35 protein-coding genes and 1 pseudogene are annotated in these 45,252 nt (G+C 56.0%); 18 read left to right on the top strand and 18 right to left on the bottom strand.

Annotated elements, in window-relative coordinates:
* Positions 1-278: 278 nt before the first annotated feature.
* The 4 genes from H6G62_RS03070 to H6G62_RS28515 form a co-directional block, all read right to left on the bottom strand.
* A complete protein-coding gene (locus H6G62_RS03070; RefSeq protein WP_190492639.1) occupies positions 279-1,031 on the bottom strand; it encodes a lipase family protein in 753 nt (250 codons plus the stop codon).
* A gap of 65 nt (positions 1,032-1,096) precedes the next feature.
* Positions 1,097-2,035, bottom strand: coding sequence for a site-specific DNA-methyltransferase (locus H6G62_RS03065; protein ID WP_190492638.1), 939 nt, complete (start codon positions 2,033-2,035; stop codon positions 1,097-1,099).
* Between the two features lie 244 nt (positions 2,036-2,279).
* Positions 2,280-3,953 (bottom strand): S8 family serine peptidase, encoded by a 1,674-nt coding sequence (locus H6G62_RS03060; RefSeq protein WP_199324693.1) that lies wholly within the window; start codon positions 3,951-3,953, stop codon positions 2,280-2,282.
* Positions 3,954-4,124: 171 nt separating this feature from the next.
* Complete coding sequence (locus H6G62_RS28515) at positions 4,125-6,509, bottom strand: tetratricopeptide repeat protein (RefSeq protein WP_190492637.1); 2,385 nt, start codon at positions 6,507-6,509, stop codon at positions 4,125-4,127.
* Positions 6,510-6,823: 314 nt separating this feature from the next.
* On the opposite strand from H6G62_RS28515, the pseudogene H6G62_RS03050 reads away from it, so the two are divergent.
* The 4 genes and pseudogenes from H6G62_RS03050 to H6G62_RS03040 all read left to right on the top strand — a co-directional run.
* Positions 6,824-9,331 (top strand): annotated as a pseudogene (locus H6G62_RS03050) (valine--tRNA ligase); the annotation flags it as partial.
* Positions 9,320-10,165: a CAAD domain-containing protein gene (locus H6G62_RS27650; RefSeq protein ID WP_347239276.1), complete on the top strand. Its 846-nt coding sequence runs from the start codon at positions 9,320-9,322 to the stop codon at positions 10,163-10,165. The pseudogene H6G62_RS03050 and the gene H6G62_RS27650, both read left to right, overlap by 12 nt.
* A gap of 106 nt (positions 10,166-10,271) precedes the next feature.
* The gene (locus H6G62_RS03045; protein ID WP_242051797.1) at positions 10,272-11,543 is read left to right on the top strand and encodes a chloride channel protein; all 1,272 of its coding nucleotides are present in this window, start codon (positions 10,272-10,274) and stop codon (positions 11,541-11,543) included.
* Positions 11,544-11,709: 166 nt separating this feature from the next.
* Complete coding sequence (locus tag H6G62_RS03040; protein WP_190492634.1) at positions 11,710-12,078, top strand: UPF0175 family protein; 369 nt, start codon at positions 11,710-11,712, stop codon at positions 12,076-12,078.
* 73 nt (positions 12,079-12,151) lie between these two features.
* Here the strand turns inward: H6G62_RS03040 and H6G62_RS03035 are convergent, their stop codons facing one another.
* Positions 12,152-14,545, bottom strand: coding sequence for a diguanylate cyclase (locus H6G62_RS03035; protein WP_190492633.1), 2,394 nt, complete (start codon positions 14,543-14,545; stop codon positions 12,152-12,154).
* 30 nt (positions 14,546-14,575) lie between these two features.
* On the bottom strand, positions 14,576-14,899 hold the full coding sequence (locus H6G62_RS03030; protein ID WP_190492632.1) for a hypothetical protein: 324 nt from the start codon (positions 14,897-14,899) through the stop codon (positions 14,576-14,578).
* A gap of 511 nt (positions 14,900-15,410) precedes the next feature.
* Between H6G62_RS03030 and H6G62_RS03025 the strand changes: the two genes are divergently transcribed.
* The 4 genes from H6G62_RS03025 to H6G62_RS03010 all read left to right on the top strand — a co-directional run bounded on the left by H6G62_RS03025 (position 15,411) and on the right by H6G62_RS03010 (position 19,232).
* Positions 15,411-15,605 carry a hypothetical protein gene (locus H6G62_RS03025; protein WP_190492631.1) on the top strand — a complete coding sequence of 65 codons (195 nt, stop codon included), beginning with the start codon at positions 15,411-15,413 and terminating at the stop codon, positions 15,603-15,605.
* Positions 15,606-15,818: 213 nt separating this feature from the next.
* Positions 15,819-16,400: a type IV pilin-like G/H family protein gene (locus H6G62_RS28220; protein ID WP_190492630.1), complete on the top strand. Its 582-nt coding sequence runs from the start codon at positions 15,819-15,821 to the stop codon at positions 16,398-16,400.
* Positions 16,401-16,935: 535 nt separating this feature from the next.
* On the top strand, positions 16,936-18,291 hold the full coding sequence (locus H6G62_RS03015; protein ID WP_190492629.1) for a class I SAM-dependent methyltransferase: 1,356 nt from the start codon (positions 16,936-16,938) through the stop codon (positions 18,289-18,291).
* Between the two features lie 140 nt (positions 18,292-18,431).
* The gene (locus H6G62_RS03010; protein WP_190492628.1) at positions 18,432-19,232 is read left to right on the top strand and encodes a hypothetical protein; all 801 of its coding nucleotides are present in this window, start codon (positions 18,432-18,434) and stop codon (positions 19,230-19,232) included.
* 121 nt (positions 19,233-19,353) lie between these two features.
* Here H6G62_RS03010 and H6G62_RS03005 read toward each other — a convergent pair whose 3' ends face one another.
* Complete coding sequence (locus H6G62_RS03005; RefSeq protein WP_190492627.1) at positions 19,354-19,620, bottom strand: hypothetical protein; 267 nt, start codon at positions 19,618-19,620, stop codon at positions 19,354-19,356.
* Between the two features lie 277 nt (positions 19,621-19,897).
* Here H6G62_RS03005 and H6G62_RS03000 point away from each other — a divergent pair, with 277 nt between their 5' ends.
* On the top strand, positions 19,898-20,533 hold the full coding sequence (locus H6G62_RS03000) for a DUF3782 domain-containing protein (protein WP_190492626.1): 636 nt from the start codon (positions 19,898-19,900) through the stop codon (positions 20,531-20,533).
* 678 nt (positions 20,534-21,211) lie between these two features.
* Here H6G62_RS03000 and xseA read toward each other — a convergent pair.
* On the bottom strand, positions 21,212-22,471 hold the full coding sequence (xseA, locus tag H6G62_RS02995) for an exodeoxyribonuclease VII large subunit (RefSeq protein WP_190492625.1): 1,260 nt from the start codon (positions 22,469-22,471) through the stop codon (positions 21,212-21,214).
* Between the two features lie 98 nt (positions 22,472-22,569).
* Here xseA and H6G62_RS02990 point away from each other — a divergent pair, with 98 nt between their 5' ends.
* Positions 22,570-23,301, top strand: coding sequence for a rhomboid family intramembrane serine protease (locus tag H6G62_RS02990; RefSeq protein WP_190492624.1), 732 nt, complete (start codon positions 22,570-22,572; stop codon positions 23,299-23,301).
* A gap of 144 nt (positions 23,302-23,445) precedes the next feature.
* Here H6G62_RS02990 and H6G62_RS02985 read toward each other — a convergent pair whose 3' ends face one another.
* From H6G62_RS02985 to H6G62_RS02975, 3 genes are all read right to left on the bottom strand, one after another.
* Complete coding sequence (locus H6G62_RS02985) at positions 23,446-24,003, bottom strand: pentapeptide repeat-containing protein (protein WP_190492623.1); 558 nt, start codon at positions 24,001-24,003, stop codon at positions 23,446-23,448.
* A 110-nt stretch (positions 24,004-24,113) separates the two neighbouring features.
* Positions 24,114-24,704, bottom strand: coding sequence for a hypothetical protein (locus tag H6G62_RS02980; RefSeq protein ID WP_190492622.1), 591 nt, complete (start codon positions 24,702-24,704; stop codon positions 24,114-24,116).
* A gap of 47 nt (positions 24,705-24,751) precedes the next feature.
* Positions 24,752-25,075 (bottom strand): DUF6464 family protein, encoded by a 324-nt coding sequence (locus H6G62_RS02975; protein WP_242051796.1) that lies wholly within the window; start codon positions 25,073-25,075, stop codon positions 24,752-24,754.
* A gap of 177 nt (positions 25,076-25,252) precedes the next feature.
* Between H6G62_RS02975 and H6G62_RS02970 the strand changes: the two genes are divergently transcribed.
* Positions 25,253-26,509 (top strand): hypothetical protein, encoded by a 1,257-nt coding sequence (locus H6G62_RS02970; RefSeq protein WP_190492621.1) that lies wholly within the window; start codon positions 25,253-25,255, stop codon positions 26,507-26,509.
* A gap of 74 nt (positions 26,510-26,583) precedes the next feature.
* Complete coding sequence (locus H6G62_RS02965) at positions 26,584-27,354, top strand: PspA/IM30 family protein (protein ID WP_190492620.1); 771 nt, start codon at positions 26,584-26,586, stop codon at positions 27,352-27,354.
* A gap of 370 nt (positions 27,355-27,724) precedes the next feature.
* On the opposite strand, the gene H6G62_RS02960 is transcribed toward H6G62_RS02965, so the two are convergent.
* The gene (locus H6G62_RS02960) at positions 27,725-29,386 is read right to left on the bottom strand and encodes a GGDEF domain-containing protein (RefSeq protein WP_190492619.1); all 1,662 of its coding nucleotides are present in this window, start codon (positions 29,384-29,386) and stop codon (positions 27,725-27,727) included.
* Between the two features lie 215 nt (positions 29,387-29,601).
* On the opposite strand from H6G62_RS02960, the gene H6G62_RS02955 reads away from it, so the two are divergent.
* Positions 29,602-30,765: an LL-diaminopimelate aminotransferase gene (locus H6G62_RS02955; protein WP_190492649.1), complete on the top strand. Its 1,164-nt coding sequence runs from the start codon at positions 29,602-29,604 to the stop codon at positions 30,763-30,765.
* 52 nt (positions 30,766-30,817) lie between these two features.
* On the opposite strand, the gene H6G62_RS02950 is transcribed toward H6G62_RS02955, so the two are convergent.
* The 3 genes from H6G62_RS02950 to H6G62_RS02940 form a co-directional block, all read right to left on the bottom strand.
* A complete protein-coding gene (locus H6G62_RS02950; RefSeq protein ID WP_190492618.1) occupies positions 30,818-32,242 on the bottom strand; it encodes a 1-acyl-sn-glycerol-3-phosphate acyltransferase in 1,425 nt (474 codons plus the stop codon).
* A 505-nt stretch (positions 32,243-32,747) separates the two neighbouring features.
* Positions 32,748-33,716 (bottom strand): hypothetical protein, encoded by a 969-nt coding sequence (locus H6G62_RS02945; RefSeq protein ID WP_190492617.1) that lies wholly within the window; start codon positions 33,714-33,716, stop codon positions 32,748-32,750.
* Between the two features lie 2 nt (positions 33,717-33,718).
* A complete protein-coding gene (locus tag H6G62_RS02940) occupies positions 33,719-34,333 on the bottom strand; it encodes a J domain-containing protein (RefSeq protein ID WP_199324691.1) in 615 nt (204 codons plus the stop codon).
* 419 nt (positions 34,334-34,752) lie between these two features.
* On the opposite strand from H6G62_RS02940, the gene H6G62_RS02935 reads away from it, so the two are divergent.
* Together H6G62_RS02935 and H6G62_RS02930 are read left to right on the top strand one after the other, a co-directional pair.
* Complete coding sequence (locus H6G62_RS02935; RefSeq protein WP_190492616.1) at positions 34,753-35,004, top strand: UPF0175 family protein; 252 nt, start codon at positions 34,753-34,755, stop codon at positions 35,002-35,004.
* Positions 34,997-35,491: a DUF3368 domain-containing protein gene (locus tag H6G62_RS02930; protein WP_190492615.1), complete on the top strand. Its 495-nt coding sequence runs from the start codon at positions 34,997-34,999 to the stop codon at positions 35,489-35,491. The genes H6G62_RS02935 and H6G62_RS02930 overlap by 8 nt, the downstream gene beginning before the upstream one ends.
* Before the next feature lie 254 nt (positions 35,492-35,745).
* Here H6G62_RS02930 and H6G62_RS02925 read toward each other — a convergent pair whose 3' ends face one another.
* The gene (locus tag H6G62_RS02925; RefSeq protein WP_190492614.1) at positions 35,746-37,182 is read right to left on the bottom strand and encodes an FAD-binding domain-containing protein; all 1,437 of its coding nucleotides are present in this window, start codon (positions 37,180-37,182) and stop codon (positions 35,746-35,748) included.
* A gap of 120 nt (positions 37,183-37,302) precedes the next feature.
* On the opposite strand from H6G62_RS02925, the gene H6G62_RS02920 reads away from it, so the two are divergent.
* Positions 37,303-37,467 (top strand): hypothetical protein, encoded by a 165-nt coding sequence (locus tag H6G62_RS02920; protein ID WP_190492613.1) that lies wholly within the window; start codon positions 37,303-37,305, stop codon positions 37,465-37,467.
* Positions 37,468-37,535: 68 nt separating this feature from the next.
* On the opposite strand, the gene gghA is transcribed toward H6G62_RS02920, so the two are convergent.
* Positions 37,536-40,193, bottom strand: coding sequence for a glucosylglycerol hydrolase (gghA, locus tag H6G62_RS02915; protein ID WP_347239275.1), 2,658 nt, complete (start codon positions 40,191-40,193; stop codon positions 37,536-37,538).
* Positions 40,194-40,528: 335 nt separating this feature from the next.
* Positions 40,529-42,163 (bottom strand): alpha-amylase, encoded by a 1,635-nt coding sequence (locus H6G62_RS02910; RefSeq protein ID WP_190492612.1) that lies wholly within the window; start codon positions 42,161-42,163, stop codon positions 40,529-40,531.
* A 463-nt stretch (positions 42,164-42,626) separates the two neighbouring features.
* Between H6G62_RS02910 and H6G62_RS02905 the strand changes: the two genes are divergently transcribed.
* Both H6G62_RS02905 and H6G62_RS02900 read left to right on the top strand, forming a co-directional pair.
* On the top strand, positions 42,627-44,309 hold the full coding sequence (locus tag H6G62_RS02905; protein WP_190492611.1) for an arylsulfatase: 1,683 nt from the start codon (positions 42,627-42,629) through the stop codon (positions 44,307-44,309).
* Positions 44,310-44,525: 216 nt separating this feature from the next.
* Positions 44,526-45,239, top strand: a complete 714-nt coding sequence (locus H6G62_RS02900) for a hypothetical protein (protein WP_242051795.1) — start codon at positions 44,526-44,528, stop codon at positions 45,237-45,239.
* The last annotated feature ends 13 nt before the right edge of the window (positions 45,240-45,252 follow it).

The following is a 45,252-nucleotide window of genomic DNA, read 5'->3' as shown; positions in this document are numbered from 1 at the left end:
TTTACTCTGGCCCGACGGATGGGAACTCGAACGGTGCCTGAGGCCATGCGGTTACTGGCTAATCAAGTGCAGAAAGTTTTTCGCTGGCTAACATAAAACCACCCTGCTAAATCCCCCTTGAAAAGGGGGACTTTGACTCCGGTTCCCCCCTTTTCAAGGGGGGCTAGGGGGGATCAATCCCTGGCAAGGTCAGCATCGATAGCTTGTGTGTACTTAACCCCAGTTCGGGTTAAGCCAAAGCCTGCAAGTCGTTTGATTAGGTGTTGCTTCGGTTGGGGTTATTGCAGGGCTTGGCCGATGGCCTGGGGGGCGGCGACGGGGGCAGGTTCCTCCAGGGCAGCAACGTAGGCGGCGATGGAATGGTCGCTAAAACGGCGGCTGAGGATGCGCCAGGTGAAGCGGGAGCCAAGCTGGATGGCCTGATCCACATGGGCGAATCCTTGCCATTCGCGGGGGACGCGGGTGACCACATCCCACCCGTGGATAAAGCGCTGGCTGTTGGGCACCCGACGATTGTAGGACTCGACCTGGGCCTGGTTGCCGACGCGGGGTGCGCCAAAGGTGTTGACGATAAAGTTGAGATCGTTGGCTCGGCCAAAATTGTACTGGAGATCGAGGGCGGCGATGGTGGCCAGGGCACCGCCGAGGCTGTGTCCAGTGACGACGACCTGCTGCCCGGTGAAGGTGGACAGGGTTTCCAGTAGCCGATCTCGCACTGCAAAGTAGGCGGTCATAAAGCCCTGGTGGAAGCGAACATCGGTGGTGCTGTCACCGTAGGGGTAGATCTGCTGGCGAAACTGAACATTGTTCATCCAGTCGATGGATTTATCTGAGCCCCGAAAGACAAGGTACAGGCGATCACTACTGAGCTTATTCAGCACCACTGCCTGGGTATCGGTGAACCCCTGATCTTGGCTTTCGATGAAGGTGGGTTCCACATCGGGATAGGCGGAAAACCGCAGCCCGCTAAAGTCGCGATAAATTTCCTCGCATAGGCGAGCACAGGTCAGGGCCAAGGCGTAGTCAACCATGGAATAAACTCCTAAAGTATCGATACGATAAAACCAAACTCGTGCGATCTCACCAATAGTTCACCTTACTTGGATCGCTTACTTAATGTATTCCTCTCCCAAAATATGCCGTCTACATAACCTTGAATAGAAGCATCTTTTTCTGCTAGGTTTAGGCGTTTCAAAGCCCAGCAACAATACTCCTGGTTTAGTTCAATTCCAGCAAAACTTCGATCAAGCTTCTTCGCAACGACTGCCGTAGTTCCGCTCCCAAGGAACGGATCGAATACTAGATCACCAGGCTTAGAACTTGCAAGAATTAATTTGGCAATTAGCTTTTCCGGTTTTTGTGTTGGATGATCTGTGTTTTCAGGCATTGACCAAAATGGGATACTTATATCTGTCCATATATTGGACGGATAGGTCAATCGAAAATTACCATCCTCTTCTTCTTGCCAATCTTTTGGCTGGCCGTCTTTATGTCTGTATGGAGCAATGACCTTTCGTTTTTGCTTAACAGCATCGACATTAAATATGTATTTATCTGTAACGGTACAAAACCAGATATCCTCAGTATTATTTTTCCAGTTTGATTTTGAGCCTCGCCCCTTTTCTCGTTCCCACGCCACTCGACTGCGAACGTAAAATTCTTGCTCAAGCAACGGGGCAATAATAATAGATGTTTTCCAGTCGGAGCAAACGTAGATTGTTGCAGTGGTTTTAAGTAAGGGTTTGACCAACTCTAGAACAGATAAAAACCAATCCTGATACGCTCCTTTCTCTTTTTCTTTAAAGAGATGGCCATTATAGTTCTTTGATAAGTTGTAAGGAGGATCCATGATCAACAGGTCAATAGACTCCTTGGGTAAATATTGCGCTACATCAAAGAAGTCTTGCTGAATCACTCTTCCGTTGATGTCATCAACGCCAACTTGGGAATTAAGGGTTAATAAATAACGACTTAATTCCAGTAGCTCTTGGTCTGAACATGTCAGTGTTCGATTGCAGATAGCACGTTTTTTCATCCTAAAGCTCACATGTCAGTGAAGACATAGGGGTGAATTATAGCGGAGATGAACTAGAGGCAACATGACTGGTTCACCCATAGCGATGATCCCTTGAGGGAGGTACACCGTTGATCCGTTCTCGATCCCCCGGTACCTGGCTGTCTAAGTTTCACTCTGTACCCCCCTTATTAAGGGGGGTGGGGGATCATCGCGATGCCCTTGAACTGAGTGAAATTCGCTATATGTCTTGGCCTCAAGCATTCTAAGGGGCCGACACCGCCCACCAGGCCAACCCGTAGGGCTGGGTGGGTTGATTGTGAACCTGTCGCTGATAGATTACCCTCAGCTTGTAGCGTCCGGTTTCCGGAATTTGATAGAAAATGTGCTCCACGCTGTCCACCTCGCTCACGGATGACCAGAGGCTTTGGCTGAGATCGTCGCTGTCGGCGGGCATCAGGTAGAGGTTGAGGTCGTTGAGCCCCTGATCCTGGAAGCTTTCGCCGATGTCGTAGAGGCCGTTGCCGTTGTCGTCTACCAGGTTGACCACCCGTTCCCAGGCTAGGGTTGCTGAGAGGTAGCCGCCGCCCCGAAGCGGCTCGGCAAAGACATAATCATGCACCGAGGTGCCCGCCCGATCTACCTCCGCCAAGTTCCATCCCACGACGGGGATGGTGCCCTCTGGGCCAAAGGCTCCGGGCAAAAGCTGCTGGTAGGCGCGGTAGGCGTTCAGATGTCCGGTACCGAGGTCGCTGTGGAGGGGGATTTTGCGGTCGCGGTAGGCGTCGGCGTCTGTCCAGGGGCGGTTGCTACTATCGACCAAAGTACGGGCCATGCCCAGGCGCAGCCCGTCGCCGTTGTCCTCCAGTTTGTCGGCAGCGTTCATCAGGGCCGCCTTCATCACCATGGGGTGTCGTCCGTTGACCGACCAGTTGCTCAGCCCAGCCCGAATTTGCCGATCTACCAACTGCTGCATCAGGGCGAGGGTGCCCACCACATGGGGGGCGGCAAAGCTAGTGCCGCTGGAGATGCGCCGCCGCCCATCGGGGTCAAACATTTCAATCTCGTGACCCGGAGCAACGAGGGTGATGGAACGCCGCGCCCCCACATTGGTTTCGGGATTGGGGGAACGGGGAGATCGCACCGTGGGTTCGCTGCCCAGGTTGGCCTGATCCAATCGGGTGAAGCGGCCATCGGCATCACGGCGGGAGTAGGCAATGTTGAGGCCATTGAAGTTATCCGTGGGGATGGGAATGCCGCCCCGGCCCTGGTTGCCCGCAATCACATAGAGTGCCCCATGGTGCCGCGACAACCAATCGATACACTGGGTCAGCAGGGCGTTGCCATCCAGCACCGGGTTAGGGCGAGGATCGCGCCGGAGGGGCTCACCAAAACTAAAGTTCAAGGCCCGCACATCACCGCTGTTTTGGGTGGCCACGGCCTGGGTGGTCAAACATTCCTCCGGCTGGGCACTGCGGCTACCGTCCAATTCGCCCACCGCCCCAGCATAGAGCAACGCCTCTGGAGCTACTCCGGTCAGGGTTTTGTCTTGGCTAATCATCACACTGGCCACATTGGCGGCATGGCCATCCACAAAGTCGTTGGCCGTGGCCCAGCGGTCTAGCTGCAACACCCGCCACACCGCCACGGGGGAAGGCGTTCCCTTATCCAAACCAAACCGCCCCGGACGACCAATTTCCACTTGGCCGATGGCAATTTTTCCCCCAGTGAGGCCGTAGGGTTCTCCATGGAGACGGCGGGCATCAATCCCTTCCGATCCCACCGAGGTGGAAAGGGCCAGTCCGGGCTGTGCCCCTAACCCGCCCATCATTCCCACACCGAGGACGATCTTCACCCAGCGCAACAGCCGCCGCTTTTGTGGCCAGGATGAAGGAACAAGTGACGGGGAGAGTGGCGTCCCCTGGCCCTGCTTACCCATAGATAACCGTCCTACCGTGATGGAATGCTGGGATGTCTCCCTGGGCAAACTCTATCGCAAAGGCACCGCCAGCGGCAGTAAATCCGCCCCCCTCCTTAAGATTTCCACCCAGGACACCCCAACGGATCCATGCCTAGGAGCCTAGTCGGCGAATGGAGGGATGAGGCTTGCCTAGTGTTTGGCCTGAAGGGTGCGATTTTGCAGCCGTTGTAGGGTGCGCTGCACCGAGGATAGGGCTTGGTAGTCTCCCTGGGCCTCTAGGTGAACGCTGGCCCGTTCGAGGTCGGCAATGGCTCGTTCGGCATCCCCTTGGCTTTCGTAGGCGGCGCTACGGTAGCAGTAGGGCAGGGCAATGGGGTCGCCGCAGGCAATGGCGTCGCTGTAGTCGCGCACGGCCCCCTTCAGATCCCCCAACTTTTGCAAAGCACTGCCCCGATACACATAGGCCATGGGGAGGTTGGGCTTGAGTTCGATGGCGCGGGTGAAATCCTGAACGGCGGCGGGGTAGCGGCGTTGTTCTAGGCGCAGCCAGCCTCGGTTGCAGTAGGCCGCAAAGAGGCGTGGATTGTGGTTGATAGCTTCGGTAAAATCTAGTTCGGCTTCGTCGGCCAGGTTCATCTCTAGGCGGGCGGCCCCTCGGTTGTTGAGGGCCACGGCGTGGTCGGGCTGGAGGGCCAAGACTCGGCTGTAGTCGCTGATGGCACCCGGCTGGTCGCGCAGGTCGTGGCGGGTGGTGCCTCGGTTAAAGAAGGCATCCTTATCGTTGGGGGCAATGGTGGGATCCTGGAACCGCTGCACCAGGGCGTTCACCACTTGGGGGTTAGGGGTTTTCAGCTTGGCCTCCACCCCTGGGATAGAGACGGCGTGGGTGGGCAGCGCCTTCAGGCTGACGATGGCATAGGTGGTCGCCTCTGGGAAACCACTAGGGCCGCTGTCACAGACCAGATAGCTTTCGGCGGAACCCATGATTTTGAACTTGAATCGATCCGGATAATGTTCGCGCAGGGGTAACAGTTGATTCAGGGCCACCTTCAAGGCCGCTAGATGACCACCATCGGTGTTCCATCGCTGACTAATGCGCCATACCAGTCGCCCCTCCTGGGCATCTCCCTTGTGGCACCAGCCCAGTTCTAGCTGCCCCCCCCGATCCAACAGTCGCGTAAAGCGCTTCAACAGATCCTCATCAAGGGTAATTTGGCTGGCCCAGGGCCAGACGATCAACAGCCGCCGCTGGGCCTGGTCTAGGGCCTGATCTAGGGCTTGCCGACTCGCCGAATGGGGGGTGGGGACGCTAGTTCCAACGCCAGAGCCGAGGGGAACCGGAAAGTCGAGGATCCAGGGGCTATCTGGCGTGGTACGGGATTCCGCCTCCAGGCTGCGCTGCTTCAGGGTTTTGACGGCGGATTCGGTATGGTGCAAGCGCTTGGCCAGTTGGGTCAACCCTTGGCGGGCAGCGGGATCACCTCCAGCCTCCGCGCTCGTTTTGGCCCACTGGTTGGCAAGCTGGCGCTGGCGGTCGGCCAAGGTTTGGGTGATCCCTTCCAGTTGGGCCAACTGGGCCTTCATCTGCCCTAGGTACTGCGACACCACCTGCTGCACCTGTTCGCGACTGTGGCCCGCCGTTTCCTGGCGGCTCACCTGATGTTGTAGTCGATGCACCACTTGGCTCAGGCGCTCCAGTTCGGCGAGGGTGTGTTCGGCCTTGGCCATGGCATCGGAGGGCATTCCATTCACCGAACCCACCGGAATTTTGGTCAGGGCGCGTTCCAGGTCGGCCTGCTGGCGGGTCAGATCCTTCACATGGTTGACGAGGTTGCTAAACTCTGCATGGGGTACCAAGTGGGCCACGGTCTTCGCCATCTCTGCCACCTCGGCTCGCAGGTCGTGGGCTTCGATAGGTTGGGTCGCCTCCTGGGAGCGCCGCTCTAACTGGGCCATGTTGTCTTGCAGGCTGGCAATGGCGTTGCGAGTTTCCGAACGCAGGGCTTCCAGGGTCACCCGCGTCTGCATCAGATTTGTCCGCACCTGGGAGAGCTTGGCCTCTGCCCCTTCAATGCGGGGCACCGTGGCCAGCCGTTGCACATAGCTGGTCAGGTTTTGGGTTTCGGTATGGTTATGGGCGTATTGGTCTTGGAGTTGGGCAATGTCTTGATGAATCTGGCTCAAATCCGGCGGATGCAACGCCTGCATCCGATCATCGACGTGGTGTCGAATGCTTTTAATCTCCTCCGACATCCGCAAAAACGTGCGGTTGTTGCGATCCAGTACCGACCGCTGAAAATTGGTCAGAGCCTCCGGCGAGGGCAGGGCTGTGACCTGCTTACTCAGGCTGGTGAGGCGATGGCTGGCCTGTCGTTGCTGGCGGGCGAGTTTTTCCTGGGCCTCGGTCAACTGCCGCTCGGTTTGGCGACGATTCAGCAATCCCACCGCTGCCATCACTGTTAAGGGAGCCGAAGCTAAGGCAACATTTTGCGCCGCGATGGCCGCCACGGTACCCAAACCCGACCCAACCAGGAGTACCTGCTCGGTGTGCTTTAACCAAGTTTGATCCGCCACGATTCGTTCCCCTGATGATAGATAAGGATGCACATTGAAAGCGATAGTGGCCTAGTTGGGGGCTTCAGGGGGCGAGGCCACAATGTCGCTAGGTAGTTTAGTTTTCAGCTAGAGACACCTAAAATCAGGATAATTTTGGGCGATAGTATCAGATCGATGGAGCCGCAACGGGTCTTGCAATGAGCCAGATCATCCGTCATTTCCCGCTGGGGGAAATGCCATCGGCGCATCGAATGGTGACCGTTGAATTGTCCATAGCGATAGTCTGGAACGATAATCTGTAATGATGTAGTCCTGGCGATTCAGGTTTTGCGATGACGGCTCCCACTCCCGAACTTTCGGCCCAGTACGACCCCACCCAAACGGAAACCAAGTGGCAAACCCGCTGGGAAGAGGCCCAGGTCTTTAAGGCCGACCCCGACCATCCCGGTGAGCCGTTTTGTGTGGTGATTCCGCCGCCGAACGTGACGGGCAGTTTGCACATGGGCCACGCCTTCGAGAACGCCCTAATCGACACCATTGTGCGCTACCAACGCATGGCCGGACGCAATACCCTGTGGTTGCCGGGGACGGATCACGCCAGCATCGCCGTGGCGACAATTTTGGATCGGCAGCTTCAGGCAGAAGGCAAAACCAAGGAAGATTTGGGCCGCGACGACTACCTCAAACGGGCCTGGGCATGGAAGGCGGAATCTGGCGGCACCATCGTCAACCAACTTCGCAAACTGGGCGTTTCTGTGGATTGGAGCCGGGAGCGCTTCACCATGGACGAGGGCCTGTCCCACGCGGTGCTCACCGCCTTCACCCGACTCTACGACGAAGGGCTGATCTACCGGGGCAACTATATGGTGAACTGGTGCCCCTCTAGCCAGTCCGCCGTGTCGGATTTGGAGGTGGAGCAGAAGGAAATCGACGGGCACCTCTGGCATTTCCGCTACCCCTTCACCGACGACCCATTGAGCTATCTCGAAGTAGCCACCACTCGCCCCGAAACCATGCTGGGGGATACGGCGGTGGCGGTGAACCCCAACGACGAGCGCTACAAGCACCTGATCGGCAAAACCCTGCGCCTGCCGATCATTGGCACGGAAATCCCCGTCATTGGCGACGAGTACGTGGATGCGGCCTTTGGCACGGGCTGCGTGAAAGTCACCCCCGCCCACGACCCTAATGACTTCGCCATGGGGCAGCGCCACAACCTGCCCATGATCAATGTGATGAACAAAGACGGCACCATGAACGAAATGGCGCGGGACTTTGAGGGCATGGATCGATTCGAGGCCCGCAAGGCCGTCGTGCAGCGCCTGGATGCAGATGGCTTTTTGACGCGTGTCGAAGACTACCGCCACACGGTGCCCTACAGCGACCGGGGTAAGGTGCCCGTGGAGCCCCTGCTGTCTACCCAGTGGTTTGTGAAAATTCGCCCCCTGGCAGATAAAGCGCTGGATTATTTGGACAACCACCAAGACCCCCGCTTTGTGCCCGAACGCTGGACGAAGGTCTACCGCGACTGGCTGGTGAACCTGAAGGACTGGTGCATTTCGCGGCAGTTGTGGTGGGGGCATCAAATTCCCGCCTGGTATGCCATCAGCGAAACCAACTGGGAAATCACCGACCACACGCCCTTCGTCGTCGCCGCCACAAAGGAAGAAGCCCGCGCCAAGGCCGAAGCCCAATTTGGCGACCGGGTGGAACTACGACAGGATCCCGATGTGCTGGATACCTGGTTTTCCTCCGGTCTGTGGCCCTTTTCCACCATGGGCTGGCCCGACGAATCCGCCAAGGATTTCCAAACCTACTACCCCACCACCACCCTCGTCACCGGGTTCGACATCATCTTTTTCTGGGTGGCGCGGATGACCCTGATGGCGGGGCACTTTACCGACAAAATGCCCTTCGAGACCGTCTACATCCACGGTCTGGTGCGGGACGAAAACAACAAAAAAATGTCGAAATCCGCCAACAACGGCATCGACCCCCTAGTGCTCATCAACAAGTACGGCACCGACGCCCTGCGCTACACCCTAATTCGCGAAGTCACCGGGGCGGGGCAGGATATTCGCCTGGAATACAACCGCAAAACCGATGAGTCGGTCTCGGTGGAAGCCAGCCGCAACTTCACCAACAAGCTATGGAACGCCTCTCGGTTTGTGATGATGAACCTGGGGGGCCAATCCCCCGCCGACCTAGGCGCACCGGATCTCGAAAATCTAGAACTGGCCGACCGCTGGATTCTCTCCCGCTACCACCGCGTGGTGCAAAGCGTGCGGGATCATCTGGACGCCTACGGCATGGGCGAAGCCTCCAAGGATCTCTATGAGTTCATCTGGGGCGACTTCTGCGACTGGTACATCGAACTAGTGAAGCCCCGCTTCCAAACTGAGGGCACCAGCAAGCGCACCGCCCAGCAAACCCTCGCCTTTGTGCTCGATGGCATCCTCAAGCTGCTGCACCCCTTCATGCCCCACATCACCGAAGAAGTGTGGCACACTCTCACCCAGTTGGAAGGCGACTTTTTAGCCGTGCAGCCCTACCCCGCCGCCGACTCTAGCCTGATCGACGACCACCTAGAGCAGCAGTTCACCCTGCTATTCAACACTGTCCGCACCGTCCGTAACCTGCGGGCTGAGGCGGGCATCAAGCCTGGTCTTCGCATCGAAACCATCCTCGAAACCGAAAACCTCGAAGAACGGCACATCCTGCAAGCCACCGCCAACTACATCAAAGACCTCGGCAAAATCGAGAAGCTGGTGATTGCCGGATCCGCCCCTGCTACGAGCCCCACTGTCGAAACCACGGCAGAGAGCCCCGTGAGCGCAGCGGTTGAAGTCGCCGAAGCCTCACACACTGTTTCGATCACCGTCACCGAGCCATCAACCCCGGTTACGACCACAACCACGGGCACGCCCACCCCGGAACAAGTGGCAGGCGAATTCAAGGAATTCTGGGACACCATCCGGCCCCTGCTGGATGACCCCCTCCACTACGCCAACACCGCCATCGCCAAAATCCGTCGCCCCGGACGCAGCTTCCTGTGGCTGTTGGGTGGGGTGATTGCCCTCAAACTGGCCACCAGCGTGATTGAAGCCATCGACAGCACGCCCCTCGTCGGTCGCCTGCTGGAGTTGATCGGCATTTGGGTGACGGGGGTCTTCATCGCCCAAAATCTGCTGACCGCAGGGGATCGCCAGCGCACCTTCCAAACCATCAACCAATGGCGGCTCAGCGTCTTTGGGGCCGAGAAGCCCAAGGCTCAAGCACCCGTTTCCCCTGAAAGCGTGACTCCTGACGTTACGGATTCCATGGTTGCGCCTGTTACTCCTGAAGTCGCCACCCCTGAAGCGGTGACGCCTGAAGTTGTGACAACCCCAGCGCCCTCGGAACCCGTCGAGTCCCGCAAGCTATTTGCTGGCGTTACGGGCACCGTCCAAGTCCTCATTCCCCTAACGGGCATTGTGGATGTGGATGCACTACGGGCCAAGGTCGAAAAAGATCTGGGCAAAGTGGAAGTCGAAATCAAGTCCCTTTCTGGTCGCCTCAGCAATCCCGGCTTTGTGGATAAAGCCCCCGCCGATGTGGTGCAGGGTGCCCGCGATGCCCTCGCTGAAGCCGAAGCCCAGGCGGCGATCCTAAAGTCGCGGCTGGCGTTGCTGTAGCCCAAGCGAGGTATGGGACGCCATGGCCAATAGCAACCAAACTCCTCTAATAACGCCCACAGTGCCCAGGGTGCTCCTTTGGACATTGGGTGGACTGCTGGGAGGTTTGGTTGGCTGTCTGGCTGCGGTGTTTCTGACCGAGTGGATTAAACTCCTCCTCACTACCGTTTCTGAACTGGGTACCCTCCGGTTGCTACTGCTGCCGCTGCTCGGCGTTTCGTTAGCCGTGCTGATCCTGTTTGGACTGGGTAGGGGGCAACCTGTGCAGACCGTAGCTCCCCACCAAGGGGCTTCCCCTAGTCGCTGGGGTTCTCTCATCAACTGGTACTCCTTCCCCCGCGACATTGCCCGCGCTGATTTAACTGGCGATGTGGTGAGAGCCTCTGGAGTAGAGGAGCGCTTCCCCTGGCATCTGGCCCCTTTGCGTGCCCTGGCTATCCTATCTACCGTTGGGCTGGGGGCACCGATGGGAACAGAATCTCCCGCCGCCCATATTGGGGTTGCAACCGGGGCTTGGTTGGGTAACGCATTCCCCTCTCTGCGCCCCTTGGTGCGGCCTCTGGCGATTGGTGGCGGTGCGGCGGCGGTGTCTGCCCTGATGGGAATTCCCCTGGTGGGCAGTTTCTTCATGTTTGAGTTGAGTCAGCGGCGCAAGGTTCCGACCACCCCAGAGCGGGTGGCGGCGATGTTAGCCGGAGGACTGGTTGGATGGAGAATCAATCTTGCCTTTCATCTCCAACTGATCCGGCTCATTGTCCCCAGTCCTGACCCCACTAACCTGTGGAACGGGGTGGCTGCGGCTTTGTTCATTGGCGCAATTTCAGGCTCGATTACAGCGCTGACCGGGGAGGCTATCTACTGGGCCAGAGGCTGGCAAACGAGGCCAGCTATTCGGCTCCTGATCGGTGGCATCGCTATGCTCCTGCTGGCAATGCTCATCGGATGGATTGCAACCCCAGCAGCGGCTTTTGGGCCTGGAGGAGCCGCGATTGTCTGGGCCGAAACCATGGAAACAACCCCTTACCACCTGCTGGCTGTGGCGCTGCTCCGGGCTATGGCCACTACGGCAGCCGTTTTAGCTGGAGGCTGTGGTGGAGTGTTTGTCCCGTTTCTGGCAATCGGTGACCTGAGTGGCCGAGTGTTTGCCACCGCCCTTGGGATTGAGGGGAATCTGGCTGGATCCGCTGGATCCGCCGCCGCTATTGCTGGGGGGTATCGCTTGCCGCTAACAGCCGCCGCCATGGTGCTGGGGGTTGGCGGATCCCAAGGAGCGCAACTAACCTGTCTGGCGACAGTAATGGTCGGTGCCCTCACTGGGTTGGTAACCGCACGGATAGTCAGTCAACTGTCCAGTTTTATCCGCAACAACCAGCCCTAATGATGCTGTCATTAGGGAACTGACGGTCATTTAGAATTGCTGTAGCGGGTTTTGTCCTCGATAGCCGTGGCTTCACCCATGCGCTTGACTCTAGCACAGGACAAATTTAAGCCCTTTGGCGGCAAGCTCAGAATTATGAATCCTTTCGTGACAGGAGGTTAAGGTCATGAGTTTAGTCATTTCTGATGAGTTTTTGCAAACGGCACATATTTCTGAGGTTGATCTCAAGCTAGAAATTGCTATTCTGCTGTTTCAGCAAGAAAAAATTACCCTGGATACAGCCAGCCAGTTTGTAGGCATAAGCCAACTAGAATTTCAACGAATATTGGGTAGCCGTAAAATCTCCATTCATTATGGTATTGAAGATTTTCGACAAGACTTCAATACCATTCAGGCAAATGGTTTAACACAGGCACAACTAAAGCCCACTCAGGTGGAAATTCTACAACGGATTGAACAGCGAAGAACCTTTTCCCCTGAACAACACCAGTTACCTAATACCTTCACCCTGATTCAGGAAGATCGTGCCCGATGATTGCTTATTTTAAATGTGTGGTAGATGCTAGTGTGGGCATCAAAAAAATTATCGTTGTGTACTTCTTCTAGCCCTATTTTTGACTGACTTCTGGGGGGTTCAAAGGTGCTTCGCCAATGACTTCTTCCTGAACCCGATTGCGTCCTTGGTGTTTGGCGCGGTAGAGGGCCTGGTCAGCGGAATCTTGCAAGTGGCGTAGATCGTTCTTGGCTCGGTCTGCTCCGTGGGTGGCCGCTCCGACACTTACCGTCACCACCGCACCAGCGCTAGAGTAGGCATGGGGGATGGAAAGCGCTTCCACCGTGGCCCGCATCTTCTCGGCAAGGCGGAGTGCGCCATCCATATCCGTTTCAGGGAGCAGGACGACAAATTCTTCGCCGCCGTAACGCGCTACCAGATCAAACGGTCGGTCGCAGCAGCCTGACAGCACCAAGGCCACCTGTTTGAGGCAGTCGTCGCCCGCCCCGTGCCCGTAATAGTCGTTGTATTGTTTGAAATGATCCACATCGATCAGCAGTAGCGACAGGGGTAGACCGTTGCGTCGGGATCGCTGCCACTCTAACTCTGCACATTGGTCGAAATAGCGCCGATTGGAAATGCCCGTCAGGCCATCCTGCATCGACAGCCTTTCCAGCATCTCCGTCTTGATCTTGAGTTCCTGTTCGACCAATCTGCGTTCGGTGATCTCCTGTTCGAGGGCGAGGTTGGTGGCATGTAAGGTGGCTTCCGCTTGTTTTCGTTCGGTAATGTCTTGCTCGAAGCCAAACCAGCGACTATCGCCATTCTCAAAAAACATTGGACTGGATTCAATCAGCACAAAACGAACTTTGCCATCGATAAGAATTCGCCCTTCCCACACAAATGGTCGCCGTTCAAGCATGACTTGTTGGTTTAATTGTTTGAAATCCTCAAAATCGTCTGGATGAATAACATCCCAGGCCAGCATCGGATTGTTCAGTACATCTTCTCGGCGGATGTGATTCATTTCACACCAACCATCGCTGACATACTCAAATTCCATCGTGCCATTGGCCCGAAGCCAAAACACATAAACCCCCACCGAGACGTAGGCCACCAAATCATTAAAGCGACGCAGGCTTTCACTCAAGGCTTCCTCGGCCTGCTTGCGGTCGGAAATGTCGGTCACCACCCCTTCCCAGACGGTTGTTCCATCGGGCAAAGTACGCGGGTTAGATTCGGCGGTCATCCATCTGACCTCATCATTGGCTGAGCGCATTCTGAATTCGGCAAAAAAAGGGTTTTTCCCCTGAAAAGCCTGGACACTGAGGGCCATGACGGCATCGGTGTCATCGGGATGAATAAGCTTGAAGGGGCTATTTGGGTCGGCATCGACCTCTTCACGGGTCACCCCCATCAGTTCCAGAAAACGACTACTCGTAAAGGCAAAGTTTGCCGTGCTGCCATCGGCGGCTTCCACGATGGTATAGGTACCGACAGGAATATTTTCTGTCAGTTCATAGGCGGTTTTTTCCAGCCGTTTTTCGGCAATGCGTAGGGCCTCTTCCGTCTGCTTTTGCACGGTCTGATCATACATATAGCTGCGAATACCGCTTAGGTGACCCGCATCGTCGCGCAGCACAATCGTAAAGTCATACACCCAGAGGTACTGACCAGATTGGGTTTTTAATCGATAGGAATCTTCGTAGCGATCAAGGTTCTGGGCAATGTTGTGTTTGAGCCGACCGACCACAGGATCCACATCGTCGGGATGAATCAGATCAATATAGGAAAACTTGGGTTGTAGCATCTCTGCCGGACAATATCCTAGAATCTGATCGACATTCGAGGAGACCGTTTTGATCGGCCAGTGACCTTGATGCTCTGCGGCCCATTCGATGGTAAATACTGGGCCTTCGGCAAACAGATCGCGCTCCGTTTGCAGGGCATCCACGGCGGTTCGATTCGCGGCCAACAGAAACACAATGGCGGCGGAAAAGGCCAGAATGGCGGCGGCCACCAGGAGATACACCCAGAATAGCGGGTCGGACAGCGCCTGATACTGCGTCCAGCCCTCCACAGGCAAGGCCCCCATCTGCCAGTTCCCATAGGTAAGTTCAACCAACTGGGTGATCGGCTGATTTTCAAAGACCTCTGGATCCCCAAAAAAGACCTCTCCCTGCGCCCCGCTGCCATCCCGTCCTCGGATGGCGAGGCGCAGGGTTTGCTGTTCTGTGAGACCTGCGCCCGCAAAAACGTCGTCCGCGTTCATGACCACCGAGGCGAAGCCCCAAAACTGCTCCTGACCGGAGGCCGCATCGGGGATATAAATCGGTATGCGGGCAATCAACCCCTCCCCCCCCTGCACCAGGGCCACTGGCCCCGCAAGAACGATCTGATTCAACTCCAACGCCAAGTTGACGGCATCATACTGATCCGGGACGGTGCGGTAATCGAGGCCAATGGCCGCTTCGTTGCCTTCGATAGGGTATACCAGGCGAAGCACCATGTCGCGGGCCAGACCGATGTTACGCAGATCCTATTGCTCCTTGAACTGCACCGCCATGGCGCGGCTAAAATCCTCCTGGGTCAACTCTGGATTCATCGCCACCAAGGATTTCACCCCTGAGACAGAGAAGATATTCGCGTAGATCCGACTCTTGAGAGTCGTTGCCAACCCATCGAGATCCTGTTTTACCTGCTCTATCTGGCGCTGTTGGTGCCGTTCAGACTCAAAACGAATTAGCTCGGCACCAATCCACCCGAACAGGGTCAGGAGCACCGCAAACATCACCACCCCCAGGGCCGTGAGATAGCTGTGGTGTTTTTTCCTACTCCAGATCAGCGAGAAAGGCGGTGGCATTTCGGTAGGTTCATAGGTGTGCGTCCCAGATCTCTTCGGCATCTCCTGCTGTTGAGATCACCATGAACAGTCTGGTGCCACCGCGATGCGCTCAATCACTAAATCGTCGTTCATTCGCTGGAAGCCTTGTTGCGCCTAAATATTAGCTTGACATATCACCCTCAACCCCGGATAATCCGCAACATTTCAGCCTAGATGCTGAATCTGGAATCTTAGGTCAACAGTTTAAGGGCACCTCGATTAATTACCATTTGGCAGCTTTCGAGAAGCTGGAAACCTTGGAATCACGTTGTCACTCCTAGGGAAATCTGGTTTTTTCGAGGTGCCCTTAAGTATAAATAACCCGATATCCTGGATGACCTGTCTTTTAAGACATTTAAGACGCCTGTACAATGAGTACGGGGTTACTTGTGGGCGTATCAAGCCCTCCACCCCGGTAGCCGATTGATCCAGGGCGTCATGCCCTTCGGTTGAAGAACTCCCCTCACCGCACCGCGCAAACCGATGGGTTGTGGATATCCTGTGCGCCAAGGGTGAAAAAGACCTGGGCAAGGTGGAAGCCGAAATCAAGTCCCTCTCTGGTCGCCTCAGCAATTCTGGTTTTGTGGATAAAGCCCCCGCCGAGGTGGTGCAGGGTGCCTGCGATGCCCTCGCCGAAGCCGAAGCCCTAGCGGCAATTCTGAAGTCGCGGTTGGCACGGCGATGAAAATCGAGCACCTCATCCGTCCCTCTAGGAAACGTTACAAAATCACATAAATTCCTAGAGGCTTGATTTCACAGGCTTTTGAGCCCCTAGGGCACTCCCCACCCACTCCTCAGAAAATTTTTTGGCCGGGGATGATATGAAACCCGCCGCCCGTGGGTAAGTTAGTTCAAGAAGCGAACAAACTCTACGGCTTCTCTAAGGAGACACCCCATTATGAAATCCACCTGGAACTACAAACTGCTTCAATTCTTGAACAACAAGAAAGAAGACGAAGGCTTCACCCTGATTGAACTGCTGGTGGTGATCATCATCATCGGCATCCTGTCTGCCATCGCCCTGCCCGCCTTCCTCAACCAAGCCAACCGCGCCCGCCAATCCGAAGCCACCACCTACGTCGGCTCCCTCAACCGTGGCCAACAAGCCTACCGCCTAGAGAACCCCGCCTTTGCCCCCAAAATTGCGCAACTTGGCCTAGGCATTCAAACCACGACCAAGTTTTATACCTATGGAGCAGGGGGCGACGGATGGTTCGAGTCTGCTGAAACTGCACCCACTGGCACGGCCCCTACCGCAGTAGCGACTCATATTCCTCTGGTTGCCTTGATCCGCGCCGTTCCTAATGATACAGCTCTGCTTGGCTATGGGGGGCTAACCTATCTGCTGAAAGATGTTGGAGGCAGCGCAACAACCACTGCAGTAATTTGTAAAGGTAGTCTTGGCGCAGCGCCTACGCCCAATGTTACCGGGGCACTGACTGCAGGCGCTGCTGCTCAGAACTGTGAAGCTATCAACTAACGGCAATACCAGGTGATGGTGTCATCATTCTGGTGGCATTAGTTTATCTCTGTCAACTAAAAAGAAAGACACTCGATTCTTAAAGTCGAGTGTCTTTCTTTTTAGTCCCAACGCACAAGCTTTCCAGCAGCCTAACCTGAGATCGGGTGATGCCACTAGAAAGAGCCACTTCCTGAACACTCCCACATCTCACTGATGCCACCTAAACAACGGCCACGGTGAGGCGATTGTTGGCCGAGTAGCGTTGGCGAGGCATTTTGATGGGAATACAGGCGGTTTCTCATAGCTCTCAAAAATACGACGCTGCACTCATAAGGGCAGTATCGTGTCCAGGATAAACGCTAAAACATTGATCCAGCAGATCGTCGGAAGAAGGCAAGTGCCTGACGATTCTATCATGATCACACTAAACTCTAGGCGCTATCTATTTGCCTTTGCCCAAGCTTATCAATCTGGGGATGAAGTCGGCATCTTCAGTGTTGCCTTATCTCAACCTCAGAATATAATTAGGACAGCGTTGCATATTATCTGAACAATGACCACTCCTCCATCTGAAAACCAAGCCGATTCCCTGGAGAAAATGCGGCGACAGTTCGACTTTGGTCCCTATCCCCGCATTCCCATCGATGCTGATCCTAGGGAAGCGAGCAATGATTTATTTATATTCAATTTAGTCACCCCCTACTATCTGCGAAATCGCCGTGTTGCAGAAACCGCTGGCAAGGTAATTTTAGATGCGGGCTGTGGCACTGGCTATAAAGCTCTCGCCCTTGCTAAGGCAAACCCTGCTGCTAAAATTGTCGGGATTGATCTCTCGCCCAAATCTATTGAACTAGCCCAGCAGCGGTTCGCTTATCACGGTTATCAAGATCTCGCCGAGTTTCACGTTCTTTCCATTGAAGAGGTCACGCAACTTGGCATCCAATTTGACTATATTAACTGTGATGAGACCCTCTACTTTTTTGATGATATTGCCCAAGGTCTATCAGCATTCAAGTCTGTTCTCAAGCCGGAAGGAATCATTCGTGCTAACTTGCATAGTGCCCTTCAGCGCCGTCTTTTCTTTCAAGTGCAAGAATTCCTTAACTTTATTGGGCTAATGGAAGAGGATGCAACAGATATGGCCATCCCCATCTTTACTGAAATTATGAAAAGCCTGAGACCGGAGGTATTTCTTAAACAAGGCACTGGTTGGAACCCTAAGTGGGAAGATCTTGAGGAGGAAGCTAATAAAGAGCTTCTGTTAGCTAATCATCTGCTAAAGGGAGATAAAGGCTACCGCATTAGTGATATGTTCGATGGCATCCAGCGAGCAGGTCTAGAATTTATCAGCATGGTCAACTGGCGACATTGGAATGTGGAGGATCTGTTCCAAGAACCAGATAATTTGCCGAGCTATCTGGCTATGGGCTTGGCGGAAAGTACGCTGGAAACCCTGCTAACTACCTATGAACTTCTGCACCCAGTACATCGGCTGCTAGACTTCTGGTGTACCCACCCCAGACAGAGCCCAGAACTATTACCTGTAGCCGAATGGACATTAGAGGATTGGCTGAGATCCCAGGTTATCTTACATCCTCAACTACGCACAGAGGCCTTTCAGAAAGCTGCTTTGGAGGCCATTCAGCAAAATGGGCCGTTTATGATTAGCACCTTTTTGAGTTTGCCAACCCTAAGCCCAGTCACCCTTAGCTATGACGTCGCTGCCCTGCTGCTGCAACTTTGGGATGGCCCCCAACCCTTCACTGCCCTAGTCAACTTTTGGCAGCGCATCCATCCCATCAACCTCATCACCTTAGAACCCACTCCCCCAGAATCCGCTGCTCAGCAGGTTGCCGATGCCCTTGGTAAACTAGAGGTGTTTCTCTACGTCCTCCCTGAACAAATCTAGATCCATATTGACGAGAGCCGAACAGCAGCACTAACCTCACAACCAGCCCCCTATGGCCCTAACAATCAAAACTACCGTGAACCTCAATTGTCTCAAAAACATTATTGAGGCTGTTTGTCATGTTTATCATGGCGGTGGCTATGTTTAAATCCCTTTGGCTACGTCGTTTTTGGCCCTGGTCGCTGGGGGCAGGCTTGTTGTTGGCGGTGGTGTGGCTGCAAGGGCAGCGGCTACAAATCATGCAGTCCACTGATGCCCAGCCCTTGCCCATATTGCAGCTTCAAGATCAGCGTGATCAAGCTCAGCTATTGCTGCGGCGTCGGATGCCAACTTTTGGCTATGACAATATGATTGCTAATTGGACTTTTCTTAATTTCCTGCAATACTTTGGCAATATGGAGGTACGTGGTCAACTGGGCTATCGCCTCAGCCCAGAGTTTTTTGAGGTTATTGTTGATCGAGATCCGCGCTTCTTTATGCCGTATCTCTATATGTCTAGCAGCATCTCCATCTATTCAGGTATGCCAGAACGCACGGTGGAGATCATGGATCGAGGTTTGGCCGTCATGACGCCCCAAATACCTGAAAATAGCTATTTTGTCTGGCGCAACAAAGCAATTGATCAACTGTTGTTTTTAGGTGACAGCGAAGGGGCTAGACAATCCTTTGAAATAGCCGCAGATTGGGCCGACCAGAGTAATGACCCCGACGTCGCGCAATTATCTCGCCAAACGGCAGCGTTTCTCGCCCAAAACCCTTCCAGTCGCGAGGCCCAAATTAGTGGCTGGATACAAGTAGCCACTAACGCCGTAGACGACATCACCTTTGACTTAGCCATTGAACGCCTAGAAAGCCTAGGCGCAGAAATCCTTTGGGCAGAGCGAGGATCTGTTTCCGTTCGCTACCGAACTGATGACGATGAGGCTACTCCCGCAGATTAGCATAGGGTATATTCGCTGCTCAATTTTGCTTGCCCGTTGCTCACCCTCCTGCTCTAGCCACAATGCACCCCCTAGCTAGGCTACAGTTCGCCATATTCCTGCAAAAACCGCACAAAATCCCCTACGGCTGCTTCGACTTCGGCACCGGGGTCGAGTAAATACCGTGCTTGAAGAAGGATCCATCGATTTTGGATTCGAGCTCGGCTAGCCGCTCGTTCGCTTTCCTCAGTTCGCTCATCCGCTGCTCGTAGGTCTGCCGATTCTCTTCGTCGAGCTTCCTCCTCTCTTCGTCGAGCTTCCTCCTCTCTTCGCGCTCTTTCCTCAGCTCGTTCATTCTCAATGCGTGCTGCTTCTCGATTTCGACGGTCCCATTCAACGCAAAAACCAACCAGCGCCACCACGAGGGCGGCCACGGTACCTCGGTTAGTCCAGGTTCGGGCGTTGGCGACGTATCCGAGGAAGGTGAAATCGGTTTCATCGTAGACCCTCAAAAAAGCGACACTGATAATCAGGATCGTTAGGATTGTGCCCGGAAGCAGCGAGAGAAAATTAACCCAGCGGTTCATACCTGGCAGGCAAACACCGAATACCCCCATTATACGGGCGCTCTCTGCACCCGCTACCATAGATCCTAGCGACCTAAAACCGAATGAGAGCCAACGCCAATGGCAACAACCTCCGAAGAAGTCTGGCGCATTTTGGGCGAACTCGCCGAAGCCCAAAAAGAAACCGAACGACAAACCCAGGAAACCAAGCGACAAGCCCAGGAAACCGAACGACGCTTTCAGGAGACTGAACGACGCTTTCAGGAAACCGAGCGACGCTTTCAGGAAACTGAGCGGCTATTGCGGCAGCAGAACCAACAGTTCAACGAGCAACTGGGCAAGCTGGGCAACCGCCTGGGCGAGTTTGTGGAATGGCAGGTGCGCCCTGCGGTCGTGCGTCTGTTTCAAGCACGGGGCATTGCTGTCCATGAATTCCATGACGGAATCGCCGTCCAGCGCGGGGATGAAGGTCTTGAAATCGACCTCCTGGTTGTGGATACAACGGAAGCTATTTTGGTGGAGGTGAAAAGTAAACTGACCCAACCCGACGTGGATGAACACCTAGAACGCTTGAGCAAATTTAAGCGCCTGATGCCCCGCTATGCCGACGTACAGACCATGGGAGCCGTGGCTGGTATGGTGGTCCCCAATGAGGTGGCCCGCTATGCCTACCGCAAGGGGTTATTTGTCATGGCGCAGTCGGGAGATAGCGTTGTCATCCTAAATGATGACTCGTTTCAACCGAAAACTTGGTAAATACGCCCCATGGTCGCCTTTCCCCTTCGACTTGGGCACTGGAGTTGATTCAGTGTCATGGTTGGAGAAGGATCTGGTTTTATACTCAATCCGCCTCATTGACTCCTGGTATTAGTATTAGGGTGAGCAATGCCCACCCTACAGTTCGCCATATTCCTGCAAAAACTGCACAAAATCCGCTACGGCTGCTTCGACTTCGGCGCTGGGGTCGAGTAAATACTGTGCTTGAAGGAGGATCCATCGATTTTGGATTCTAGTAAGTAGATTGGGTGCAGCGAAGCAGAACCCAATACCAGGCACCCTTTTACGGTGAGAAAAGATCCCAGGGTTCTATCGGGGGGAATTTGGGATACGTGAGGCAGATAGCAGACCCCTGGGATCTGGGGACTCCGCTACCATAGATCTAAGAGGGCGTTTGAAAAGCGGCGTAGCCAGTAAAAAAGCTCACACGGTGTAGGCTTGAAGTAGAAACACTTAGCCTCGTGAGAGCCATGACTAAAGCTTACACCAGCAACTTGACCCGCGATCAGTTTGAGTGAATAGACGATGGACACCTTGGGCTGGATTGTGGAAGTGGTATTTCGTCCGAAGGAGGCCATGGTCAAAATTGCCATGATCCGAATTATGGTTCGGCGTCTGGTGTAATCAGCTACACCCTTCCCCCTTTTCAAACGCCATCTAAGGCGAATCCTTAGGGGGGTGCAAGTCGGCTTGGGTGGCGACCACCTGTACTGTGATTTGGCCCTGGGCCAGTTGAATCTGGAGCGATTGGCCAGGGTAGAGGGTATCGGCCTGGGTCACCAGTTGTCCGGCATCGTCTTTAACCAGGGCATAGCCTCGGCGAACCACGGTATCGGGGTCGAGGGTCATCAGATGGGCGCGGAGGGCTTGGCAGCGTTCCGTGGCGCGGCGCAGTTCCACCTGCACCCCTTGGCTGAGGCGACGTTTAAGTTGGTTCAGCCGTTCCTGCTGTTGATTCAGCCGTTGATCCAGCCGCAGCCGTTGCAGGCGTTGGCTTAGGGTGTCAAGGTCGTCCTGGGCGGCGGTGATCGCTTCGATGACCAGGTTCTGCACCTGGCTGACCCGCTGGCGATGGGCAGACTCTAGATCAGCCAGGGCGGGGACAGCGGCGAGGGCGGCGGCGGTGGGGGTATGGGCGCACAGGTCAGCGGCAAGATCGGAGAGGGATTCATCCCGCTGGTGGCCAATGCCCGTCACCACCGGGATGGGACAATCGGCCACCGCCCGCACCACCCGTTCATCGTCGAAGCAATCTAGATCTTCACTGGCCCCGCCGCCCCGTGCCAAAATCACCACCTCCGCCCGCCCATCCCGCGCTACTCGATCCAGGGCCGCGACGATGGAATCGGGAGCATTGTCTCCCTGCACCACGGCGGAGGAAAAGAGGACGTGAAGCCCTGGATGATGATGGGCTAGGGATCGCTGAATATCCCCCCAAGCGGCGGCCTGGGGCGACGACACCACGGCAATGGTGTGGGGCAGGGTGGGCAGGGGCCGTTTATACTGCAGGTCAAACAACCCCTCGGATTCTAGGCGCTGCTTGAGTTGCCGCAGACGCAACGCCTTGAGGCCATCCCCCGTGGGTAGTACTTGCCAGACGGTGATTTGGTAGCTACTGCGTTGGGGATACACCTTCACCGTGCCCAGCACCGTCACCTGTTCCCCTACCTTGGGCAGGGCGCTGATTTTGGCAAACTGGCTGCGCCAAGCCACACAGCTAATGGTGGCCTTGCCGTCCAAATCCGCCAGGTTAAAAAATAGCCCCTTGCTGTGGTGGTTGGCGCTGGACACTTCCCCGACCACCCACACCTGGCGCAGGTGGCTATCCTCCTCCAGTAGGGCTTTGATGTAGTCTACCAATCCGCCCACACTGAGGGGGGCCGGGGCTTGGGTTTGGGGGGGCGAAACGAACGTCATGGGCGATAGATAGCCAGGGTCAACGGCCAGGGTCAACCAAACCGAGGCGATGGATAGGGTTACCCTAGGGAGGATAGCCCAGCCAGAGGAGAAACGCGGTGGTTCCCCTAAAAGACTATAACCCCGGTCAGCGAACGCCCTACATCACCTACGGGCTGATTGTGCTGAATCTGTCGATTTTCCTCTACGAACTCAGCCTGTCCCCCGCTGACCTCAATGCCTTTTTCCAAACCTGGGCGGTCATTCCCCAGGCGCTTTCCACGAGCGTCACCACGGGCCTATCGGTGCCCAACGCCGCCGAATGGATGACCTTAATTACCAGCCAGTTTCTCCATGGAGGGGTGCTGCACCTGCTGGGCAACATGCTCTACCTGTGGATCTTCGGCAACAACGTGGAAGACCAAATGGGGTCACTGCGGTTTCTGCTGTTCTACCTCACCTGTGGAGTATTGGCGAATCTGGTGCAGTGGGGCTTTGGCCTAGAGTCCACGATTCCCTCCCTAGGGGCCAGCGGGGCCATTGCTGGGGTAATGGGAGCCTACATTTTTCGGTTCCCAGAGGTGCGTATTCTTACCCTGGTGCCCTTTGGGCCGCTGCCCCTGCCCCTCAAAATTCCCGCCATTTTTTACCTGGGTCTCTGGTTTCTGCAACAGGCGGTCTACGGCTTGGTGAGCCTAGAAACCCCCACCATGATCGGCATGGAAGGGGGCGGCATTGCCTACTGGGCCCACGCGGGCGGGTTTGCCATTGGGGCGGGGCTGGGGCCGCTCTTTGGTCTGTTTAGCCAGCCCGATGCCCCTACAGCGCTGTTGCCCGACCAAGACGGGTGAACCCAAAGGGGGCTTCATCCTATCTCTGGCTGGTTTGCCCCCGGTAGCTTTGCCCTTGGCATGGCGGGCGAGGAGACCTCGCCCCTACGGTCGGTCGGGTTGGCTACTGGGGGATTACCCGTCGAGTCGGGGCGATGGGAGGGACTACTTGCAGTCCCGATTTTCGATGGCCCCGTCGGGCATGGTGGTGTTGCAGAACAACACCATACTGCGGTTAACGCCGCGCAGGTTGGCCCCCGTCAGGTTGGCGTTTTTCATATTGGCGGATCCTAGGGTCACGCTCAGCATCACCGCATTGGAGAGGTTGGCACCAGAGAGATCGGCATCTTCGAGGTTGGCCTGGGTCATTTCGGCCCCAGACAGATCGGCCCCAGCTAGGGTCGTCCTCAACAGGTTGGCCCCGTTCATGCGGGCATTGGCCAGGTTGGCCCCGGTCAGGTTTGCCGATTCGAGGTCGCTCAGCATCAGGTTGGCCTCGTGCAGGTCGGTCTCAACCAGGTTGGCCTTTACCAGCACCGCAATTTTGAGGTTGGCATTGGCCAAGTCGGCCCCGTGCAGGTCGGCTTCGTTCAAAATACAGACGGGACATTCGTTGGTTTCTAGCAATTTTTGAACATCCTCTGGGATGGCGGCGGCGGCGGGACTGGCCCCCATCCACCACAGCATGGCAACCAATCCAAGGATGGCAAAGAGACGTTTCATAGCCGTTATCAAGGTTCTAGGGTCATGGCTATTGTCCCACCCAACGACCAGCCTGGGACGCCTGGGTTTTGCCCCTGGGTGTGGTTAGGGACTCCACCCAAGCCAGCAACCTAGACCCATTGGCCCAGGAACCAGAATTGCTCGGCCCCAGGGTTAGGGCGACAGGGGGGCCAGTAGGGCAACACTCCCCGCTGGAGGCTGTCGCTGGGGGGAATGGGCAAATCTTGGGCAATGCAGAGGGCCGAGAGCGATTGGAAAAACCGTGGCCCATGGCCAACGCCCTGGGCCACGGCATGGGCCAGTTCGTGGACGACCAAGTGGGGCCAATCGGCGGGCAAGATACGACTGGGATCGACAATCAGGGTAATAGGGCTGGTTTGTAGATTACAAAACCCATCCACACCCACCTTAAGGGCGATGGGGGCGGCCACAATCTGCACCACGGGACGTTCCTCTGGGCGCAACCCCATCAGCAAGGTATCGAGCATCTGGTGGAGCCGTTGATTAAGCTGGTGAATCGAGGTGCCCATGGCCGTGAGGGTGGCCAAGTGCTGATCCTCAGCGTTGGTGAGGGCAATCCAATCGGCCTGTATCGACTGTTGGCGCACCCAGCGCAGGTATTCATTGGCCCGCACCACCGGATCAACATCGGGTTCAGGATCACTCAGCCACGGGTGCGCGGCCTCCGACGCATCAATCATGGCAATGGCGCAATACGGGCAGATGATGAACGATGATTAAACCTAGATTAAACTTGACGGTCAAACACCTTGGGGGCATAGGCACTGCACCCATCGCAAGGCCCCATGGGGTTGATGGCGCAACGGAGGTAGGGCGAACGCGCATTGAGATCGCAGGTGATATCGCCAATCATGTAGCCCATACCGTCCACATAGTGCAGGTCACCATCCCCCTCTAGCAGACGGGTGAGGCTGCGGTGGGATGGCCCCTGGCTAACGGGGGCGCAATCCTTCTCGGCCCGATCTTCGCGAATGCTGAGATAGGCGGAGATGCAGGCTGGCGCAAGACCGACAACAAAAATGAGGACGATAATCAGCATAGATAGGGACAAACAGATTGGCAGAATTATCCTACCCTGCCCCGCAGGCATCCTTGTTTTTCGGCCAGAAGATTGGTACGTTGCGTTGCGTTCCTTAGTGTTTTGTAATGTGAAGTAATTTCTAAGCAAAATAGCGATCCCTTTGTAAGCGATCCCTTTGTATCCCTTTGTATAGGTGAAAGAGCGTCTATGGTTAGGCCGGTAGAAGTCATTCGCAGGGAAATTGAGAGTCTCACGGAGGCGACGGTGACCCTGGCGGCGGAGTTTCGCCGTTTATACTCCGGCTACCTAGACAGTCTAGGGGTAGCGGTGCAGCGGCAGGTGGTGATGGCGACCTACCACCTCTGTACCCAGGTGTATCCCGAAGGCTTTTTGGCCCTGTCCGTGTCTCAGCGGGAGAAGCTTCAGCGGGATGTCCGCCACCTAGGACGGTCGGCCCAAACCCAGTTGGGGCAGCTTCTAGAGTCTGTCCCGAACGCCCCCGTCCCCGTCGATCCCCGTGTACTGTCGCAGCTTCCCAGTTTGCCCGGTGGCCCAGATTTGGCCCTGCGGTTTCTGCCAGGAGAGGTCGCGAAGGCCGTTGATAATCCCGATTTCGATCATCCCGACCCTAGTAATCCCGACCCTAGTAATCCCGATCTCGAACATCCTGATTCCGATAACCCCGACCCTGAGCAGAGTCACCCTAGCGATTACGCCGCAGAGGCCAACAGTCAGGAGGATGCAGCCCAGGACAAAGCAGATTCAGACGCAGAGGATTCAGATGCAGAGGATTCAGATGCAGAGGATTCAGATGCAGAGGATTCAGATGCAGAGGATTCAGAGGAGATACCGCTACCGTCGCTGCTGAAGTCGATGGTGATGGCGGCCCTAGCCGAGGAGATGGGGGAAACCTTTGGGGCTCCGCTGTTTACAGGGGACGACATGACGCCAACTCGCCTTGCCAAGCAGCATATTTTCCTAGAGCAGCAAATTCGCGATATTCTCCAACACCTCTCTAAGCAGGTGAACCAACGACTTCAAGAAGCCCAGGTAATTCCTAACCTGCCGGAGGCGGTTTTGGATGCGGCCTCGGAAACCGAGATGGGGCCAATGCGGGGGCGAGCCGTGCCCAATGTGCTGAGTGTGCTGGTGGCCATGGCGGGCAACATGGACGAGTCCCTGGAGGAGGACGACGACGACCGGGATCGTTTGGATGACGAGAACGAAGGCGAGGAGGACGATGACGACCCTAGGGAAGGCATGATGACCCACCTAGCCGCCGTTAACCTGCGCCTAGCCGATGTGGAATTTGCCGATGTGCAAGCCTCCATGGGCCGAAGCAAACTGCGCACCGCCCTAGGACACCTGCGCAAGGTGGGCAAACAATATCAAAAAGTACAGCGCGAAATGTCCATTGCTGAAGCCGAGCAGGCTTGGCGTACCGTCTGGTATGACGAATCTTAACCCCGGTCGATCAAGGTTACTTTCGATAGACTAGAAAAGATATTGCGATACACCGTTTAAGGAAGCAAGACATCATGGGCTTATTTGATCGGGTTAGCCGAGTGGTTCGCTCTAACCTCAATGCCGCCGTTAGTGCAGCGGAGGATCCTGAGAAAATCCTCGATCAGGCCATTGTTGATATGACAGAAGACCTGGTACAAATGCGCCAAGCCGTGGCCACCGCCATTGCCAGCCAAAAGCGCGTGGAGCAGCAGTACACCAAGGCCAGCAACGAAGCCAACACCTGGCAACAGCGGGCTCAACTGGCTCTGCAAAAGGGCGATGAAGAACTGGCCCGCCAAGCCTTGCTACGCAAAAAGACCCAGGCAGAAACCGCCATGGCTCTCAAGGCCCAACTCGATACCCAAAGCGCCACGGTGGATCAACTCAAGCGCAACCTGATTGGCCTAGAAAGCAAGTTGGCCGAGGCCAAGACCAAGAAGGACATGCTGAAGGCCCGCGCCAGTGCCGCCAAGGCTACCGAACAACTACAAAGCACCACCAGCAGCCTCAATACCAGCAGCGCCATGGCCGCCTTCGAGCGCATGGAGGAAAAAGTCCTGCAAATGGAGGCGAAATCCCAAGCCGTGGCAGAACTGGCCGGGGCTGACCTGGAAAGCCAGTTTATGTCCCTCGAAGCCGGGGGCGATGTGGATCTAGAACTCGCCGCCATGAAAGCCCAACTCTCTGGCGGCACGGTGGATCAAGGTCAACTGCCCGCCGGAAACACCACCACCACCCCCCAGGACACGGCGGTAGTGGATGCCGAACTGGAGGAACTCCGCGCCCAGATCGACAACATCTAACCCTTGTTGCCGCACCATTCCGTCCCCCCGGCCAAGCTACGACGTACCCAAATTTTGCCGCTAGTTGCAAAATCCTGGGCGATCCCCCTAAATCCCCCTTAAAAAGGGGGACTTTGATTTCAATTCCCCCCTTTTCAAGGGGGGCCAGGGGGGATCTTTCTAGAGCATGGTCTATAGCTAGGCCTTGTGTGTACTGAGTAGCCCTTGCCGAGGGGTTTCCCCGTAGGGGCAAGGTCTCCTTGCCCTGTTCTACCTACGCCCGCGCCATTCGGCTGATGTGTCTCTGATATCAGCGGGCGAGGAGACCTCGCCCCTACGGTTGGCTGGATTGGGCACCGGGTTTTTGAGGACGGATGGGGTCTAGACATTCCTAGGCTTTATCGGGAACGTCATCGGCATTGGCGGTGCGGTCGCGGCCATGGGATTTGGCCCAATACAGGGCTTGATCGGCTCGATCCAGCAGTTGCTTTGGATCTTCGCCATGGCGGGGAAAGCAGGAAACACCTAGGGAAACGGTCAAGGGTTCGATGGGTTGGTCGTTGTGGGTGAGGGTGAGGTATTTGACCGCCCGCCGGACTTTCTCGGCCCGCACCATCGCCACATCTAGGGGGGTGTCGAACATCACCATACAGAATTCTTCACCCCCATAGCGACACACAATGTCCTGGGATCGAACATGGCCCCTCAGCAAAATACTCAGATCCTTGAGCACCTGATCGCCTACGAGATGGCCAAAGGTATCGTTAATGGCTTTGAAGTGATCGATATCAAGCAAAATCAGACTGACCAACGGTTGGCGGTTGGTGGTTTGGCATAGATTTTGCAACACCGCTTCCATGGGGCGGCGGTTTAGTAGTCCGGTGAGGGGGTCGTGGGTGGCCTGGGTTTGTAAGTCCTCCAGCACCAATAGGCGCTGCATAACGTAGAGAATATGTTCCGATAGCTTTTGGATCAGCGTGGCTTGAACCGGGCTTGGCCCCCCCTCTAGTTGGGTCACCTGGAGCAGACAGGTGGCCTGGTTAGAGTGCCCCAGGACGGTGCAAGTGATGTTGAGGTGGGTGGACGGGGTATCCAGGGTATCGGTGGAGATGAGGTGGCACCGGGCACAGATCCCCAACTGAGGAGAAGGGGCCGGATACGTGACCAGCGGGCACTGCTGAAAGATCGCCTTCATGTGGGGATCTTGCCCCCAGTGGGCCAGCACCTTCGCCTGGGAGGGTGTGCCGGAAATAAGCACAAGCTGCCCCGCTTGGTGTGGGAAAAAAGGCGGTAGGTAATCCCCTAGCAGTTGACCGAGGTGTTCGTAGGAGAGACAAGCTTGAAGTTGGGCCACCAGGGCCACCAGGCTCGGCAAGCGAGGGGTAAAACGGCTTTCGCTCACCGGACGGGGTGGGTTAATCGACACCACACGGGACAAAAAATCTGGGCTGGGCTGTTCGGGAAGGACGGGCTTGTCTGGAATCTCAATCTGGGAGGGCAAGGGGGGCGGCACCAGAGCGGCGGGCAGCGGCGCAGTCCGCAGGCACAGCATCAACTGCTGACTGAGATAAGCCAGGGTTTTGACCTGAGCCACCGCCAGAGATTCCGCCACCATGCCCGGAACATACAGCGTGAAGTAGACAGAGGTGTTGGGGGGGTGAATTCGACCTACCAGGGCCGCCTGGGAATTGACCGCCTGGGAACGGTCGGATTGGGGGTCGGCTTGGGGGTCAGTTTGGGGGTCAGTTTGGAGGGCTGTCTGAGGATCTGTCTGGGAACCGGAGGGGCTACCGAGAGGACGGTCTCGGTAGATGGTGCCGAGGGAGAGGGCGGCGGTAATGGGAGCCAAGGCGGGCAGGGGTTGTTCCAACATTTGGCGCAGCACCACCTGGGTTATGGGGCCATAACTCAGGGCTCCAGTGCTGTAGGGCCGAGATCCCACCTGCACCGTGAGCGCCACCTGCGGTACCTCTAGGGTGAGTGCCGTCAGCTTTAGGAAGTTGCGCAGCGCTGGGTAAGCATCCCCAAGGGCCGCAGGATGAGATTTAGTCATGACAGGGAAAGCGTCGGCAAGGGGCAAGGGGCGAACTCAGCGATGAGGTCATGCTAGACCAAGACAACACAAACCTAGCAACGATATAGCTTGATTGTTCCTAGCCTAGAACCGTTCTGACCCTAGTGGGTCAACCTGATCTGAATAACCTTTGCTATATGATGGCTAGGGACACCCCCCTTCACATCCGTTACGGTACTACTGTGGATTTCACCTTGCCCCTGGCTCAGCGTATGCAGCCCCTTCAAGCCAACGTGTTTGCCGATATGGATCGGGCCAAGGCTAAGGCAAGGGCGGCAGGGCAAACCATCATTGATCTTTCCCTGGGATCCTCAGACCTGCCCGTCGCTCCCCATATTACCCAGGCCATCGGTGAGGCGCTGAGCGACACTAGCACCCACGGCTACTGCCTTTTCTCTGGCACCCAAGCCTTTCGGGAAGCCGTCGCCCAGTGGTATACCGCCAAATTTGGGGTGCCCGTCGATCCCGAAACCGAGGTGCTGCTACTGATTGGTTCCCAGGAAGGCACCGCCCACCTGCCCCTCGCCATCCTCAACCCTGGGGACTATGCCCTGCTGATGGATCCGGGATATCCCTCCCATGCTGGGGGAGTGTACCTCGCAAACGGCAACATCTACCCCATGCCCCTGCGAGAAGAAAACCAGTTTCTGCCCCGCTTTGAGGATATCCCCCCAGAAATCCTCGCTCAATCCCGGCTGATGGTACTCAGCTATCCCCACAACCCCACCACCGCCACCGCCGATTTAGACGTTTGGCAGCGGGCCGTCGCCTTTTGCCAGCAGCACCGCATCGTCCTCGCCCACGATTTCCCCTACGCCGACCTCACCTTTACTGGAAAGCCAGCGGTCTCCGTCCTCCAGGCCGACCGAGACAAAACTGTCTCCATCGAATTTTTCTCCATGTCAAAGTCCTACGGCATGGGCGGTTTTCGGCTGGGCTACGCCATTGGTAATGCCCAGTTAATCCAAGCCCTTCGGCAAATCAAAGCCAACGTAGACTTTAACCAATACCCCGGCATCCAACGGGGGGCCATCGCCGCCCTTTCCGGCCCCCAAGACACCGTGCAGCACATGATCGACACCTTCCGCCAGCGTCGAGATGTCGCCATCGCCGCCCTACACCGCCACGACTGGGAGGTTCCCGCCCCAGAGGCCACCATGTACCTGTGGCTGAAGCTGCCCCACCCCTGGGCCGAGCGTTCCATCGACTTTTGCCTCAAGCTAGTCGAAGCGACAGGCGTAGCCCTAGCCCCCGGAGTCGGGTTTGGCCAAGCCGGAGAAGGCTATGTGCGGATGGCCCTAGTACATCCCCCCGCAGTATTAACCGAGGCCATCGACCGCATGGTGAGCCTGATTTAGCCGTAGGAGGGGCACCGCCTACCACCCAGCTCAGTTCTAGATCCCCTACCCGCTATGCCGAGAGATGAGGTCGGGGAATCATGCTTTCTAAGGCTAGTTGTAGATCGCTGGTCAGGTTGGCGACGGCCTGTTTGCGCCCTGCTTTGTAGTCCGACCAGCGGTCGCTGACTGAGAGGGGTTCGCCGACGGTGACGGTGGCCACCTGGGGGCTAAGCTTAGGCCGGGGGAAGGGATTTTCGCCCTTAATCAGCCACACAATATCCCGCACGATCATCAGGGTTTCGGCAAAGCGTTCGGCGGTGGGGCGTTCTCGCACGTATTGTCCGGTGACGGCCACAAAGTTTTCCACCAGCCGCATATGCCACATCCGCAGACTGGCTTCCTCGGCCTCTCGGTCGGCCAAACCACGGGCCACCGCAGAGAGGGGCTGATCGTCTCCCAATTCCTGACGAAAAATGCGCTCCCAGCCCGCCTGTTCAATGCGACGGCAGCGGTCGATCATACTGCCACGGGGGGGCAGTTGAAAGTAGGTTTCGGCCACCTGCAAAGCCGTATCGCGCAACACCTCCAGCCGATCCGCAAAGGGGGCCGGGGGCGTGGCCACAGGCATTCGATACACCCGCTGATAGTAATCCTCCATTACCCCTAGCAGGTGTTCCCCCAGGGCCAGCAACCGTTGGTAGCGGCGCTGCATGATGGCATCGGTGACGATCAAGGCCGTCGCCCCCAGGTGAGCGGCCCCTGCCGTTTCCCCTGGCTGGGCAGATTGATCCTGAGTTGCCGACAGCCCCGTTTCCTGCTCCAGTCGGTCGAGCCATTGATCCAACCGTTCCCATGGAGGCGGTGTGTATTGATAGGTGATGCCCACCGGAAGCAGCGAAACCTGCTCCGAGCGTCCGGCCTGCCGCACATCCTCCACGCACCAAAAGCCCATCTGAGCAATGCCTGGTTCTAGGGGGCTGACCAGTTCGGTGTGGCCGTTGTTGCCGCCCTCTGGAGCCGCCGCCATGGGCCATTCCCCGTTGGCAAACAGGTGGCGGGCCGAGCGCAATCCCTGCCGATCCAGCTTGCCTCGCTGAATGGGGGTGCCGCCTAGGCGCGAGTAGAACCCGCCCACCCAATCCCCCGCCCATAGGGGAATGCCTCGGTCATAGATAAAATGGGCGTGAACCGGGTAATCCAGCGCTACCCCTAGCTCCTTCGCCCGCCGGGGCACGTCGTACCACAGCAGATGGGCCATACAAAAGGCATCTTGGGGGCTGGGATGGCGAAAGGCCAGCAGAAAACGATGCTTCTGAGCCTGGAAATCCCGCATCAGATACACCAGCGGATCGACGTTGCGGGACTCCACCCGCTGCAAATTTTCTCGCCAGCGCAGCCAGTAGGGTGTGAGCCATTGGGTCGCCCTCAAAACGGCCCGACTGGGCTGGGGCGGCAAAAAACGCAGGGGCGGCTGGGCTTGCTGAAAAAACTGCACGGCGGGGTTCAACCTCTAGGCAAGGGGGCGAGGGGCGGATACCCGATGTTATACCGCCTTGGCGACTAGTTGGAGATAGCTCACCGTCATCGGCGGGTAAATTTCAATCGGACAAACCGTAGGGGCGAGGAGACCTCGCCCGCTGATACTGTGGGTAAATAAGCCGGATTTAGCATAAGTCGATTAGTCTGAGTTATGGGGAAGGAGAGTAGGGATGTGGTAATTTCTAGCTCACCGCCCTATTTCTCCTCATACCAACCCTTTACAAGACAGGCTTCCAGCCCTCTCTCCTCAAGTTGTGTCCTTGTACCGTGAGAACAAGTCTCTGACCTGCCCCGCAGATAGACAAGATGGCCTTTCTACATTGAGTGCTCGATCTGCCTAGGATAGAGGGGCCATAGCCTCTAGAGTTTGTAGGTTGGGTTCAACGAAGCGCAACCCAACATCGAGAAGTGGTCTTGGATGCTACCCGATCAGCCTACAATCTGAAGCATTGTTCAGTGCCTCACACCTTTAAAATTTTCTTGGCATCATTTAGGCGCAATATCACTTCATATCGATCTGGATATAGTTCATTAACAAAACGAATCAGATCATCAGCAGTACAAGGTTTTTGAAAGCCACCATTCCATGCGTGGAATTCATTATGAATTTCCTCACTGAGCGTAATCAAATTATCTAGACAAGTCGCCACATGAGGATAATGCGCCTTGGAATAAATGTGGTGAGCGGAGATATTGATTAATTGGTTAAACTTGTCACGCTTTTTCCCAGTAATCTGGCAAGTAGATTTATCCCTAGATTTTGCTTTTTTCATCGCACTCTTGACTTCTTCCTCGAAAGCAGTTTGCTTATCAATAATCAGCTTGAATGTTTTCTTGCCAACGATTTCAATGGCCTCGCACCAGCTTCGCCGATCTTTGACTGTCAAAGTTGATCCTAAATGGTTCGAGATTTTATAGAATCCTGATAGAGAGTAGTATCGAACACCGTCAATATCATCAAAATCCTCATATATTTTCAGAGGATTGGATGTTTTTTTGATATCCTCGAAAGCCTTATTGAATCTTGCAGGACTTGTGCAAAGAATATTGACGATATCTTTTTTGGATAAAAAGTGACGATTATTTCTGACGGTCAGAGAGCTACAATTCTCTTGAATTTTTCGACTAATAAAAGCATTACGAATTTTCTCCTTGTGTTTGGTCAGGAACTCTTTGATAATGTCCCAAAAGCTTTTTTGAGCGTTTTCATCCATGTATTTGGCAATAGCATAGGCACCTTGTTCAGAGAAAAGGCGAATTCCTATGCTTTTGTTAATGAAGATGAAGTGATTATTTTCCTTAAGCTCCCATTGATCGTTCGGATCAGAATCAAAGAATTTGATGACTTCATCAAGCTCTTGATGACTAATTTCTAGAACTTCTGCAAGCTCTGTTTCCTTAATCGTGAATCCTGAGTTCTTGTATGTCATGACTAAGCTTCCGCACTAATGCTCTTGTACATAATAGTGATTGCATCAAAGATTTTTGGATCACCAGTTTCTGAATTGTCAGGATGATAAATCTTGCTAAGATCTCGATAGGCGATCTTGATATCTTGCGGTGTGGCAACACTGGGATCTAGTCCAAAAACCTGCCAGGGTCTAAAGTAGTTGAAAATGTTGATGCCATTAATGCATCCATAACCTTGCTGGTTTTCTTCTCCTGGAAGAATACCGATAAACTTGCGATAGAGAATTTCCCACCCCTCTTTCTTAGCAAGATTCAGGCTATCCATTCCATCGATAGCCATTTTGAAAGATCCTGAATTTTTAAGCTCAGGGGTGCTTTTGACGTGAAAGTGTTTGTAAATTACATCCTTGAGTTGGGCTAAAGTCAATGGCTTTATCTTGGCAGGCTTAGGTTCTTTTTTCTTGTGGTTCTCAATAACGAATAGGGCAAATTCCTCAAGGAACTGACTTGTTAATCCATGTTGCTCTGATAGTCGTGAAATTTCATCTTTGACATAGGAATTAAGCTGAATGGGTACAGCTTCCTTCTTGGTTGTCCTAGATTTTGACTGGGTTGTACTTCTAGATCTGCTGGGCATGATTTTTACGGAGAGTAACGGTATGGTTCTCTGGATGCAGCCTTAGCGCCACGGACACCTGACTGCCCTTGGCTAACGCTGCTAGCTAGAGTGTTCCCGTTTTTTTCCCAGAATCACTACCCACACTAAAAATTTATTTTCTATGGAGTACCCGCTTTAGTAGTTCTCATGAACTAAAAAACGGCCATAGAAGTGCTGTTCCCAGACGCAAGAATGCCAGGAAGGCCAGCCAGATATCTACGTTTTCAGGTCAAGCCCGTATTAGGGCGAGTGAAGCGCCCTTCAAAGGGGAAGGTGCATTAGCCTTTGAAGGGCTTTGTATTTGCTCAACCTGGCGGTAGCGCTAGTTCCAGCGACGGTATCATAGCGATAATTAGATATCAGCACTTTCCATCCGGTCTAAGGCATCTGATAGCACCATGCGCAGCCTCTCTATCCCCTACCCCGACGACTTACTCATCACCTCAGGTAAATCGCCCCAAGCGCTTGAGGTTGAGCTAGCTTTTTTGCTCGCCGTCAAACTCTTCGAGCTACACCGCCTCTCTCTAGGCAAAGCCGCCACCTTTTGCGGTATGGACAAACTCCGGTTCATGTACGAACTAGGGCGGCTGCAAATACCTGTCATTAACCTAGACAACGACCAAATCGCCGACGAACTCCGCGATGACTAACACTGCCATCGTTACCGACAGCAGCCCCCTCATCGCCCTGGCCATCATCGAGCAACTTGACCTACTGCCTCAGCTCTTTCAGCATGTTTTTGCCCCGCCAGCTGTTTGGGATGAAGTCACCGTTAGAGGAATGGGTTTACCAGGGGCACAGGCTGTGAATCAGGTGCCATGGCTAACAATTCAAGCCCCAGAACCAGCCATGTTAGAACCCTTGCTGATCTTGGTTGATCGGGGTGAAGCCGAAGCTATTGCTCTGGCCCAAGCCATCCCCAATAGCACCGTGTTACTAGACGATGCCCAAGCCCGACGGGTTGCTGAGCGGTTAGCTATCCGCCGCATTGGCACCTTAGGTATTTTGCGCCGCGCCAAGAAAGCAGGCTTGATACTGGCGTTAAAGCCCTATATTCAAACCATGCAGAACAACGGTATTTATATTCGCTTTAGTTTGGTTGAGGCTGTGCTGCGAGATGTAGGTGAAGTTAACTGATGCGCCAATACGTCTACAACCTCTTCCAGGCTTTACTCGACGAAGCCAGCAGAGTTTTCTAGCTGCCCTTATCACCCGCAGGCATCAAGAGATTGAAGACCTCTTGTTTTACCAAGACTGCAAAGCCGCCAAAGACGAAGGCTTTCTGTCTGATCCGGAAACCCAGTCGTTTGTCGCTACCCTGCCGTAATGAAGTACAGCTTTTTCAAAAGCCGTAGTAGGGTGAGTGAAGTGCTATTCAAGGGGAAGGTGCATTAGCCTTTTTGGGCTTTGTATTTTTCTTTAAATAGCGCCTGCTGAATGTTGTGATCAACGATGGGGGTGGGGTAGCCTAGGTGTCCACAAATGGGTTGAGGGATGTTTCCGGTGACGAGTACTTGGGTATCGAGGGATCGTAATTCGGGCACCCATTGGCGGATGTAGTCGGCATCGGGGTCGAACTTTTGGGCTTGGCTGGCGGGGTTGAAGATGCGTAGGGGTTTGGAATCCATACCGCTGGAGGCGCTCCATTGCCAGCCGCCGTTGTTGGCGGCGAGGTCGCCATCCACCAGGGTTTGCATGAAGTATTTTTCGCCCCACTGCCAGTTGATGATCAGGTCTTTGGTGAGGAAGCTGGCCACAATCATGCGGCAGCGGTTGTGCATCCATCCAGTTTCGTTGAGTTGACGCATGGCAGCATCCACAATCGGGTAGCCCGTGCGGCCTTCGCACCAGGCGGCAAAGTGATCGGCGTTGTTTTCCCAAGGGAAAGTGTGCCACTGAGGGCGGTAGGGGCCATCGGCCAGGGTGGGGAAGGCATGGAGAACATGTTGATAGAACTCGCGCCAAGCCAGTTCCTGCTGCCAGGTTTGAACCTGTTGGCGGGCCTCATCGCTGCGGCAACGGTCGTAGGCTTCGGTGGCGGCGGCCCACACGGTACGAATGCCAATTGCCCCAAACTTCAGGGCGGCACTGAGGCGGGAGGTGCCCTCCACCGCTGGAAAATTGCGCTGGTCGTCGTAGGTGCCAATCAGGCGATCATCGTCGCAAAATTCCGTCAGCCTTGCTAGGGCGGCTCGTTCTCCCGGCTCAATGGGGAAGCCCTGATCCCACCCAAAGCCGAGATCCTGGGCGCTAGGCAGTGGAAGGCAGCCCGCCGCCTGGGCCGATTGAAGCTGGGCCTCGCTGAGGGGCGTGAACCCGCTGGGGGCTGGTAGGGGATCGGCCTTGGCCTGCCGAATCCAGTTTTTCCAAAAGGGGCCGTAGACGGTGTAGGGTTGGCCTGCCCCGGTGAGCACTTCCCCCGGTGCGTGGAGCAGTTGATCCCAAAAGCGCGTCTCAAAGCCCACGCCGATTTCCTTTAGGGCGTCCACCACGGCCTTATCCCGCTGGCGAGAGTAGGGTTCGACATCCCGATTCCAGTACACCGCTGCGGCCCCCAATGCCTGGGCCAACGCAGGCATTGTCTGGGTCGGATCGCCCTGGATAATCACGAACGATCCACCTGCTTCGGCATAGCGCTGCTCCAGTTCTGCCAGACAGCCGATCATATAGGCCACCCGTGCCGGAGCCACGTCGTCCCGTTGCAGCAGGCCCGGATCGAGGCAAAACACCCCGACCACCTGGGGGCTGCGTTGCCGTGCTGCCGTCAGGGCCAGATTATCGGCCAAGCGCAGGTCGCGACGATGCCAAAAAAGGATTAAATCTGCCATTAAAAAAGCTCGAAGCGCAGGAATGCCGGGTTACAGTATAGTCCTGAATTCGGCGTCCTCGCAGGGGGTGCATGGCCTTGGGTCTGCCCCTTGCGACCGCTATTCCCAGGAGATCTCACCATGCAGCAAAACAAACTGATCATCACCAGCACCTTCCAGGGCTACCTTACGTTTTTGGCCGAAACCCAGCCCAGTCTCTCCCCAGAGGTGGCTTGCCAAGTGGCGGCAACTCTCACCCAGGCGGAATTTAGCCTGCAAATGGCCGACAACACCCGCAAACAGTAATCCTTGGCGATCTTGGCTAGGGCTCGTCCCCAAGGGTTTTCAGGAAGGATAGGGAAGCAGTCAATTGTTCAAAGTCCCTCTCCCAAGTTGGGAGAGGGATTTAGGGTGAGGGCGGCGGGGACGAGCAACAGCCCTTCGCCGTCCTTGATCTCGAACCGCTGGAGGGAATCGGGGGCTAAACCAGGGGTTGCCAGGGCCACCTGCCACTCGTTGAGGTCAAGCTGAAGCCAGTCGCCTAGGGTGACGGTGACAGGGTCGCCGCCCATGTGGGTGATCATCACCACCGACTGGGGCACGGTTGGGGAATTGGCCTGGGGATTGGTCTGGGAACGGGACTGGCCTAGCCCGCCTTCCTCCAGGGAGCGATCCTGGGTGCGATGGCCGTAGAACAGGGTGTAGGTGGATTCGCTAATGCGGTTGAAGCGATCACTGCCACTGAGGTTTTGCCGCAACCAGGGCCGATCCCGCCGAAATTGGCGCAGGGAGAGGAAAAAGTGGGCCAGGGCAGGATCAAGGGTATCGGCGGAATGCACCACATTGCAGCTATCGTGGCCATCTTCCATGAAGGCCATGGCGAACTGCTTGAGGCGAGGCACATCTAGGTTAGCCAAAAAGTCTGGCAGTCCGGGCTGATTGATATCCCTCAGGGCGGGTAGGGCACAGGTTTGATGATCGGCCCCTTGGCCGAGGCAACCCTGGCAAATCTGGGCGACGGCTTCGAGGTCGTAGTCGGTTTCCACCATGGCCGCTTGCAGCGCCTTGGCAAACCCCTTGAGGGCCGTGAGGTTGTCAAATCCTAGGGCTTTGAGTTGGGGAAAGGTATCGGGCTGGGCGTAGAAGTCTGGCTCAATTTCCCAGTCTAAAAAGCCCACTTCTTCGGCCACGACTTTGACACCGTAGCGGTCGTCGGTGTTGCGGAAAAAGCCCCAGGGGGTCTCCAGGCTGGCGTTGAGAAAATCCATCGGCAGGCCGGGGCTAAAGCCATAGACCCAGAGCAGGGTGGCCGGATTGTTATAGGCTCGGTTCAAGGCACGGGGTAGGGTGTCGCCCAGGTTCCAGTTGATGTCGGCGTTGAGGTCAATTTGGTTGCCGCGCCGCACGGTGTCGTGGTTGCCGCAGCCCGTGATCCAGTGGTCGCCCTGGGTAATCACTTCGCAGACTCGCGGCCATTTGTAGTCCCAAAACCCCTTCAGGGTGGGGGTGTTGTGGGCAAACACCAGCGGCCCCCACTGGAATGATCCCGGCTTGGCCTCCATCAATTCGCGGTAGGTGGATTTTTCCTCCCAGCCCTCCTCTGGCCAGGGCCGACCATCCTCAAAAATGGTGAACATGAGCCGCTGGTGGCCTTGGATGTCTTGCACCACGTCACTCATGGCAATCAGGTACATATCGTCGTGTTCCACTCGCCCGCTGAGGGGGTTAAAGAAGCGGAAATCTTGCCCGCCATCCACCCGAATGCCATCCACCCCGGTGTTAATTTTGCGCCGCTGCATTTCTAGCAAAATCGCCCGCACCTGGGGCAGTTGGTGGTTGAGGTCTTGGCCATACATATTTGGCCCTTTGAAAAACTGCTGGGGCAACAGTTCTAGGGCTTGGTTATCCGCATGGCCATAAACTAGGTCGTAGATTACCTGAATCGGCCCCTGGGAAAAATTGTGCAGCGTCACAATCAAGTCCACCATTTCATCGGGGCGCAGGCTACCCAGTACGGCAGGATTAGTAGCAGCGGAACCCAAAATTGGCACATCGTAGCCCCAGTTTTGGGTGTTGGGTTGGCGTAGGGTGACGGTGAGGGTGGTGGGTTCGGCGTTGACCCTAGCAGTGGCGTGTTCCGCCTGGGGATTCCCAGCGTCGGGATTCTTATCGTCGGGATCTTCCGTATCGGGATCCTCGGCATAGTTAATGCCCACCACCGCAAAGAATTCGTGATCCAGGTTGGTATCTTCCCGCCGATATTCAATGGTCGGTTCCACAGGCAACAACTGTACCGCCTCGTAGCCCACGTAGGCCATTTCTGCTGGGGTGAGGTCGTCCCCCGCCGCTAGCTTGTCGGAAATGGTGCGGTAAATGCGGGTTAAGCCTTCTACAGAACCCTCTGGGCTGGCGGTTTTAACGTGGATTTGCAGAATGTTGGTCGGGGGTGACAGACGGGGAAGATCCCCATCCTCCCCAGGGACAGCGGTGCGATGGAGGTAGGACAGATCGGCCCGTTCTCGCTGGAGCCGATCCATGTCGTAGAGTTCTGCCGGGGCAAACACGCCATAGGGCAAGGAATAGGCCAGGGGATCGCGGATGGGATGCTCTCGCCCCTCCGGGTCTACATAGCGCAGCCAGTAGAAGCATCCCGCTTGGTCGCGGGTGCCTGCCGTCAGCCCCGCCACCACGGCCCACACGTATTCCCCCTGCTGCATCACGGGAATCCGATGCCGCTGAAAATCCACTGTTTGCTGGTCGGCCCGAAAGTCAATGGGCTGAAGCGGTACCAGAATCTCTAGCTCCAGGGTGCGCTCCGACTGGATCACCTCAGCGGCCAGTTCCGGCGTCCAAAAGCCAAATTCCGTCAACCCGTCGGCCCGATAGTGCGCCCCCAAACGCTGGGCATAGACCTGCCCCTGGTGAAAGATGGTGTCCTCCAGGTGGCCAACGGCTTCGGCCCAGTCCAGCAATTTCTGGGTTTCGCTCAGATCTAGGGATATCCCTTGTCTGGGGGTAGCCCACTCAGGCACGGACAAACCTAGGGTCGGGGAAGCAGGGATCGGGTTCACAGCAGGCTCGGATTAAGACAACGGCAGTTGGGTTGAGTCATCGCCTAGTCTAACGAGCCTCAACCGCCCAAGCCCTGAATTTACAAGGATTTATACCCTAGGGTAGATCTGAGGGGTGATCGACCCTCAGCCACCGGATAGATCTAAGGCTAAATCCGGCTTGTTTGCCCCCGGTATCAGCGGGCAAGGAGACCTCGCCCCTACGGTTTGCTGGGCTGGGAATCGGGATTATTCGATTAGGATTTGGTATAAGGCTAGGCCAGTGGTAGGCGATGGCGTGGCGCGATGTCTATGACCTACCGAAACGCCCGCAGGATAGGATGATCTTCCACCCACACGGACACCGAACCGCCGTTGCAGCGGAATTCGGCCCAGCCGTGGTCGTTGGTGGTGATAGTGTCTGGGATGTGGCCCGTGAGGTCGTAGAAGGTCGTGTTGGGCCGCCCCACCTCCATCCATTTGCCGCCACCGGGGCCGTTGCTTAGCATCACCGCCATGGCGCGGGGGTTGGCTTCGGTGCCCAGTCTTGTCCAGCCGATCTGGTTGGGATGGTCGAAATAGGTGTATTGGGGGCCATGGGCAAAGTGCTTGCGGGCCTGCAGCAGGCGGTCTAGGATCTCCCGGTGGGAATCCATCCAAATTTCGTACTCGTTGCCGTCGCGGCCCCGATCTACGTAGTGGGCACCGTAGTAGTCCGGGTAGAAAATGCAGGGGTATCCCTCCGCCCGCAGCAGAATTAGGGCATAGGCCAGGGGCTTAAACCAGGCTTCCACCACGGATTCTAGGGCCTGTAGGGGCTGGGTGTCGTGGTTTTCCACCAGGGTGACGGCCAGCAGGGGCATGTCCTGCACCACCGTATTGTCGAAGATGGTACGCATGTCGTAACGGTCGCCGGATTTGCTGGCCCTGTAGAAATTCAGGTGCAGCGGCGCATCAAACAGGCTCAGCCGTCCGCCAGAGTTGCCCGCATACCAGCTCAGGGTACCCAGGTCGTAGGTCCAGTATTCCCCCACGCAGAACAGATCCCGCTGGGCATAGTTTTCCAGGTGATCTAGCCAGTCCACAAAAAAGTCGCCGCAGATGTGCTTGATGGCATCCAACCGGAAACCGTCCACCCCGACGTTATCCAGCATCCACTCGCCCCAGTATTTCAGCTCGCCCTGCACTTCGGGATGGTCGGTATCGAGGTCGCAGCCCATCAGGTAGTCGTAGCTGCCCAGTTCCAGGCTGACCTTGTCCTCAAAGCTTTTGCCCTCCATCAGCCACACGGCCTTAAAATCCGGCTCGTAGCTGTTGTAGTCGATGGCATCGAAATGGTACCAGTGCCACTTCATGCTGGAATAGGTGTCGCCCCGCCCCGGAAAGTTAAACCCCGTCCAAGACTTAATCCACCGCATATCGCCCAAGGCCCGGAACCGATTTTGGGGATCCATCGGCGTAGCGTTAAACTCCTCCTCAAAATCCGCCGCCATTTTGTGGTTAAACACCACATCGGCATAGACATTAATGCCCAGATCGCGGCAGGCCTTCACCGCCGCCACATACTCATCCTTGGTGCCGTACTTGGTGCGAACCGTGCCCTGCTGGTCAAATTCCCCCAGGTCAAACAGGTCGTATACGCCATAGCCCACATCGTAGCCGCCGCCAATCCCCTTCTGGGCCGGGGGCAACCACAGCGCCGTAATGCCCGCCTCCGCCAGGGCCGGGGCCTCCTCTCGCAATCGATTCCAGTGCTCCCCATCGGTAGGGCTATACCAATGGAAATACTGCATCATGGTGCCGTTAAAGCCGCTCTGCTTGGATCTCAGGTGATCCTCATTGGCCTCCAACCAGTCCCGCAACGTCGCCCTAGCGTTCTCCCGTACTTCGTCCGTAAGGGTGGTTCCCAAACTGCCAAAGGTTTCCTTCAGTTGCCGAAAAACACTCGCCATTGCCCACTCCCTCAATATGTCAGGACACCGCAATGCACGGTGCTCCTAGCATAGGGGCAAATTGTAAAGGCACCGTGAAGGCGTTGATTTCCTTAATACGATGGGGGACTGGTGCAGGTTCTCCGTGACTACAATCACCGCATTAGATCGCTGCATTCAGAGAGAAGCGGGCCAAGCAAGGCGACCCCATCTTTTCCTCTGGCCTGCCCTAAGATGCACTACCTGAGACTGAGACTGAGACTGAGCAATTGACACGGCGGGTTATGGAGCGCGAGATCGAGGTGCCCAATCAGTCCGTGATGCGTTGTGGCTGGGCTTCGCACATCCGGCACAAGCGGTTGTCGTTTTATATTAACTTGCGTTTTTTGAATAGTGACCGCAAAAGACTTCAGCGTACAATCCACTCAATCACTGCTGAATTTCATTGTTGATTGCAAAATCACGGAATGGAGACCGCAACTCTATGAGTAATTTTTCTCATCAGGTTTGGCGTCGTGGAAGATCGCTTCCCCCTCGCCTCCTGACTCGTTTGATCGCCGGAGCCTTGGCGATCACCCTGGTGCTGGCCCCCTCTAGCTGGCTGGGTTTGGGGAATGGTCAGGCCATGGCCGCCGCTTATTCCTCGGCTAGTAGCGCCCCTAGCGCAGCGACAACCGCCCCCACCAAGCCCAACATTGTGGTGATTTGGGGCGACGACATCGGCCAGAGTGACATCAGCGCCTACACCAAGGGTCTGATGGGTTTTCGCACCCCCAACATTGACCGCATCGCCGAAGAAGGGGTGATTTTTACCGACTACTACGGTGAGCAAAGCTGCACCGCCGGACGCGCTGCCTTTATTACGGGGCAGAGCGTGTTTCGTACCGGGATGAGCAAAGTGGGTCTGCCCGGTTCGGATCTGGGGCTGCGGCCTGAGGATCCCACCATTGCGGAACTGCTGAAGGCCCAGGGCTATGCCACCGCCCAATTTGGCAAAAACCACCTGGGCGACAAGGACGAATTTTTGCCCACCAACCACGGCTTTGATGAGTTCTACGGCAACCTCTACCACCTCAATGCCGAGGAAGAGCCGGAACTGCCCGACTATCCCGATCCCCAAGAATTCCCGAACTTTGCCAAGCGTTTTGGCCCCCGTGGGGTGCTGCACACCTTCGCCGATGGCCGCATTGAAGACACTGGCCCGCTGACCAAAAAGCGGATGGAAACCATCGACGACGACATCGCCGACCGCTCGGTAGACTACCTGAAGAAGCAGGCGACAGCGGGGCAACCCTTCTTTATGTGGACGAACTTTACCCACATGCACTTCCGTACCCACCCCAAGCCCGAAAGCGTGGGGCAGGCCGGACGTTGGCAGTCGCCCTACCACGATGTGATGGTGGACCACGACAAAAACGTTGGCCAAATCCTCGATGCCCTGGATGAGTTGGGCCTCGCCGAAAACACCATCGTTTTCTACAGCACCGACAACGGCCCCCACATGAACTCCTGGCCCGATGCGGCCATGACCCCCTTCCGCAACGAGAAAAACTCCGGCTGGGAAGGAGCCTTTCGGATTCCGGCCATGGTGCGCTGGCCGGGGCACATCCAACCGGGCACCGTGTCGAACGACGTGATGTCTCACCTCGACTGGATGCCCACCATCCTCGCGGCGGCGGGTGCCCCAGAGGTGAAGGACAAACTGCTGACGGGCTACAAGGCCGCTGGTCGGAACTTTAAGGTGCATTTGGACGGCTACAACTTCCTGCCCTACCTGACGGGCCAAACCACCGAAGGCCCCCGCCAGGAGTTCTTCTACTTCTCGGACGATGGCGACCTGTTGGCCATGCGCTACGACAACTGGAAGCTGCACTTTAAAGTGCAAGACGCCATGGGCACCCTGGATGTTTGGCAGCGGGAATTCCGGCCCCTGCGCTTCCCCTACATCTTTAACCTGAGGACAGACCCCTACGAACGGGCCACCCTAACCTCCAACACCTACTGGGATTGGATTTTGGATCACATCTTCCTGCTGGTGCCTGCCCAGGGCAAGGTGGCAGAATTTCTGTCTACCTTCAAGCAGTATCCACCCCGCCAAAAGGCCGCCAGCTTTACGGTGGATCAGGTGCTAGAACAACTGCAATCCATCCCCCCCGGCAGCAACTAACCGGGAGATTCCAGGAAAAAGAGATCCCAGGGTTCTTCCTTTGATCACAAACTCGCCTTACTGACCTGAGCTTGGCCCCCACCCTAAATCCCTCCCCCAAGTTGGGAGAGGGACTTTGAAGGGCTTCCGGCTCCCCTCTCCCAGGAAGGAGAGGGGCTGGGGGTGAGGGGTTCAGGGACTTTGTGATCTACAGATCCTAGGATCTGGGCTACCCCCATGCTGGCCATTCACCCCGACGCTCCCCCCATGACCTCAGATACCCCGCTTCCCCCTCGCACTCGCCTACGAGCCCCCAAGGCGGCTGCCGTCGCGGGCATTTTGTTTTCGGTGTTGCTCATCATCAGTTCCGTCCTCATCTTGCTGGCGACCCCACCCACGCCCTTAGACAATGAGAGCGGACTATTCAGCCAAACGCCCGCCGTGCTGCTGGCCCTGAACCTGGTGCCCTTTGCTGGGATTGCCTTCCTGTGGTTTATGGGGGTGGTGCGCGACGTGCTGGGGGAGCGGGAGGATCAATTTTTTGCCACGGTGTTTCTGGGCAGCGGCCTACTGTTTGTGGCCATGCTGTTTGTTAGTTCAGCGGTAACAGGTAGCCTGATTTTGCTCACCACCCGCCTCCCCGAATCTGATCTGCCCGCTGTCTACGACCTAGGCCGCATCATCGCCCGCGAAACCCTCAGTACCTACAGCATTCGCATGGCCGGGGTGTTTATGATTTCTAGCTGTACCCTATTTCTGCGAACGGGGGTGATTCCCCGCTGGACGGCCTGGATCGGCTTTGGCTTTGCCGCCATCATGCTGCTTAGAATTGGCTACATCAACAGTTTGGGCTGGGTCATGCTGCTGTTCCCCCTGTGGGTGCTGCTGGTCAGCCTCCATATTCTGACGAAAAGCTACACCCACCAGTCCGAAAACCTGCCCCAGGGCTAGGGCCAGTCTTTTG

Origin of the sequence: Phormidium sp. FACHB-1136, assembly GCF_014697375.1 — a bacterium.
Taxonomy (GTDB): Bacteria; Cyanobacteriota; Cyanobacteriia; order Phormidesmidales; family Phormidesmidaceae; genus Nodosilinea.
Note: the sequence above shows the minus strand (reverse complement) of the source record. Positions and strands in the feature narration are given on the sequence as shown.

Excerpts from the sequence above, each read along its gene's own strand:
- H6G62_RS02900 (WP_242051795.1), top strand. The coding sequence starts at position 44,526 with ATGCTGGCCATTCACCCCGACGCTCCCCCCATGACCTCAGATACCCCG.
- H6G62_RS03030 (WP_190492632.1), bottom strand. The coding sequence starts at position 14,899 with ATGCCACCGCCTTTCTCGCTGATCTGGAGTAGGAAAAAACACCACAGC.
- H6G62_RS03040 (WP_190492634.1), top strand. The coding sequence starts at position 11,710 with ATGAGTTTAGTCATTTCTGATGAGTTTTTGCAAACGGCACATATTTCT.
- H6G62_RS02945 (WP_190492617.1), bottom strand. The coding sequence starts at position 33,716 with ATGACATACAAGAACTCAGGATTCACGATTAAGGAAACAGAGCTTGCA.
- H6G62_RS02910 (WP_190492612.1), bottom strand. The coding sequence starts at position 42,163 with ATGGCGAGTGTTTTTCGGCAACTGAAGGAAACCTTTGGCAGTTTGGGA.
- H6G62_RS03015 (WP_190492629.1), top strand. The coding sequence starts at position 16,936 with ATGACCACTCCTCCATCTGAAAACCAAGCCGATTCCCTGGAGAAAATG.
- xseA (WP_190492625.1), bottom strand. The coding sequence starts at position 22,471 with ATGACGTTCGTTTCGCCCCCCCAAACCCAAGCCCCGGCCCCCCTCAGT.
- H6G62_RS28220 (WP_190492630.1), top strand. The coding sequence starts at position 15,819 with ATGAAATCCACCTGGAACTACAAACTGCTTCAATTCTTGAACAACAAG.
- H6G62_RS02905 (WP_190492611.1), top strand. The coding sequence starts at position 42,627 with ATGAGTAATTTTTCTCATCAGGTTTGGCGTCGTGGAAGATCGCTTCCC.
- H6G62_RS03060 (WP_199324693.1), bottom strand. The coding sequence starts at position 3,953 with ATGGGTAAGCAGGGCCAGGGGACGCCACTCTCCCCGTCACTTGTTCCT.
- H6G62_RS02980 (WP_190492622.1), bottom strand. The coding sequence starts at position 24,704 with ATGATTGATGCGTCGGAGGCCGCGCACCCGTGGCTGAGTGATCCTGAA.
- H6G62_RS03065 (WP_190492638.1), bottom strand. The coding sequence starts at position 2,035 with ATGAAAAAACGTGCTATCTGCAATCGAACACTGACATGTTCAGACCAA.
- H6G62_RS03035 (WP_190492633.1), bottom strand. The coding sequence starts at position 14,545 with ATGGTGCTTCGCCTGGTATACCCTATCGAAGGCAACGAAGCGGCCATT.
- H6G62_RS02970 (WP_190492621.1), top strand. The coding sequence starts at position 25,253 with ATGGTTAGGCCGGTAGAAGTCATTCGCAGGGAAATTGAGAGTCTCACG.
- H6G62_RS03070 (WP_190492639.1), bottom strand. The coding sequence starts at position 1,031 with ATGGTTGACTACGCCTTGGCCCTGACCTGTGCTCGCCTATGCGAGGAA.
- H6G62_RS03010 (WP_190492628.1), top strand. The coding sequence starts at position 18,432 with ATGTTTAAATCCCTTTGGCTACGTCGTTTTTGGCCCTGGTCGCTGGGG.
- H6G62_RS02965 (WP_190492620.1), top strand. The coding sequence starts at position 26,584 with ATGGGCTTATTTGATCGGGTTAGCCGAGTGGTTCGCTCTAACCTCAAT.
- H6G62_RS02940 (WP_199324691.1), bottom strand. The coding sequence starts at position 34,333 with ATGCCCAGCAGATCTAGAAGTACAACCCAGTCAAAATCTAGGACAACC.
- H6G62_RS02935 (WP_190492616.1), top strand. The coding sequence starts at position 34,753 with ATGCGCAGCCTCTCTATCCCCTACCCCGACGACTTACTCATCACCTCA.
- H6G62_RS02920 (WP_190492613.1), top strand. The coding sequence starts at position 37,303 with ATGCAGCAAAACAAACTGATCATCACCAGCACCTTCCAGGGCTACCTT.
- H6G62_RS02985 (WP_190492623.1), bottom strand. The coding sequence starts at position 24,003 with ATGAAACGTCTCTTTGCCATCCTTGGATTGGTTGCCATGCTGTGGTGG.
- H6G62_RS03000 (WP_190492626.1), top strand. The coding sequence starts at position 19,898 with ATGGCAACAACCTCCGAAGAAGTCTGGCGCATTTTGGGCGAACTCGCC.
- H6G62_RS02925 (WP_190492614.1), bottom strand. The coding sequence starts at position 37,182 with ATGGCAGATTTAATCCTTTTTTGGCATCGTCGCGACCTGCGCTTGGCC.
- H6G62_RS02960 (WP_190492619.1), bottom strand. The coding sequence starts at position 29,386 with ATGACTAAATCTCATCCTGCGGCCCTTGGGGATGCTTACCCAGCGCTG.
- H6G62_RS02930 (WP_190492615.1), top strand. The coding sequence starts at position 34,997 with ATGACTAACACTGCCATCGTTACCGACAGCAGCCCCCTCATCGCCCTG.